This is a genomic window from Caldiplasma sukawensis, from assembly GCF_052315375.1.
Taxonomy (GTDB): domain Archaea; phylum Thermoplasmatota; class Thermoplasmata; order Thermoplasmatales; family Thermoplasmataceae; genus Cuniculiplasma.
In genome coordinates, this window is record NZ_JBLSDG010000004.1 from 1 (window position 1) to 56,132 (window position 56,132).

The following is a 56,132-nucleotide window of genomic DNA, read 5'->3' on the forward strand; positions in this document are numbered from 1 at the left end:
CATATCTTTTTATCAAACTCTTCCATTATTCATTGCCTCCTTGGGTTGTTCTTAGGAGGCATCCTTTTATGTTTCATGAAATTTATCCATTGTTGATGGAGTTATTTCATTTGTTCTTACACAAGATTTGGGATACTATCCATGATTTCATTTATATGTTATTACAAACCTTTATAAAATATGAAATTTTTCTAATTTATATTGAATGGAAATAAGAAAGAAAAAAAGGGTTTTAACCATTATGATAGCATTCAAAATCCGGAATACCATAAAAATAAAGGATTTGAGTTAGCAAATTTAAAAAAATATGAGGAAGCCATAAAAGAATTTGATACTGCAATTAGTCTTAATCCAGAAAATCCTAATTATTACTATACTAAAGGACTAATATTATCCTTTTTAGAAAGGTATGAAGAATCATTACTTGAGTATGATAAAGCCATTAATCTTGATCCCAACAATCCAGATTATCATTATGATAAGGGAATTTCTTTTAAGAGGTTAAGACTTTATTACGGTGTCATAAAGGAATTTGATATGGCCATTAAACTAGATCCAAATGAACCTCTTTATCTTGTGAGTTATGCAGAGATAATGGCAATTATAGACAACGCATTTGAAGGATTTAAAAGAATCTCTGATGCCCTTTATAATGGTCTTATTAGCAGAAAAGATCTTTATGAGGTCGTTTGTTCACAGCTTAACGAAGCAATAACTGAAAAAGAAGAAAAAATATTAATCGATTTAAAGGAAAAATTATGCAAATAAAAGATTAGAAATATTAACTATTTCTTGAAACATCAAAAAATTAAAAATTGTAATTGCCTCATTATTGCGGGTGCCGGGATTTGGACCCGAGGCACGAGCTTGGCAAGCTCGCGTGTTACCAGGCTACACCACACCCGCTTGTATCTTGAATTAATAATTATTTTATAAATTTTGGGTTAAGAATCAGTATTCCACATTTACTGCTATTTTTTCATTACTATACTTATACTGAAAAAGGCCATCTATTATAATTATACCAGACATTTTTCCACTGAATGAAGAAGAAAAATTTTCACTGGGGGTAACATTTATTTTAAATGGCTGAAATGAACCTGTATTATTGATCAGATAGAGATAACCTGGTTCAGTATCATACAGTTTTATTGTAACGTTATTTTCATTTGGAAGGTAAATGGGTATAGAGAATTCAAACCAGTATGAGTTGTTCACACCATCAAGTTCATAAAATGGATATTTCTGTCCACTTACACCAAATATATTAAAGCTGTCGTCAGAGTTGTTATATGCAAATGTAATATTATTTTTGTAATCCGAGAGTTCATAAATTCCTGAATATTTATATGAAATAGTAGGATTTGTAATGTTTGTATCAAATGTTGATACATAATAATACGAATATACATTTCCTGAAGTTTGATTATAATTTAAAGGATTTGAAACCGCTGTTTGTCCAACAACAGAGTTAACACCTTCGTCGATAAGATTAACATATGATACATTTAAGGATAAAGGTGAGAAAATGCATAATCCCATACTGGAATTTAGGTATTCAAAAGTGTCTCTTTCTGTTGGATTTATATTAACATATTTAAGATAAAGAGGCGGTACATATATTGAACTGGTCTGATAAAGATTAATATATATGGGATGAGAATATTTTTGAAATATTATTTCAAGTTTAAAGTTCCCAATGTAAACGTTTTTTGTATTCTGTTGAACATAAAGGAGGACTGCGTTTGTATCCTTTGATGGTATCCTTTCCATCACCAGTTGATAAGAGGGAATACTAGAAGGTTGAGAGGGAACATTTTTTATTATAAATATTCCTATTGTGGTTACAAGTACCACCGTTATGGCAATGAGCAAAAGGGTGCCTATAATTGCAGAAACTGCCCTTTCAGATTTTTGGTAAACATTCCTCAATAAGGAGAGATTAATTAAAATTCACTATAAATCTTTCTCTCTCTTTAGTAAACAACAAATACAGCCATGAAGCCTATCATTATTATTTGGAGTATCATTTGTATTCCTGCAAATGTTGTTATATAACCAAGATTTTTTATTATTTTATTGGCACCATTTGAATCTTTTTCATCTGCTTTTAATATTCTATAAGATGAGGGTAATATGACCAGGAATGAAATTGCAACAAGAACTACTCCAAGTGCTATCAGTGAATATATAAACTGAACACTCACAGAAGAAAATGCTTTTTCTATCATCGCCAGATAAAGCCCAGCTCCAGGTGTGAGCAGGGAAGTTGAAGGGATATAAAACATTGTCATGGGGATTAAATTTTTCGCAATAGACACTTTTTGATTTGAACCCAGAGTTTTTACAACCCTGCCAAGTATGATGCTGAGAAAAATGTCAGATCCTGTCCAGATTGCTCCTGTCAATACGTGGACATAATCCAGGAATACAACGTTTCCAATAACAATTGCAGCAATAAATGCGAGCCATGGAATAATAACTGAACCGGCAGATAGTTTGTTATTTTTTAATTTATCAAAAAATGTCATCAGTATACCCCCACTGCAAAATTAGCCATAAATCCAATTATTACTATTTGCAAAATTAACTGAATAAGTGATATTCTAAGGTTGAACATTGTGAGCTTAACGATTCTGTCTACGTTCTTTCCACCTCTTGACATTTCAATATATATTCTGAGTTCATTAGGAAGAAATATAAGAAGGCCAAGAATCATCATTGTTAAGGCAAGAATTGCCACAGCCATAAAGTAATAATTGAAAAAACTTATCTTTAGACTCATTGCAGTATAAATTCCAGCTGTTATTGTTGTTGTTGCAATAGCTGGCATGAAAAACATCATAACAGGAATTAGTCTTCTTGATATCTCTGCTCTTTCAATCTGTGTTACATTTTTCATAATATATGCAAAAAATATCCCCATCACAAGATCCATTCCTGTCCAGGCAGAGCCAGAGATAACGTGGAAATATTCAAGAAAATAAAAATCACCTGACAGTATTATTATTGCAAGAAGTACAGGTGGAATTATTAGTAATGGCAGTCCATAGGTAAATATTGACTTCCTGCTAAAATAAGACAGATCCATTAATTATTATACAAAATTAATATTTATACAATTTGCTTAGTGAAATAATTTATATTGTGATTATGAAATGATTTTTCATGAATATTATTTATAATCTTAGGTAATTACTATTTTAATGGAAGATCGAAGAAAACAGATGAGGTATGTTATAATAGCTATAATTGTATGGGCAATAGTGATCTTTTTACTTGCAAACCTGAATAATTTAACAGGATTTCTATGATTATTTCCATATTGTCAATTGGTAATGAAGTGGTTAAAGGTAGAACAGTTAACTCAAATGCAACTGAAATATCCTCTTTTTTTACTGAAAGAGGGCATTATATTCGGAAAATAGTTTCCTGCAGGGATATAAAAGAGGAAATATGTGATGCAATTTATTTCTGTCTTAAAGATAGCCAGGCAGTTATTACAACCGGAGGACTCGGGCCCACACACGATGATATAACTGCAGAGGCCATTGCAGAAACTTTTAATTTAAAAATAACTGAAAACAAAGATGCTATAAAAATCCTTAAAGAATTATATTTAAGGAGAAACATGGAAATTACTGAGGAGAGAAAAAAAATGGGAATGCTTCCTGAAGGGGCAATGATAATAGAAAATGATGTGGGTACAGCTCCTGGATTTCTGATAAAGATTGGAGGAAAATTTATCTTCTCAACTCCCGGAGTCCCATCAGAAATGAGATCAATGCTCAATAAGATATATGGTGTAATTGGTGAATCCGACCTATATTACATGTCAAAGGAAATACTCATAAAGGGAATAATGGAAAGTGCTATTGCGCCATTAATAAGGGAAATCAATAAAAAATTTCCAGAGCTTTTCATCAAATCACATCCTGAAGCAAAGGAATTTAAAAATCCTATCTTAAAATTAGAAATTTACGGATATTTTGATAATAAAGAAAAAGCAGAGGAACAGATAAACGAAATAAAAGGGATTTTAAAGTCCAGACTTTCAGGTCTCAATAATGCTGAGATTAAGGATATTTAAGAAATAAATCATTTAAATAACACTGAAATATTTGATTAAAGACAAACTCAGGAGGATCTGAAAATGAGGGAACTGGAAAAATTTGAAGAAAGTGCTTTAGCTCTTTGCAAAGACGTAAAGTTAAGGGAAAAACTAAAGAAGAAGCTTCAGAAAAGAAACAGTCCACTGGATCCGTTTGAACTGAAAAAGATAGAGGAAAAAATAGAGAAGGCAAACAAAAAAATAAATAATTAATGTTCTCCTGGTGGAAATATATCCATATCAAAATCGTAATATTCTTTTTCATCCAATCTTAGAATATCCGGATTAACTCCTACCTTTAATGCAAGGTAGTATGCAGTGTAATACATGTAAGGCATTGATAATATTGGCACTTCCCAGGGGTAATTTGTATCCATATCCACATTTATATCACCCTCCCCATTAATTGTGATAGAACTTGCACCAACCCTTCTTATACCTTTTATTATTGACGCAGACCTTTTTCTGTCAATCTCATTACCTATTATTATGATAAGGGTGTTTTTATCAGTTGTTGATGTGCATCCGTGATTGTATTCCTCCAGTTCTATCCCCTCAGCATGTATATGTGTGGCTTCCTTTATTTTTTGAGCAGTTTCTCTTGCTGAAATATAATTATTTCCTGCACCCAAAACAAAGATATTTTTTATTTCATCTTCAATCTCATCAACGGCTTTTTTGGCAAAATCCTCACCCTTACGAAGCTCGTTTTTTAGCCTGTTTTTATAATTCTCTATTTTATCCTCTGGCTCATCATACAGGGACATTAGGTATGCTGTTGATACAACATTGTCAAAGAAGGCTTTTGTGTTGCAAAGGGAAAGATCCTTATCATTTATGAAAATAGGTATATCTGCCTCTTTGTAAAGTGGAGATGATTTATCATGGGTTATACCTATCCTCAATCTGTCATTGAATATTCTAAAAGTATCTACTGTTGTTTTTGTTTTCCCTGTATGGGAAATGGCAATAATATTTTTCTCGGGTTTTGAATAATTATTAAGTTCATATGACTGTATTCTTTGTACCTTTCTTTTCCCACCATTAAAAAGTGACCCTATATATCCTGCATGATAAGAGGTTCCATTTCCGGTTATTGTCAAATTTCCATTCTCATAGGAGACTTCTACTTTTTTAACATCATTATAAGCCTTTTCAATTGCATTTTCTGAATCCTTGAGCATCTCATACATAATATATGGATGCCCTTTTCTAATCTCCGGAAGTTCATCTGTCATAAATCATAAATTTCTCATGAGATTAAACATTATGTAAATTTTTTTTTAATGAGAATATTTTCCAATAGTTTATTAAAAAAGTATTCAATTCACATTTATCCATGGAGAGAAAGGATGGGGATTATTCAAATTTAATGTCTTATTTTTCCAATCTTCTGGGAATAAAAAAATTGAGAGAGTATGATATACATGGCTACAAAATTTCCTTCTTGAACTACACTTATATTAAGGATGCAGACAACATGGAAACAGAAGTTCTGAGATGTTTCCCAGAAAAGAATTCACTTGACAGAATTAAATCAATTCAATTCTCAGTTATAAATGATAAGGATACTTTCACTCTGGAAATAGAATGGAACCATATTCTAATCGATGGGGAATATAAAGAAGGAACACTTGAAAACATTGAACAGGTACTTGAATCTGCAACATTCCGATTTTTCTAATTGTTCTTTTTTTCACTTTATCTATAAAATTATAAACCCAAAATCTATAGGTAAGCATGGCCCAGATAAAAATAAAGGGCAAGCTTGATAGTTTTTACAGGGCAAGGAACGCTTTTTTAATTAGTGTTTTAGTGGCAGTATTAATAAACAATCCTTTTACATCACTGTATCTCCCTGCTGCTGAAATTCTTAAAAGCAACATTGAAAACTATTATGCGAACCCCAATATTTTGGAATTTTACGGAACCATAATGGGATTGTTATTTGCTGCATATACAGTTCTCATATCCATGATGCCAATATTTCATCCAGACAGTCTGAAGCAACCGGTTTTTACACATGTGAATAGACTCTTTGTCTACACAATACTTATAGGTCTTTTATCACTTTTAAGCAACTTTATTATTTCTGTTGTATCAAGCCTGAAGGGTTCTAACTATGAAGGCTTCATTGAAACTTTCCTCTTTCTCTCACTCATAATAGGAATGGTATTCGCTGTTCTTTCTCTTTCTGATATATTCAACATAGTGAGAGGAAAGAAAATGACAAGGGAAATGGAAGAGGAAAGGGAAAGAAAAAAGAAGAAGACAGAGACCACAAACTAATATGATACCTGAAATTTCAATATTAATTGTATATATTATTTTCATAATTTTTATTACAATTTTTCAGGTTTTAAGAATATTTTATACACGTAATATTGAAAATAAAAAAGAAGATCTTATTATGGACGGAAAGAGAGTGACAGTTATCCTTCCTTGTAAGGGAATAGATCCGGGTCTTGAGAAGCATCTGGAAGCTCTGAAAAATCAGTCATACAAAAATTACAGGCTTGTGGCCGTGATTGATGGTGAACATGATCCTGTTCATGAACTTCTAATTAAAAATGAAATACAGGTAATACTTTCCAAAGATTATGGTGGAAGTGGAAAGGTTAACGCAATAGCTACTGCAATGGATTATTTTAAGCAAAACACTGATATTTTTGTGGTCGTTGATTCTGACACCATGGTTTCAAGTAACTGGTTATCTTATCTGGTAACTCCAATAATTAAGGGTGAATTTTCAGCAGTAAGCACTTATCCTGAGTATATTCCTGCAGAAGGTAAAAAATTCTGGAACTATGTTAAACGGGTTTGGGGAATGCTTGGCATAAATATGATGGAATTTCCACTTTCAAGATTTGTATGGGGTGGTTCAATGGCTTTTTCTTCAGATATAATATTCCCTGAAAACTTTAACACCTTTTGCAAATCAGTTTCAGATGATGCCAGCATTACTGGAATTTGTTCAGAAAACAATTTTAAAATTGGGTACTCAAAAAAAGCTACCCCTGAAGTTCATGTTTCCGAGGATCGAAAAAAGTTTATGGAATGGAGCACAAGGCAAATGGCAATAAGCGTTAACTACTCCAAAATGGCCTTTATTTCAGGAATGTTCATCTATACAGGCACCATTCTTTTTCTATTCTCCCTTATACCCCTTTCCATTTATGTATCTGACATTTTTGTAATTGGATACATCCCTTGGTTAGTATCAACACTTATAAATGTGAGAAGGGAAAAAGAAAACAGGTTGATGGTATTTTTTGTAAGCTTGATTATATCATTCGTATATTTCTGGAATCTTTTATCTGGCATCAGAAAGAAAACAATTGAATGGAGGGGGAAGGAATATAAACTATCATAATTTTCTGCCACTGTTCTCTTTAATTTTCTTTATTACCTCTGGTATGTTTATGCCCATAGGACATACTTCTTTGCATCCTCCTGAATGAACACAGTAGAATGATGGAAGGCCGTCTCCGTTTGTAATATAGTTCCACATTACGCCCATTGGTCCGTTATAAGGAGATTTTTCTCCCATCCATTCTTTACCTATGGTACGGTAAACAGGACACGAGAAATAACATCTTCCGCATTTAATACAAAGGAGGGCCTCCTTGATTTCATCATTTTTTGATGCCTCTATTCTTCCATTGTCCAGAAAAATAACATGAAGTTCCTTCGGACCTGTTGCGGGTGAAACTCTCTTTGATTCTATATCAGCCGTAGAACTTGGACCTGATGTTACATTTATATAAGTAGGGGGAAATAGTCCTGCATATGCTGCCTGAATTGTCACTTCATCAAAACCATCTGAAAATTCAGGAACTATCTTATCAACACCAACAATAACTATGTGTATTTGTGGAACCACTGTATCCATCCTTATATTTCCCTCATTTTCAACAAGGAAAATTGAACCAGTGTCCGCCGAAACTGAATTTGCTCCTGTAATTCCTATGTCTGCTTCAAAATATTTCTTCATCAAAAAGTTTCTGACCACAGCAACAACGTCTTTAACATCTGAATTTTCATTCAATCCTGTTGTAATTTTTTTCAGATTTCTTATTGCATCCTCTTTTGACATATCTATGGCAGGTTCAACAATATGTGAGGGCCATCCATTGGATATTTGAACAAGAAATTCACCCAGATCTGTTTCCCAGACCTCATTTCCAAGTTCACTAAGATATTCCCTTAATCTGATTTCATAAGCTGCGTTAGTCTTTGAAAAAACAATTTTTTTACCTCTCCCTGTAATGTTTCCTATTATTTTCCTCGCATCATCTGCATTTTTAGCAAAATAAGCATGTCCACCTGTTTTCTCAACTGATTTCATTGACATTTCTGTATATTTTTCAAGATTGTTTATGACTTCCATTTTTTTATCTCTTAAATTTTCAGCTTTTTTCAAAATATATGGGTATTTCTCCGCTATTTTTTCAAATCTTTCCTGGTGGGAATTGCTAATACCTTCTATTATTTCATTCCATTTCATGACAGTACCTCCATTATATCCTTAACCTCAGTGTAGGGGGAAAGATTTTCGTAACATAGAGGGCAAACAACAAGAATCTCCTTTCCAGTTTTTTTAAGAATCCTTGCCCTTTCCTCTGCAATTTTTTCCGAAACTTTTGGATCAATGGGACCCAGGGGTGCTCCACAACAGAATGATAGACTTTTTCCAGTTACAAATTCATTTTCAACCAAATTTAGACCTGAGGACTTTAACATGTCCCTAAGGGTGTCCCGTTTTCCCAAGAATTTTGAATACAAGCATGAATCATGAAGTGTATATTCTCCCACACCCTTTAATCCAGAAATAAAATCAAAGTATGGTGAAAATTTTATATTGAAAACGCCTAATTTTTTCAGGTTTTCCAAAGCATTTGTGGTATGAGGATCCACGGTTATTATCATTTCAACACCCTTCTCAATGAAGAATTCATTAAGTTTTTTTCCATATTCTTTGAATTCGTTAATAAATCCAAGTTCGTATAGAAGAGCACCGCTGTAAGGCTCATCCTCGTAAAGATATGATAATTGTGGAAATGCATTTGAAATTTTCAAATAAATTTTTCTTAATATTTCAGCAGAACGGTCTCTTTTTTCTTTTTGATTCTTTATAAGTTTGGTACCTGCTATTGATGCTATTTTAGATTTACCAAGAAAACCCAGGCTAGATGTAAATTTTTCATATGTTTTGAAAACATCAGACATCTGATACATGTAGGATGTGAAAAATATGGTCTTTCCATTTTTTGGTATATCAAGTTGGGAAGCCCAGAATGTTGCTGCCTTTTTATCAAGAAGAAATGGTAGATAACTGGACATCAAATTATGATAGAGTACATCTTTCAAAGTTCTCAGTATTTTTGAAAGTTTTTCATCTTCGATCATAATTTAAAAAATGAACTGGCATATATTAATCTGAACACTCATTAATAAGCTTTAATCAGGAATTAAGAAATATTTCAGAAAATAATATATCATTGAGAAAAATATTCTATTGATGAAACTTTATTATAAAATAGGTCTCATAGGTGCTGTTATAAATATTATTATAGCTGCTGTATCTGTATTTGTCAGTCAATTATCACATGAAATATCATTCTTCGGTGTTTATAACTACAGTCAAACTATTGTTATAAATATGGTATTCTCCGTAATTGCCATACTTGGTGTAATAATCAGTACAAGCAAGAAAGATATAGGTCTCACAACCATGATGGTCATATCAATCGCCGGTATTCTTGCATATCCTGGCATATTTATAATAGGTTATATTATAATTATAGTGGGGGCTCTTACGGAACTGGTTTATAAAAAATGATCATTTTTTTTAATAAGATAAGATTTTTATATAATATAAAATTATCAAACAATGACTTACGAAGCTGAAATAAGCAGAAGGAACCCGGGACTTTTTGTTTTTCTTTTGGATCAATCAAGATCAATGAGCCACAAGATGGCAGGTGGCAACGATTCAAAGGCGAAAGAGGCATCAAACGCAATTAATTCTCAGATTAATGAGCTCATAAACAGATGTACAAAGGCTGATGGAATCAGACCATATTTTGATGTTGCGGTTATAGGTTATGGATTTAAGAGTGGCCAGGCAGGAGGTCTGATTTCAGATCATCCAATCTCAATTAGTGAAATGGAAAAGCATGTGATTAGAACAGAGAAGAGAAAGACGGTCATAGATGGAGAGGAGATAGAAATAGAAACCCCAATATGGTTTGAGCCTGCAGCAGCCTATGACACTCCAATGGTTAAGGCACTGATGATGGCAGAGGAATGGATTGACTCCTGGATCAAGGAGCATCCGGACTCATTCCCACCAGTTCTTATTAACATCTCTGACGGCGGAGCATCAGACGGGGACCCTACAAAAATTGCTGAAGACATAATGAAATTATCAACAAATGACGGAAATGTTATGATCTGGAACTGTCATCTCTCTGAGAACAGTTCAGAGAAAAAAATAATATTCCCGGTTGACGTTGCGGAGGTTAAAAGTGCAGATAAACACTCAGAACAGATGTTCAACATGTCAACTGTGATACCTGAGTCAATGATGGCAATTGCAAGGGAAGAGTATTCTGATGTAAGGAATGGATCAAGAGCATATGCATACAATGCTTCACTGGAAGATCTGATTAAGTTACTGGATATAGGAACGAGGGTCGCATATACAAGGGTAGAATAGATGGAAATATGCTCTTTTTCTTTTCAAAAACTTGGAAACACACCTGAAGAGAATGAGGATGCATATTCCTACTCTGATGAAAGTATAGCGGTGGCTGATGGGGCCAGCGATTCAATATTCTCAGGCCTCTGGGCCAAATCTCTTGTAGATGAATTTGTGGATGGAAATTATGACCTTGAATATACTGATAATAAGGTAAAATTCCTCCAAAATGCAAGGGACCGATGGTTTAATGGAATAAAGTGGGACGAACTCAAGTGGAATGTGAAGAACAAAGCAATAACAGGGTCATATGCAACGTTCATATCCTGCAGATTTGAGGGGGAAAAAATAAAAATATTTTCAGTGGGGGATAGCTGCTTCATAGGAATAATGGAAAAGCAACTTTATTCATTTCCAATTCAAGACAGCAAAGCCTTTGGCATTACACCCAGATTATTATGGAGCGGCTATGGTAGACCACTTGATAACAGGGAATACAAACAGAGATCTGATTTTGTTTCGGTTGAATTCAACAAAAACCAATTCTCTGAATTTATGCTCTCAACAGATGCACTTTCAAACTATGTAATTTCAAATGGTGTAAAGGGATTTCAAAAGGTTAAGGAAAACTATAATATGAAAAATTTTTTTGATCAGGAGAGGGAAAAGGGCAGAATAAAGAATGACGATCTGACTGCGGTGATCATTTCATTTTAGAAAGTTTTGCAAGATCTATCCCAGTCCAGTCAGGGGTTTGAAGACAGAATTCTTCAAGCATTTCAGCTAGTTTTTTCGTTTTTCCTCCCGTTTCCTTCATTTTCTGGAATACCTTTGATTTTTTTGGATTTCTGAAGTCGTTTCCATCCATTAATAGTTTATCCTGATCATGATTGTTGTATTTCCAGAAATCCGGATTTTTACTTATTGCATATATGTTTGAATACATCACCAGCCCGGAAAAATTGTCCAGCTTTGGTCCGTAATATTTTCCTCTGTTTGGATGCTGAAAAGCCTCGTGACCAAGCTCTTCAGATCCAAGTTTTTCCAATCCAGGCACATACATTCCATCGTAGTCAACCAGCCACAGTTTACCTCTTTTATCAATTATTATATTATCCAATGAAAGGTCACCATGAGCAATATTATATTTTTGCATTTTCAAAATATATTCAATTATTGTGTTGGATAGCCATCTCATTTTTTCTGATTTATCGTAATTTTTATCAATGTATGAATGTAATGTTTCACCCTCTATCCAGTTCATTGTTATTATGGGAAAATATTCCGAAGGCCTCTGTAATACTCTGACACCATCTTCATAATATCTAAAATCAAGAAGAAAATCTAACTTTGCTGAATTTATATTTTTGCTTATTTTTTCAAATCTGTAATCAATATACTGACTGCCCCTTGTGAAGCATTTAAGAGCATAATAATTTTCATTTTTTTTGTATTTAAAAACGACTCCAAAATTTCCAGCCCCATAAATAAGGGTAGGGTATGCAACATTTTCATTTTTTAATATTTCTATGCCTTCAAGCTCCTTGTATTTCTTGGATATTGAAAATTTTACATTTTGCAATGTCTGAGAATAGGCAGATGAATTTGGCCAGGATCTCTTTTTTGACACTGGCATCTCATCCTTTGCTGCATCATTAATGGCAGACGATTCATTCTCAAAGTTCTTTTCATTATTACTATATTTCAATTTTGAGATCTCTGCTTTTATATCTTTTGTTTCATCCTGAATTTCATCAAGATCCATTTCCAATCTGGTGTATTTATCATCCTTTGTGATCACGTAAAATGAAATGTGGTATTTTTTCCCATCTTCAATCCGCAATTTTTTAATGAAGAGACCCTTTCCGTCTTTTTTCATTTTCATGATCCTGTCCCTTAATTCATAATCCCTAAGTGTGAATTCCACCTTCCTTATGTAATTCTCATCCTGATCCATTAATCTCAAAACAACTCTTCCATTCTGATCCAGAATTTTTGATATTTTCACCGTAGGTGTTTTCGACGAATATTTTCTGAAAATTTTCTGGCGCCAGCTTTTTCTGACACCGAGCGCATTCTTTATTTCTCTGTCCATTTTATTATTTAATACATTCATATTTTTAAGTTTATTGAATTTGTTGAAAAACAAAATAAAATATATTAAAAAAGTTGAGATAAAGTTAATTGATCATGGAACAGATTGTAAAATGTATTACTGCAAATCCTGGTTCAGGCAAAACTAAGTGGATTTCAGAAAAAGTAATTGAATTAATTAATAATGGAATTGATCCTTCAAAAATATTATGCCTTACATTCACAAGAAAGGCCAGAGACAACATGGAAGATAGAATTTTTAAAAATATGGGAAATAATGTTAAGTTTCCTGATGTTGAAACATTTCATTCACTATCCCTATCCATAATTTATGAGAATTTTGGAGAAGCATCAATTCTCCCTGAAAGATTCATCAGGTACATGCTCCTAAAATATTTCACTAAAAATAGTGTATTGAATTATGGAAAACATTACATAGACGGCTCTTACCCCTACATTATTAACGTAGGCCAGATTACAAACGCATTAAGATTCCTTAAGAGTTTTGGAATTTATCCACAAAATATAGACACTGAAAAAATGAAAATTTATATGAACAGCGAATTCAGCAGAGGTTTTAGCATTAAAAATTACAGGAGAGAAGAGATAATAAAACTTGGAGAGGAATTTGTGAAGGCTTTTCTTTATTATGAGAGAAATAAGCCAAAAAACTCTATGGACTACAATGATGTAATAAGCTTTGCGCTTCAGATTATCAGGGAGAATCCTCTGGATTATGATTACGTTTTTGTTGATGAGATGCAGGATATGAACCAATTGGAAATGGAATTGGCCAAGAAATGTGGGCAAAATTTGACTGTTGTTGGAGACAAAAAGCAGGCAATATTTGGATTTCAGGGTGGTCTTATTAATGTTCAAATAAATAAATCAAATGAAAAAGATGTACTTTCATCCAGCTGGAGGCTTTACAGTGGTGTTGTTCAGTATGTAAAGTCATTCATGAATGACAAACTTGTTAGCAATGATGACATAAATGATCTTGAAAATCTACACTCAGCCAAAGAGGGTGAAGGGGGCAATGTCAAATTATACATATGTCAGAGCGATGAAAAGAAACTGGCCGTCCTTAATATAATAAAAAATATGAAAAGCGAAGATTTTCCTGTGGGAATAATTGTAAGAACTAACGATCAGGCAAGTGAGATGGCCGAAGTCTTGGAAGAAAACAACATTAATTTTAGGAAAATCTCCGGTTCAACAGGATTTGAGGACGAGAGAAATGATATTGTGGACTTCATATCAGGCATTTTCAGTGATTCCCCTGAGGATATAATAAGGATGATATATTCTTCTTATTCAGGAATAGATCTCAGGGAGGCACTTGAATTAAGTGATAAAATAAGAAGGAGTGAATATTCAGGAAAAAAATTTGAACCATCCGACTATCTGAATGAAAATCTCATTAATTTGAGAAAAAAATACAACCGTAGATATTCTGATGTGATAAGGTTGTTCGATGAATACATTGTTCCAGAATCTATCATGTCTGAGAAAAAATTTAGGACAGCAAAGGATATGCGAGACTCCCTCTCAGTTTTTATAAAAATATTCGGTGATATTGATCATTGTACACTTGAGGATATAAGGGATTATTTATCCCAGCCAAACGCAATGGACACTGATGATGACAATGAGGAGAAGGGTAATATAAACATAATTACAGTGCATAAGGCAAAGGGTCTTCAGTTTAAAAATGTAGTTTATGTTCCATTGCCCATAGAGAAAAGGAACCCTTCGCCTGTTGATTTTGTTGTGGAAGCAATTGGTGATCAATTTAATTTAAAATATGGCCTGCAAGAGAGGGAGGCTGAGGAAGCCAGGATAGATTTTGTTGCCATGACAAGGACTGAAAACAACCTATACATAGTAATTGACCAGAAAAACAAAAACAGATATTATAATGAAAATTGTACAATGGAGGAGTTCAAATTTACAAGGAATGAATTCATAAGTCTTCTTGAATTGAAGAAATCCGATGAGAAAAAATCTGATCAATGGTTGCTGAAATTCATGGAAAAAAAATTAAAAGATTTCAGAAAAGTGTCTTATTCAATGCTTTCCACTGTCAATAAAATTCATGAATTCATATTGAATTATATATTGAATTACAGGCGTTCGGAAGAAGCACTTGATTTTGGGACCTCCATTCACTCAATGATTGAAAATTATATAAAAAGCAACAAGAAACCTGAAAATCTAAAGGACGAGGACAGGAAAGCCTGGGAGCATTTTCTCAAATACGAGGAAGAGCTAAAAAAAATATATAACGCAACCTGGAATTCATCAGAAAAAAAATACATAAGAAGGGCAAAGGAAATTTTTCCGGATGTTGATACTGATCTCCTTATAGAGGGAAGAATTGATGCAGTTGCAAAAATGAATAATGGTAAATACATAGTTATTGATTTTAAAACATCTAAGAGAACAGATATGGATGATCACAGTAAGCAACTATCACTTTATACAAAGATGTTTAGCATTGAAGAGAATAAAACCATGGATGAGATATACTATGATATTGTCTATCTTCTTTTAAGGGACGAACGTGTTAATATTGGAAATTATAATCATCACTGGGAGATCAGGGAGGGGACTGAGATAGAAGATAAGCTTCAGTATGTTAAATCATCGTTGATGGAATTTGAAAGAATGAGAAATGATGTGAAATATCTGGCATCAAAAGTACTACAGGATGATAAAGAGTATAATTCATATGCCTCGAGATTGTTTAAAAGATTTAGGGAAGAGATTTTTAGAGAGATGAACTAATTGTTTCCAGCATATCTTATAATTGATATTTTTGTATTTGCAGGTCCATTTTTTCTTTCAATCATATCAAAAATGAATTATATTCAGAAATACAGAGTCATTATACTTTCAATTTTACCTGTGGCCATACCTTATATTATCTGGGACATGCTTGTAACCAACAGGGACTGGTATTTCAATGAAAAATATGTCCTTAATATAAGAATAGTTGATCTTCCCATTGAAGAGGTCCTCTTCTTCTTCGTGGTTCCTTTTGCTATGTTCTTTGTGCTTGAATATTTATCAAGATACATAAAGGAAAAGACATACGAAAATAAGTGGTTTTTCTATGTAAATTTAATTGCAGCAATTCTTGTAATACCTGCTATATTTTTTTCAATTAATGAGCAGTATCTCTTTCTTGATCTAATAGCACTTGAAATTTTACTTTTGTCACAGATTTTAATGAAACAGAAAGCATTTCGCAGCAACCTTTTCTGGTATTTTTCACTTTTTGGATTTATCGCTTTTCTAATAGTAAATTACCTTTTGACATCCCTTCCAGTTGTGGAGTATCATATACACACAATACTAACAATAGGTTCCTGGAATGGAAGAATAACCACAATACCTATGGAGGATTTTATCTATAATTTCTCTCTGCTATCGTTTTATTATATATTCTACCGTTATTTTTCAATAAAAATAAATTAGAGTTTCATCTCTTTTTTTGCCTTCTCAAATTCAGTTATTATATTAATTTCATTGTAATCCTCTCTCACATCAATCAATCTGACCTTTATTCTGTACAGAGGACAGTAGAACGTGTTTATCATGCCGGTCATCATTATTCTTACCTTTGACGGTTTGACCTTTCTCTCAAGTACCACCATTGGATCCTTTTCTATTTTTCTGGCTGTCCACAGGTACATGTCAGTGGCAGTTTTAATGGGTATGAGCAATCTTGAAGGAATATATCTGAAACCTTCCCTTGCATATCTGTCCCATTCTTCATACCTTGATATTTGAAATTTCATAAGCTCAATGAAATTTTCTCTTTTTTTGTTTATTTCTTCCACGGTCAGGCTTTCAAGCCCAAATTCATTGAGATCATTTGTTGGAATGTACTGTCTTCCAAGTGATATATCCTCAAGAATATCCCTTATGAAGTTTATATACTGCATTGTCCTGCCAAGCATTCTGGCTGAAGGGTAAGCCCTGAAATCCAGGCCCATTATCTTTGACATCATAAGGCCTATAACCTCGGCGGAACCGTACATATAATCTATGGTTTCATTTATGGTATCATATTTTTTTTTGTATATGTCCATCTCCATGCTGTCAAGAAACTTTATTATCCATGTAATTTCGAATTTTTTATCCTTTGCAAGTTTTACCATATTTTTTATTATGGGATTTTTGGAATCTTTCCCTGTTAACTCATCCTCAACTGATTTTCTAAAGTTCATAAATTCTTTAACTTTTTGAGGTACTGCATCCACAAGATCATCTGCTACCCTAACGAAGGCATAAAGGGTTGAAACCTCTTCCCTTATTGAAGCAGGAAAGAGTTTACTGCTGTTATAATATGTTTTGCTACCTTTTCTGAATATTCTATCACACATTCTTGCAAAGTCTTTACTGTATTGTGATTTCCTGCTCAATTTTTTTCACCCCCATGTGGAAGTTATTTATCATCTCAGAAACTATCATTGATGAAATGAGAACCATTGGCATACCAATTCCAGGGTTTGTGTATTGGCCTGTGTAAAATAGATTCATAAGTTTTTTACTTCTGTTTTTTGGTCTGAACATTGCAGTCTGACCCAGGGTATGGGCAAGTCCAAAAGCAGTACCTTCGTAGGAATTATATGTGTTTTTAAAGTACTCAGGTCCTATGATTTTTTTGTAAACTATCCTGTTTGCCAGGTTTTCCCCAGTATCTCTTTCAATTCTCAGTAGAACTTTTCTTAGGTACATTTCATACATATCTTCTGATCCTGTTAGCCCTGGAGAGACAGGAATAAGAACAACAACACTCTCATGATCCTTGGGTGCTGTCTTTGGATCAGTCTTGCTTGTCATTGATACATAAAATGAAAATTTTTCAGGCCAGGTGTGTTTGTTGTATATGGTATCAAAGTGATCTTCCCACCTGTCCATAAGGAAAAGGTTGTGATGCTCAAGATTTTCTATTTTTCCTTCAATTCCCAGATACATCATTATTACAGAAGGTGACCACGTTCTCTTTTTCCAGAATTTTTCATCATATGTTGTAAATCTTTTATCTATTAATTGTGTTTCAGTCATTGCATAATTTGATGCAGAAACAACATAATCTTCCTTGTAATACATGTTTATTGTGTTAATTCCATTCACCATCTTTCCGCTGCCAATATCCAGAGATTTTACCTCTTCTCCAAGATGAAAATATGTTCCATTCTCCTCTGCTATCCTGAACAGCGAAGACACAATCTTTCCTATCCCACCAAGTGGATACCATATGCCATTGTCATAATCCACGGAAACCATTAAATCATAAATTGATGGTATGTTATAGGGTGAACCCCCTAGAAACACCGTTGTGTATTCAAGTGCCTTCTGCAGATCCTTGTTTTTGAAGTACTTTGATACGTGTTTGTGATAGGATTCCATTAATTTTATCCTTTCTTTTCTTGCCATTGTGAATAACTTCAACAATTCCCCCTTTGTTTCGTAATTGTGCCATAGAAACTTTGAAAGTGACACACTATATTTCTTTCTTGAATCTTCTATGAATCGGTCTAGTTTTTCCCCACCCATATTTTCAAACTTACTAAACTCATCTCTGATATTTTCGTATCCCTCTGGCACCGTGAGGGTTTTTCCATCCTCGAAAAATATTTTGTATTGGGGATTGAGTTTTATCAAGGTTAGATGTTCGTCTATATTTTCACCAAGTTTTGAATAGAACATTCTGAATACTTCAGGCATCATTACCCATGAAGGGCCTTTGTCAAATGTGAATCCCTCTTCGTTTATTGTGGAGGCCACTCCTCCTGGAAAGGTATTCTTTTCAAACACATCCACTTTGTATCCCATGTTTGAAAGTATCGCTGACGTTGACAATCCAGCTAGTCCTGCCCCTATTACTCCTACTTTTCTAGCCTCAGGAAGTTCTTTCATTCTTTTTCCCCCCTGGCGCTGTTCTTCTCTCTTCCTTTTCTTTAATGTATTCAGGGAATTTCTTCACTATATCTGGTTGGCTGTAAAATTTTGATGCATAGAGGAAACCGTAGCTGTAACCCTTTTTTCCTCTGCTGTACCTGTGATGTATCTCATGGGCTGCTATTATTCTGTTCAGATATTTGCTGAATTGAGGCCTTTTTACCTTAATTCTCTGATGGAATATTACGTCATGAAATACTGCATATCCTATTCCATATGCTGTCATCCCAATGCCTATCCACAGGTATGGCATAGCTATGTTTTCAATTCCCTCTACAAAAAAGAAAATAGCAAGTAGTGCAAAACTTATTGAGTAAACGTCATTCTTTTCAAATATACCTTTCCTTGTTCCAGGAGGTCTGTGGTGACTTTCATGAAAATACCATCCTATGCCATGCATCACATATTTGTGAAGCAGATATGCTACTAGCTCCATTCCAAAGGCTGTTACTATGGCAATGGGTATTCCATAGTAAAGTACACTTATATTCATATTTTTTAATCTTAATTAAATAAATGAATTGTCGTAAAATTTTTTTTTACATTAATCCTCGTCTATTTCTCCTCTTCTGAAAAACAGGATTATTGCCATGAGATAGACAGAAAGAAAGAGAATTAATGCAGGTATGAGACCTATATTCAGTGAAGGTATCAAAATCAGAAAAAGGAGGGAGAGAAGACTGGTTCCAAGGGAAATAAGTGCTATGAATATTAGATGACCTGAGAAAGCATCCATTTCAATTCGAATTTCATCCTCTTCATATCCAGATCTGGAGGTTAGAAATTTAATTTTGCCTGAGGTTTCATAACCGGAGACAAGTATTAGGTATATGAAAGGAAATACATAAAGAAGGGAAAGGAAGTTTACATCTGTAGGATCAATGGGAGGCGATATTCCGCTGATTTTTGATATGATGCCTGAGGACATGAGAAATGCAACACCTGAGAAAAGTGGAAATATAAATTTTACAATTGAAAATTTTCTCAGATCAGATTTCTTGTAATTCATGGTTATGGAATCAATTATTGAAATTACGAAGAAAAATAATGATAAAACAAAAAGAAGGTATCCTACTGGACTGGAAATGGAGAGATAGAAAAAAATGAAGAATATTAAACTTAACACTATTGAAATAAGTAATAAGATGTTTCTATTCATAATGTCACCACCCTGAGGATTTTGCAGTTCTCAAAAGGAATCTTCCCAATGATTCTTCATAGGGATCCCAACTAAGCACCTTAAGATTTCCATATTTGTTGTTTTCAACCTTTTTATAAATAAGTTCGGCACCCTCGCCCATTCTTGATGCAATGATGCCCTCGTATCTGATATCTATAATTGTAAGATCACCACCAAATGATCTAAGTCTACCTGCAATGTTTCTTATTCTTCTTAGATTCAGTTTGTCAATGTTTGTTAATATGAGTATTTTTGGTCTGCTTTGAATCACAGTATTGATAATTCTCCTGTCAATTAAATTTTCAGAATCCCTTGTAATTGGCCTACCCTCAACAAGAAGAAGTCTCTTCCTTATCTGTTCAAAGACATTTGACCCAGTTGATGGGAGGTAATACTCTAGATTCTTAAGGTTGTTTCCGGAAAGTTGAAAATAACCTACACTATTATTTTTTGATAAAAGATAATTGCTGGCAGAAAGAATAAAAGGAATAGCATATTCAAGAGGGTTTTCAAAAGTTGTCCCCTTTAGCATTGAAAATGAAACATCCAGTAAAAATAAGTATGTTTTCAGGCCCTCCTTTTCATAAACGTTCACCATTAGCTGATTTTTTGAAAAATTTCTTGCAGAAGCTTTCCAGTTTATTTTTTTATAGGAATCCCCTGGGCTGTACTCTCGTATTGTTTCAAAATCATTTGTATCCGGGCCTATCATTGCATATGAAAATCTTGGAACAAAAGTTTTGGACCTTAATTGAATCTGTGTTCTCTTAACAATGCTAATTTTTGGCAGAACATATATTTTCTGAGGAATTTTTATTTTTCTTACAAATCTGCCGCCTTTTCCAAATATTGGTGAATACTCAACAACAATCTCTTTCCAGCTGAACACACCTCTTCTCATGGCTTCTATTTTATAAGTGTAGGAAACTTTCCTTTTCCTGAAGCCCTTAAAAATCATATGAACATTTGTTCCATCTCTTATTTCCATTTCCTTGTAAACAGGGAGATAAAAATTGAACATTCCTATTCCTTTGGTTACCTCTACGCTCACAGTTACATCCAGAATATCATTAACATTTACTGTCTGGGGTAATGAATATTTTATGGAAAAATCACCTTTTTTCCCTGTATATATTATCAGCATTGAGATTGAAAAAGAAAATATCATTACCACAAATATGAGTTCAATATCTGCCAATACGCCAAATATTATTACAGTGCCTGAAAGAATAAGAATGGCCATTACCTGTTTATTCCAGGACGGTATCATATAATCACTTGGGCACCTCAAGTTTTTTCATATTGTCCAGAATAACATCTGATGATTTTAGTTCCTCCATCACAAATTCTGACTTCAGTATTATTCTGTGAGAGAGGCACTGTATTGCAACATCCTTCACGTCATCAGGTATAACGTAATCCCTACCTCTCACAAGTGCCATGCCCCTTGATAATCTGAACAGGGAAATTATACCTCTGGGACTAGGTCCACCAAGAACCCTTCTGTCTTTTCTAATGGTGCCAAATGATGAAATGTATTTCATTATCTTTTCATCAACTTCAATATTCTCAGTCATTTCCTGAATTTCAATGAGCTTTGCGGCATTCATAACTTTCCTTGCATTATCGCTTGGATCATCCGTTTTCCATATCCTTCTTCTTCTTACAACCTCAAGATCGTCTTCTGGGTAACCAAATGAAATCTGAATCATAAATCTGTCAAGCTGAGCCTCTGGTAATGGATATGTTCCCTCGAATTCTATTGGGTTTTGAGTTGCAAAAACAATGAAAGGTTTTTCAATTTTTTCCGTATCTCCCTCTATTGTAACCTGCTTTTCTTCCATTGCTTCTAGGAGAGCAGCCTGAGTTTTTGGGGGAGCTCTGTTGATCTCATCAGCTAGCAGAAGATTTGTAAATATTGGACCTTTTATAAGATCGAACTGAGATGTGCTCTGTCTCCACACTTTTGTTCCAGTAATGTCCGCAGGCAAAAGGTCAGGAGTGAACTGTATCCTTCTATAGCCTATTCCAAGAACACTTTTAAAGAGTTTGGATACAAAAGTTTTTCCTATTCCTGGGTTGTCTTGCAATAATATGTGTCCTTTTGATATTATTGCAGCCATCATCATCTCAATGTTTTCCCTATTTCCCACATAATATGAGCAAATCTCATCAATGGACTCCTTCAATATTTCATAGTTCTGTTCAATCGTGCTTTCAAGTTTATCACTCATCTTTTTCATCTCCTAAATTTTTTATCTGCTTTAATATGGAATTAAGAATATTCATTCTTCTTTCCATTTCCTCTTCCCTCCTTCCTCTGTTTGTCTTCAATCCAAGAATCTCCTGAACGGGTCTTTCATACTCAACAATTGGATATAGAATTTTCATAATTGAAGAAATATCATCTGTGTTTCTCCTGATCAGCCAAGTTAAATATATCAAAATTTTATCTTTCTTTCCATATAAATTAAATTCTTCTACCGAATTCTTGAAAATTTCAAGGTCCGGTATCTGTGTGTATTTATTATCAATTGTAAATTTGTTGAATATTGTCATTGTGTAATCATTGATCTTTGAATATCCAGTGGATACAAGTTTTGAAACATTCTCAAAAAGGAATATTATTATAATTATGATATCAACTAGCAATATGTAAATGCTTAATGGGAGAGTGGTAGATTGATAATAAAGTCCAAATAAGAATGCGCTCACTGCAATCTCCCCTGCTATTTTCCATCGGTAGAATAGGAGAAAATTTGTTATTGATTTATATTTTGTTTCTTCAACGTATTTTGGTGAATTTACGTTCACCTTCAACAGGAAAAATGATGTTATCATCAGAAATATGAAAAGGAGGAATGCAGGGAAAGAAACATAATCCACCCGTAGAAAGAGAACAGTCACTATCAAAAAAAATAATGAGAACGAGAAGGAAAGCAAGAAAGAGGAAAGATCCTCATTTGCTGAAATCATAAAATCAAGATTTGAAGCATAATATATTGAGATAGTAGCAGCAACTAGAAGACTGAAAAGGAAAGCATCTCCAGAGTTTATATTGAAAAATTGTAGAACAAAAACTCCCGAAAATAAGGTGAAAATTATGAATAAAAAAAACCATATTAATGTTCCATATACAAATGTGTTCCTAATGGTTAGTCCGTAATTTAATGAAATTCTTTTCCTTACATAGTCACTGACACCAAGAATTATCAAAATTATTCCAAAAAGAATAATTAATAAATTTATAAGGCCATTAATCTGATAAAAAAAACCTATTATTACAAAGAGTACCCCAAATATTGTATAAAGAGTATATGATGAATACAGATTTCTACCTATTTTACTTTTATTTTCTTCCATTCAATCCTCCCTGAATGGAATTCTTGGATTTGAAAATACTGTTTTTATATTACGCATGAATTTTTCATATGTCATTCTATCAATCTTCTTTTTTCCATAAACTGTCCTCTCAAATATTTCTATAAGAATCTTCGAATCTTCATTTCCTTTTAATATCTCCCTGACTGTTTTGTTTACTATTTCTTCATTTATATTATGGTCAAGATTTACAAGTAAAGTATCCCTTATTTCATGCTCGTACTTTGTCCCTCTTACTATCCTTTCATCCTTTTTCCCACCAAATACTGCTTCAAATCTGTTATTGCCCAATCCTATATTGCAAAAATCGGAAGGAACTTCCTCCCAATTGTCAGTACTATACTTTTTTAATATTGTACCCTCTGGGGTTTTTATTTTTAAGGAAGTTTCATAATCCCATATAAGTGGTAGATCATGAGGTATTTCTGTAAAATCAATAATTTCAGGGCCACCCCATCCTTTAAATGGAATTGATTTTAGAGTGAGGTTATTTCTCTCATTTTTTATATCTTGTTTTTCTACTGTAACTATTTCTACTTTTTCATCAATAATCTGATTGTTAGGATCAGGATATTGCAACAATGCCTGACCCTGACTTCTTTTTTTTGCATTTCTTGATTTATTTCTTGAGATTATTGAATATAACAGTATTATGACGGATACAACTATCAAAACAAAAATTATTATATATTTATTTATATGAATAAGATCAACAACATTACTTATGTCGCTAGAGAGTCCACTGCCCCCTCCCTTACTTGAAGAACCAATAGTTGGTAAATTGAAATTTGGAAGCTTGAGTGAAATGGTTGGAAATTTTATGTTATTCAATATTCCTGATAATCCTTTAAAATTAAAACTAAAATTAAAATTGAAAAGATTAAGCCCATTCAGATTCAGACCTCCTATTGAGGTTGGATTTGAAGATGAGCCTAAACCCGATCCTGAGCCTGTTGAAGAACCTGTACCACTTCCACTTCCTAATCCAGAAGAGCCTGTTGTTTTTACATTTTCAACATGTACATTTGAAAGTGAAGAGATCAAAAGCCATGATACCAGGAATATTAAAATGAAGAAAATAATGGCCGATCTCTTCCTGTTCATAATTTCTTATCTAAATGAAATATATAATGCTATTGCCCTTGGAGCATCCATTTGGTAATTATAATGTTAAACTGTTATACCGGGGCTGGATCATATCTAATATATATACAAGAAAGTTATTGTAGAATTGATGGCAGTAGTGCTTGATCCTGACGAAAACCAGATTCTAGAAGAAAAAAGTGTTATGGTACAGAATGATGCAAGGATAGAGAATGGGATACTACATATTACAAATAAAAGAATTCTATATGAAAAAATCGGTGAGAGAAGATTAAGAAGAGCAGAGCCTTCAAAAATCTACATTGAAATACCAATGTATGAAATACTTAACGTTTCATCGGCAGTTCCTAAGATGAGTCTTTTTACAAAAAAGAAGCTGAGCATTGAATACAAGAAGGACGGAAACAGAAATGTGGTGGAATTCGAAATAAAAAATCCAGATCCAGTGGTTTCAAGAATTGAAGAATGGGCAAAAACGGCTAAGCTAAAATATCAGCAGGAAACAAGAAGTAAAGAGGAAGAGGAATTCAGAAAGAAGGTAGAACTGGAAAAAGCAAAAGCATCAAAGACCAATGTAAACATGATAAATCTTGGAGGCACGAAACAAAATTCAAGCGGTGACTATCCAAAAAACGTGGAAAACGAGTATTCCAGTATGGTACCAATGGAGGAGCCAAAATGCCCTGAATGTGGTGCTAAAATAACAAAGGAAAACAAATTCTGCCCGAACTGCGGACTTCCATTAAAGTGAATCAAACTTAATAATAACATTTAAAAAATATTTAAGCAAAGTCTTAATAATTATTTTTCATTCATACATTGTGGAAGAAAATAATGATAATTTAGAACAGTGGCTGGAAAGTCTTCCATTTAAAACAACCCGTGATATTGACGTACCCAAGAATCTATTTGACCAAGTGATTGGTCAGGAAGAGGCAAGGGAGGTTGTTAAAAAGGCAGCTATCCAGAAGAGGCATGTTCTTCTCATAGGAGAGCCTGGAACTGGAAAATCCATGCTGGCACAGTCTATGGTAGATTTTCTGCCAAAGGAAGAACTTGAAGATATATTAGTATTTTATAATCCAGAAGATCCAAATCGTCCTAAGATAAAAACTGTTCCCGCAGGAAAAGGAAGGGAAATAGTAAAGCAGTATCAGGTGAGGGCAGAGCAGGAAAAAAGAGACAAATCCAGGATGTTTCTAACATTTGTATTTGCTCTTGTTATAATTGGTCTTATCATTACCATAGCTACACGGAACTTCTATATCATATTCCTTGCAATACTTGCAGCAGCAATGATATACATGCTTGGGAACTTCAGTCCGGCGATGAGAATGGAAAAGGCAATGGTTCCAAAAGTCATTGTATCACATAATCCAAATGACAAACCTCCTTTTGTTGACTCAACAGGTGCACACTCCAGTGCCCTTCTTGGCGATGTAAGGCATGATCCTTTCCAATCGGGAGGACTTGAGACTCCAGCCCATGACAGGGTTGAGGCAGGTAACATTCACAAGGCACACAAAGGTGTACTTTTCATAGATGAGATAAACCTTCTCAGGATAGAGAGTCAGCAATCTCTATTGACAGCAATGCAGGAGAAGAAATTCTCAATAATAGGTCAGAGTGAGAGGAGTGCTGGGGCACTTGTTCAGACAGAACCAGTTCCCTGCGACTTCATTCTGGTGGCAGCGGGGAATCTGGATGCAATCCAGGGAATGCATCCCGCTTTGAGGTCTAGGATAAGGGGGTACGGATACGAAGTATTCGTTCATGACACAATGGAGGACAACCTTGAGAACAGACACAAGCTAATACAATTCATAGCACAGGAAGTTGTAAAGGATAAAAAAATACCACACTTTGACAAGTCAGCAGTATTGGAAATAATTAAGGAAGCACAGAAAAGAGCAGGCAGAAGGGGTAAATTAACCCTTAGATTGAGGGAACTAGGAGGTCTCATAAGGGCTTCCGGTGACATAGCCATATCAGAAAGGGCTTCAGTTGTAACAGCTTCCCATGTTCAGAGAGCAAAGATGTTCAGCAAGCCACTTGAACAGCAGATCGCCGACAGAGCTCTGGAGGTCAAAATGCTTTACAACACATACAATAGAGAGGGTGCCCTTGTTGGAACGGTTAATGGACTCGCAGTTATGGGTGGAAACACAGGTATGGCAGAGTACACTGGAATTGTGATGCCAATAGTGGCAGAAGTAACCCCTTCACAGACAAAGGGACACGGAAATGTTATAGCCACAGGAAAGCTGGGTGATATAGCAAAGGAAGCTGTTCAGAATGTGTCAGCAGTTTTCAAAAAGATTTCAGGAAAGGATCTTTCTGACCTTGACATACACATACAGTTCATAGGAACATATGAGGGTGTTGAAGGTGACAGTGCAAGTGTATCAATAGCAACTGCTGTAATATCAGCAATAGAGAATATACCTGTGAACCAGGACGTTGCCATGACAGGTTCACTAAGTGTAAGAGGTGCTGTATTGCCAGTGGGAGGAGTAACTGCAAAGGTTGAGGCTGCAATTGAAGCAGGTCTGAAGAAGGTAATAGTCCCAGCATCAAATTACAATGATATCATACTTGATCTTGCTCACAAGGATAAGATAGAGATTATTCCAGTGACAAACATAGAGGAGGTATTGGAGGTTGCCCTTGAGAAAGGACCTGAAAAACAAAACCTCATTGACAGGATAAAGGATATGTTCAAACTGAGCTCCTCAGGAAACAGGGGAAAGACTAAAAAGGTCGGTCCCAGTGCAGCTTAATTTTTACAGAATAAAATTGAAAAAAGAACAAATTGATAATTTTTTAAATTTTTTAAATAAAAATTATTCAGGATACGCATTAATTAAATATGATAATTCAATAAAAAAAGAGGAACTTGAGGAGTGCTACGAAAGAGCAATGGATTTCGGAAAAACAAGAATAAGAGATTTAAACTCATATTTTTTATGTCTGATGGCAGGGACCTCTCAGATAAAAGAAGCCTTTGAATCGTACGGTGTAGATATTGATAATATCCTGATTACAAAAAATAAAATCCATAAAGATTTCCAATATGAATATGAAATATATGAGCCACTTTCAGGCACACCATCAATTGAAAGATTAAGTATTATGACTAAATCTCAGTTTGATCTTTTAAAATGAAGAAGGAATTTCTTGCTTATTCAGGTCACCTAAACATGGATGTTGTGATGAGAACAAAGAAAATTAGTGATGCAATTACACTTCCTCTAGATTCAGTTGAGGAAAATTTTGGTGGAACGGCAGGTAATTTTGCAATTGTTGCAGCAAAGCTAGGTCTGCGCTTCAGACTCTATTCAATAGTGTCTGGAAAAAGTCATTCCAAATACATGGATTTTCTAGAGAAGTTGGGTATAAATACAGATGGTATTCTTGTAACAGATGATGATTTTGGGCCTGTTTGCTATGCAATTAATGATGGAAGAGAACAGAAATACTTTCTTGCCGAGGGGCCTATGAAATACGAAAAATACAGGATACTGGAGGAAAGTTATGATTATCTTCATCTTGGTACTGGAAATCCTGAATTAAACAGATTCCTACTTGAAAATACTGAGAGTGAAAAACGCATATTTGATCCATCTCAAGAAGTTTTTTACAAATACAACAGGAACTGGCTTGATTATTTTTCAAAGAACACATCAATTTTCATGGGAAACGAAAATGAGATAAAATTCATTTTAAACGAGCTTAAAATGGACATGAAGCAACTTTCATCAATGGTAAATATAGTAATGACTGCTGGTGCAAATGGAGCCTATTTCATAGAAAATGAGAATTATTTTCATATAAAGTCTTTTAAAAAAATTGAAAACGGCGACACACTTGGCGCCGGAGATTCATTCAGATCAGGTTTCTATTATGGCTTAAAGGAGAGTAATGACATAATATATGCCATTAAGTTTGGAGTGGCAGTATCAGGAATGGTTGTGGAGAATGGGCTTAAGAATTTTAACCCCAATATAAATGAAATTAAATCAATAGTAAATCAGATTAAGCATGAAAATATGGGGAAAAATGCCAGTTTACAGTTTTGAGGGAAGAACGCCCTCCATTTCTAAGGAATCTTATATTTCAGAAACAGCAACAATAATAGGTGATGTAACACTAATAGGAGAGGTTTGGGTTGGCCCTGGTGCATCAATAAGAGGTGACTATGGAAAAATTGTAATAGAAACAGGTACAGCAGTTGAGGATAATGTTGTGATACATGCAAGACCTGGAAAAGAAACAAGAATAGGGAAATTTGTTACACTTGGGCACTCATGTGTAATACACACTGCTACTATTCATGATTATGCTGTGATTGGGATGCACTCCACAGTAACGGATTATGCAGAGGTTGGAGAATGGGCAGTTATCGGAGAGCATGCCCTTGTTAAAAACAGGCAGAAAATAGACAGGGAAAAGATTGCTGTTGGTGTTCCGGCAAAGGAAATTAAGGATGTAAACGAGGAATACAAGAAACTCTGGTCAGACTACAAGGAGAATTACAGATCATTCTGCAAAAGATATGCCAGCAATCTTAAGGAAGAATTATAACAATTGATAACATGTAAGGGTATGCAAACAGATCTATATATAGAGGATTCAGAGGTAAGGGTCATACTGGATTCCAGAGGAAACAGAACAGTGGAGGCAACAATTTATCTTAACTCAGGCCATTACGGAACATGTTCTGCACCATCTGGGGCAAGTACTGGAGAAACAGAGGTTCAGTCATTCAGAAATGGATCGGCTGATCAATCTTTAGATTTTTTTTACAGAAACGTGAGGGAATCAATACGTGGTTTTAGCGCCATGGATCAGTCAGGATTTGATGCCTTACTTCATGAAATAGATGGTACAGAAAATTTTAGTGAAATGGGAGGAAATCTTTCCACAGCACTTTCTGTTGCTCTTGCAAAGGCTATTGCATCATACAGTGATCTTCCACTTTATAGATATGCAGGTGGAAATTTCAGGATGAAATGCCCGAAGCCTCTTGGAAATGTTATCGGAGGAGGAAAACATGCAATCAACGGCACAACAATTCAGGAAATTCTTGTGACAAACGATGCAGAGAATTTTCTTGAGGCAATAGAGATAAACGCACTAATTCATAAAAAAATAGGCAGGATGGCCTCTGACATATTCAAAAATGTTAGCATTGGAGTGGGAGATGAAAGGGCATGGGTCCTTTCACTTGATGATGAAAAAGCTCTGGAAATAGCCTCCGAGGCAGCAAAGGAGGTAGGGAAGGAGAAAAAGGTGAAAACCTATATTGGAATAGATGCGGCATCCACATCCTATTATGATAATGGGAAATACAAATACAGGGAAAAATCACTCACAAGGGATGAACAGATAGATTACATGATATCACTTCAAAAGGAATTTTCCTTGAAGGTTATGGAAGATCCAATGATGGACAGTGATTTCGAAGGTTTTGCAGAGATACTTAAAAAATGTGGTAAGAATACAATAATTGTTGGGGACGATCTTTACACAACCAATGTTAAAAGAATAAGGATGGGGATTGAAAAAAATGCTACCAATGGGGCCCTCATAAAGGTGAATCAGATTGGAACCCTTACAGATACATGGGATGCAGTGATTGAAGCAAAAAAAGCAGGAATGAAAATTGTAACATCACACAGATCAGGGGAGACGGAAGATAACTTCATTGCACATCTGTCTGTTGCATTCGGATCAGATTACATAAAAAGCGGAACCATAGGTGGAGAGAGGCTTGCAAAACTCAACGAACTTGTGAGGATCCAGGAGGATCTTCAGTGACATTTTATATTATGGGCTGTGGACTAAGAGGAGTGGAATCCTTAACCTTAAGGGAGAAAAAAATACTGGAAGATGTGGAAAATATATTTGTTGATACATACACATCAATTTTTCCAGAAAATTTCATTGAAGAGATGAGTTCAATTTATGGAAAAAAGGTCAAATATCTGGAAAGGGAAATGGCAGAGAAAATGAACTTTGTAAAGGATAATTCTGCCTTCATTTCTTCAGGGGATCCTTTCTTTTCAACAACTCATATGTCAATTCTGGTTGAATTGAAAAAAAGAGGAATGAATATTCAAATTCTGGAGAATTCATCAATAATTACTGCAGTACCAGGTAGAACTGGTCTTTCTCCATATAGAGTTGGTGCAACTGTCTCCATACCTGAATGGAGTGAAAATTTCCACCCATCAAGTTTCATAAAAAAAATAAGAAAATACGTGGATTGCGGTATTCACGTATGTGTATTGATAGATCTTAATAACAATGTTAACATTGATTTTCATAAGGTCAAGGAAATCATTGAGGAAGCATCCATAAGGGAGAGTGACAAAACATTCTACGACAGAAAGATATTTCTTCTTGAGAGGGTGGGTTGGGAAGATGAGAGAGTGCAGTACAATTTTATTGATAATATGAAAAATCCCCAATCCCCATATTTTTTTGTTATACCTTCAGAAATAGATTTCAATGAAGCGGAAAACATAGCAGTCCTCTTTAAATAAACACCAAATGGGTTTTTATCTGTGCTTGAAATACACAATGATAAATGGACCGAAGGGTTTTATATTTAAGCATTACAAGATTTATAAGGGTGGTTGGCAGAGTATCAACATTTGTCTTTCTCCCCATAATATTTGTATTTGATTACAAACTTTCTCTTTTTGAGACAGGAATCATAACAGCAGCAGCAACGGCTGTTATGTCCGTAATACAATATTTTTCAGGCCCTTGGTCTGATCGTTTTGGCAGAAAATTCTTCCTTGAGGTTGTTCCATATTTTGCATCAATATCATATTTTCTTCTATTCTGGGCTGTAGGATATGGTAAGAGTCTTCTCCTCATGATAGTGTTTTGGCTTACCTCAATGTTCATCTCCGCATTGCAGTATCCTGCTATTCAATCCTCTGTTGCAGATCTCACAGACAGCTCCCAGAGGCTTCAGGCATACACATATGTTAGGGTTTTTGCAAATGCTGGAGCTGCAGCAGGACCTGTAATCGGGGCATTTCTATCAGTATTCGGATTTCAATGGATTTTCTTTCTGGCTGGAGCCACACTTATAGTTGAGGCAATAATGATGCATTTACTGGTTGGAGAAACATACTCAGGAAAAAAATTCACTAGAAAAGAGTACAGAAAAATAAAAAAAACTGGATTAATCGAAAAATCAGGTTATTTTAAAAATCCTTTCATGGTTGCCTTCACATTGGCAGGAATACTTTTCGGTTTTGATCTACGTCAAACGGGTCCGGCGTTTACACTTTATCTATTCCATCTTCAGAACACCTCTGTAATTTCCCTTGGATTCATCTATGGTCTGAATGGACTTCTTGTGGTTCTTCTCCAGATTCCTGTTTTCAGAATAATGTCAAAGAGAGGAAATGTAATGCATTGGAGGGCATTTGGAACATTTGTATATGCCTTAGCTTTTCTGCTTCTTACAGCTTTTACAGGTTTTTTCTCCTTCCTTATCATCATGGGAATTTTTACACTGGGTGAGGATTTTGCCTCCCCAACAACACAGACAATTTTAATGGAAATATCTCCCCAGGATTCAAGAGGAGATTATGTGGGAAAGTATTCATTCATAACAAGTTCTGGAAGGGTGGCAGGTACAGTTGTTGGGCTAGGTCTTCTTCAATTCTTTCAATCTCAGGCAAGTATTTTCTGGTACATAATTTCAGCCTCAACCTTCATATGCACAGTGTGGTTTTTCCTAATGATTCCATCTTTCATAAAAAATTCCACAAAAATATCTGAACCTTCCATATAGTAAAAAAATATTAATTCAATTACAATAAAGTGTTATGAGTTTTGAAGTTTCCATTGCAGGCCTTAAATATGGTCAGATGATTCCAGACAGATATACCTGCAAGGGTGAGAATATCTCTCCTGAAATTACCTGGAAGGAACCTCCAACATCGGGAAAAGAGATTGTGATATTCCTTGATGATCCTGATGCACCTAAGGGAAATTTCAACCACTGGGTCATCACAAATATAACCCCTTCCCTTGGTAAAATTCATGAAAACGTCTCTAAGGAGGAAAGAACTTCAGAAGGCTGGTACCAGCTGAAGAATGATTTTGGAAAGTATGGGTATGGTGGACCATGCCCTCCAGGAAGCTCAACTCACCATTATGTACTCACATTATATTCAATTGTAAGGCCACTTGAAAACAGGGAAAAACTCACCAGGGAAGAGATAAGGGCAATTTGTGAGGAGACAAAAGTAAAGAAATTAACATGGATGTTCACCTATGGCAGAAAATGATGTTAAACCGGTTTTTCCAGTTCTTATAATGGCTGGAGGAAAAGGCACACGAATGGGTATCAGCGACAAGGGCCTGTTAATGGCTCACGGGGAAATGCTCATAGAGAGAAACATAAGGCTTTTGAGAGAATATGCTGATCGCATATACATTGCCACAAGTCCATTCACTTTAAAGACTGAAAAGGTTTTCAAGGATAAATATCACATAATAAGAACTGAAGGTTCAGGCTATTCTGTGGACCTTGCAAAAGCTCTTGAGAAAATTGGGAAGTATCCCATAATGGTTTTAAGCTCTGACATATATTTTGCAGACCCTGAGGTCCCAAAGGATTTTATTGAAAAAAGCTTTAATTTCTACAACGGAATAACAAACATACTAAGCGATAATATGTTTTGCGGAGTGAGCATATTTTTTCAGAATCCTGAAATGGTCACATCTGACTACTACAAGAATTTCAATTACAGCTCTTCCAGAGTGCTGAATATAAATGACATCGATACCTTCAAGAATATAACTGGAAAATGGAGCAGTGGGGGAGAAAATGGCGACCTCAGGTAAAGGAGGAAAGAGTGCAGAAGCAATACTTGGTGCTGAAAGGAAACTGGGAACAATTTTCGCATATGACAGGGATGCAGGACTTACAATTCTATTGGGTGGTCTTGTAACCCTTGGGGTTGCCATATATATTTTTGTGGAAACCGGAATTGAAGGCTTGTATTCTGACATTCTGAATACAATACTCATAGTATTTTCCGGATTGTTGATGGGTATTATTGAGATACTCTCTGCAATTCTCATATTCAAAAATGGAAAAATTCTTGAGAGAAATGATAATGGCATTAGTGTAATAAGTAAAGAGAAATATTACTCAATAGCAGGGAGAATGAAATTTTTTGGTTTTCTTGCACTTATTGCATCCGTATTATCATTGCCATCTGGATACGGCGGTTACATAGCAGGTTTTATACTAGCTATGATGGGTGGTGCCCAGGCAATGATCAGTAAAAAGAAATATAATTTAAAGAGAATTGAATAACCATATATGATATCCAACACTCTATACTATCTTTCACTGATCCTATTTGCAATAGTTTTCTTTTTCTTTGGAGCGTGGTTTTACAGGCTTTATCTATGGTATCCAAGGGGAAGAAAAGGTGTGACTGGAATAAACAGTCTCATAGGAAAAACTGGAACCATAGTGAGTGACAACGGAACAATGCTTTCAGTAAGGGTTGACGGTCAGTACTGGACTGCAATCAGACCTTCTGATGAAAATATAAAGGTTGGTGATACGGTGGTAGTCAAGGGCGTCAGAGGTCTCAGACTCATAATAGAGGTTGTAAATAATGGGAATTGATTGTGCAGATCTTGGATATGCTGTGATAACAAAGCGAGACGGACATAAGATAGAACTCACCATAGAGGAGACTGTGAAGATATGCGAGGAGGCAATGGAGAAAGGAATGCCAATTCATGAACTCATAAGGGAAAAGTATGCTGACGCAAAGGTTATAAGATTTTTCCAGGACTGATCCCATGAATCTTTTAATAAAATATGATGAAACAACATGTGAAATTGATACCCATGGCGCATACATAAAATCCCTTAATATTTCAGATAAGGAAATTATAAAGGAATCCAGTGACGGTCACCAGACACATGGAGGTATAGCATTCCTGTGTCCTTATGCAAACAGAATTGAAAATGGAACATACACCTTTGAAGGAAAAACTTACCATTTTGAGAAAAATTCAGAAGGCCATTCAATACATGGTTTCGCTAAGGACTCAGATTTTGAAATAAAGGAAAAGAGTGAAAATTCTGTAAAAATGGAAATGAATCTTTTCAGGGATTCCTATCCATTTAATGTTTCTGTAGAAATGGAAATAAGCGTTTCTGACGGGATTCTCACTGAGATAGCACATTTCAGAAACAATGGGAAACTTGATTCTCCCCTTTCACCAGGTTTTCATCCTTATTTTCTAACGGGAGAAAAGTGGGCAGTGATTTTTGAGAAAAAACCTCTCAGGTCAGTCAAGGAAAGAAAATACTTTCCTTCTGGAAATTACATTGAGAGCAAAAGAATTATAAGATCAGGGGGAAATTTTGATGACACATTCAAGTATTCAGGTAAATTGAATATTGAAGGCAATAATTTTAATGTGGAGATGGAACCTTTCAGCTCCAGCTATATTCAAATTTACAATGGTGAGTATTGTGAGAACAGGTCTGTTGCTGTTGAACCTATGGCAGGGGAGGTAAATTCTTTCAATAACAGAATGGGTTTGAAAATTCTAAAGCCTGATGAGACATGGTCATTTGGATATACATTACGATTCAAAACAAACAATTTAAAAGAAAATTTAGAAAGTTGAGGGATATCTCCAGTGCTTGAAAATGATACCTGTGGCCTGACCTAATAGAACGCCTGCAAGCAATGTGAATAGATATGTTACAATTATGTCACTAACAACAAAGATCAAAACTGAAGTGATCGTGTAATAAAGAAAGAAATACCACTTTATGAGGAAAAGGATGGACCATAATGATGAAATGATCACGGAGGTTTCCACCACTACCCTCCCCTTCTTTTCTTTGAAGTTTGCCAGATCACCAACAACGAATCCAATTATGTATCCAATTAAGTAAATAATCATTGCAATTTCAAAGAGAAAGAAAGTTTCATCTATTGAAGAATAAAGGGTCAGGATTAGATAGATCATAGGGTATATCAAAATTTTCCTTGAATATGATATTCCTAGTTTTGATCTTATTACTCTGATTGCAAGAAGTATGAATGTAAATAATAAAAATATGTAGAATTGAATCTTGAAACCCTTTATCAATTGGATTATCTGTGTTTCACTTGTAGGTATGCCTAAAAACATTATTCCCCTATATTATTTTCCTTATAATATTTATGTTTTTCAAATAATTATATAACTATAATCCACTTAATAGTTAAGAATATCTCGTCACATATTTATAAAATATTCAGAAATACTTTTTATTAATTTTTTTCAAATATTCATCAAGTGCTATTATTCGATTAAAGAAATTGTTTTGATCTGACTGATTTATTTAACCATTGGTAAAAATTTATATTATTGAGAAATTAATTTAGTTTATCATATTTAAATGTTCTGTTTACTTTTTATTAAATTTTTAAGATTGCATAATCAAAAAATATTTATGTTAATAATTATTCATATTTAAGGTGAAATTATGAAACCAGTTTTCGATAAAAAAGAAAAGGCGGTATCACCAATTATAGCAACAATTCTACTGATTGCAATAACGGTGGTATTAGCTGCAACTCTTGTGACCATACTTGGAGGATTTACACATGGTGTGGGTAATACGGTTGAAACCCCAAGCGTAAGTGTCAGTGAACTAAGTCCCTCTGGCTCTTCTCCATATTACATTTGGATAAATGTAAGTGCTTCGACGCTCAATCTATCAGCATCATCAATTGGAATTAGTGTAAATGGTGCCTCGGTTGGAACTCTTGCCAGCCAAAGTTCATCAACTTCTACTTTATCTACTTTAACTCCTAATAATAATCCCTCTTATTTCAACGCAGGCTCAGTGTTCGAGTTCCAGTCTAATTCACAAGTAACATCCATAACATTGACATACAATGGAGCAACAATATATACAGACAACAGTATTACTGTAAAATAATTCGGGAAAATTAGAACTTTAAAATATTAGATATAAAACATATATTTTTATCTCATTTTGAAATTATTTTTTTATTTATTTTGTCCAATGATAAATAAGATGCAGCTATTCCCATCGAATTCAATTTTCCTGCTATATACGCACTCTGCAATCCATTTTTGCAATACAGATAAACTTTTTTTGCATTTCTTGATACTTCAAGAATCTTATTAAAATTCAGAGGAGATAAGTTGATTGCATTATCAATATGCCAGTCTTTAAACGAAAGCGGATCCCTGAGGTCAATGATTAAACTCCCCTCATTTACTTTTATTTCTTTATCATTTTTGATTTTAATATTTTTTAGATAATTCTTAATTTCCTTTCCTTTAAGAATGGTTATTTCATTTTCTTCGATTATATATCCATCAAGAATCAGAAGATCCTGTTTCAGTTCCTCATCCTTAATCTTTGTTATTGGCCTTTCCGAAAACAATGCGCAGAATTCTCCAAGATCATTTTCATTATATGTTTCAATTTTTCTTGAAAGATCAATAATTTCATCCTTATCAAATCCTATTAATGGTCTTATAACAGGATAATTCATTCCCTTACTCAGTTGAAATATATTTTCAGGTGTCTGCGACGAAACCTGTCCTGAAGACTCTCCTGTTATTATCCCGTAAGCATCTGATTTTTTTGCTATTCTCTCTCCAATGTTATAGAGAAGTTTTTTAAAGCTTACATTTCCATATTTCAGTTTTCCTTTAAAAACAAAATCTTCAATCAATCTTGAAAGATCTATTATGTAAATGGTAGGATCATATCCATGAAACCATTTCTCAATAAGCTTTTCAGAGACTTCCAGGAAATTTTTTACATCATACGGCGGAGACAAAGAACAGAATATTAGATCAACCGGGGACCCTCTCCTTGCCATCATCCAAACTGCAACAGGAGAATCTATTCCACCTGAAACAAGTGCAATGTATTTCCCCTCTGTCCCTAAAGGAAGACCTCCCGGGCCGGAAATTCTGTTCTCAAAGAAATATGCAACATTTCCCCTTATTTCTATCTCTACTCTCACCTCTGGGTTCTTTAGATCAACGCCTTTGGAATATTTGAAAAGTCTATCCCCTATCATTTTATCCAGTTCAATTGATGAGAATTCATGATCACCGTGTCTTTTTGTGTATACACCAAACACTTTCCCTTTTACTCTTCCTGAGAAAAATTTTTCAGCCTCATTTGATATTTCTTCAGTATTTGTGAAATTAAAACTGTGAACCCGTGAGAATGATTTTATACCCATTATAGTTTTGAGTATATCTTCAACTTCATAATCAGTATTAAGGTAAATCCTTCCTCTTTCTTTTACAAATTCCCAGTTTATTCCATATTTGGTTAGTGCAAGTCTAATATTTTTTATTAATTTCGATTCCATCTGGGCCCTGGTTTTCTTACCCTTCAATCCTATCTCTGAATATCTAATCAGATACATATATTTCATAATCTCAGACCAACCAATATTGGTGTTTCCTTTACAATCCACCTTCTTGACACGGACTCCCTCAATTTTTCAGTTACTTTCATCCATTTTTCAAGGTCATCTGCCTCATACATTACTACAAATTCCTGGTCTCCAATTCCAAAGCTGTATGTGGTGTATGAGAGTATCCCATTATTATTTGGATCAGACATGGCCATGCTTATATGTTCCTTCATTATCTTTTTACGGACGTCATAATCAAGCAAATACCATTCTGTACTCTTGCTCATTGGATAGGCTATAAAATATTTCTTTGTACTTTCATTTATCTGTTTTTCCACTGGAGTTTCCCTTTTAATGTATGGTGATTTCTCATATATTGAAAAATAAGAGTAGATTCCTGAGAATTCATTAAGTTTTCTCATTTCAGCAATCAATGTAAAAAATGGTTCTGATGAATATGCAGAGGCCCATATTATATAATCAATATCCGTTCTCATTGACCTATAAAGATTAAGATGATTTAGATCAAGTTTATTTTTAATCTCTTTTGTCATTTCACTTAATGTTGATTCTTTTCCATTCCACTTAAATCCAAGAATATACATGTGAATATTTGACTTCTCTTTAATTATCATAATACATAATTGAATTTGATGTAATAAATGATTACAAATTTATTGATAATTTTAAGACTCGTATTGAAAGCTGAAGTTTTTAACATTTTCAATATATTTCTTGCCTGATTTTATTGCCTTATCAACAGCATCCCTGGGATTGTTTGCGATTATGAACTCACCCTCATGTGATTTCATCTTTTTCAACTGATGACTGCCCAAGCTTATTACATCTTTGCCCTCGCTTATTGCAAAAGCTTCCTCTGAAATTGTGCCATTCGCGCCATCTATTGCAATAAGTGCATTTGCAGCCCTGATTATCATGAAATTTCTTGCATATCCTATGCCTGTTGTAATGGAATAAGTAAGGTATTTATTTGCATTCTCCCGGGTATATCCTGGGAGAATCCCTATTACCACACCATGATTATCATAAACACCTCTGGAAACCTCCTCCATGACACCAGTCAAGCCTCCGCAAATGACCACAGCATTTCTCTGAGCAAGCTCTTTTCCAACTTCATACGCAATTTTTTTGTATTCATCGGTGGGATTTGCTCCGCCAAGAACCCCGATGTATATCTGATCATTCATTTTTTTGTAATATATCCTATCTATTTCTTATTTTCCTGATTTATCAACATTTAATATTAATCATTACGGAAAACAAAATTTATATATCGATATCGAATAACCGATTATGATGGGAATAAATTTTGGTGGAAGAAGAGGTCTCAGGGAAATGATTCTCATTACACTGAGATCCGGAGAAAAGAATGGTGCAGAGATAATCGATTCTATTGAGGGTGTCACCGCAGGAATGTGGAGGCCATCCCCAGGATCAGTATATCCAATGCTTGAAAAGATGGTTGAGGAAGGTCTTATCGAAAAGACTGAAAACGGCAAATACAAAAGAAAGGAGGGAAGGGAAGATCTCTTCGGTATATTCAACAGGAGAGGCCTTTTTTCAGGAGCACCAAGGAGTACTGAGGAAGCCATTGAGGAGATAAAATCCCTGATTATGTATCTTGAAGATATTAAAAGCAGTGGCTCCAGGAAAGTTGTTGAAAAATCAAAGGAACTTATTGATCTTGCAGAAAGACTAAGAAAACTCACCGAATCTAATAATAAGTAAAATAGGATTCAAAGCAGAATTTTTTCATCTCATCTAAAACAAAATTTTTATTCCACTTTCCTTGTATTTTTAATTTTATACCCTTTTCATCTTTATTGTCTAAGAGGATTTCAAGATTGTATTTTTCCTTCATATAATTGATAAAATAATTAACAGGTATTGCCCTTCCATAAATTATATGTTCTTCATCACTACTATTTTTTATTAAAAGTTTCCCATCATTTAAAATTAGACCGGTGTCCTCGTAAGCAGCTCTGGTTTTGAAATCCTCTCTCCCGCTTAGTGAACTTGCCATTTTGATTTCTAAATCATTATCTATTAATATTTCATCCTCTATACTAAATCTGTTTTTTTCATTCAATGTCTGCGAGAAATATGGTGGAACTATGAACCTTACATCATCAATATATGAGAAAAATGCATTTTTCCTTTTTCCTGAAAATTCAATATCTTTCTGATTAAGGTAACCATCAACAAGAAAAATTCTGATATTTGAGAAAATTTTTTTAATTATATTATTAACAATATGAAGATTATCTCTATTTAAACTCAAAATTCCACCGGTTTCAGATGATATGTCATTAATATTCTTGACTATCCAGGATTCTGAAAATTTGGTCACTGGTAAAATATTCTGCCCTCTCAAAATTGGAAGTACGCAATTCATGAGAATAGATGGAGGATTCCAGCTGTCCCACATCTGAATGTAACTTCCATTTTTTACATCAGGGAGGAACTCTCCAATTTTTGAAATACCATGCATGAATGTTTTTGCATTGTAATTTAAAAGTTTGAAGCTGCCATCATTTTTCCATTTTACAGATGAAAGCGCCCAATCTGAATATGGATCTATGTCCTCCCATTCCCTATCAATATCATTTTCGCATAGCTCCTCAAAGTTTCCTTTTTTATATTTTCCGCTCTTTCCAAAAAGCTCATTTTCAAATTTTCCTGAAAATGAAAATTCAGTTTCATCAGCAATGATTGAAAAAATTCCACCTGTTTTGTCACTAACCAGTTCAAACATTTTAGGATACGTAATAAGACCTGAAAATAGACCTGAATCAAGGAGTTTAGAAACAAGAACAGGTGAAATGTAATAAGGAACAGAAGCTGGAACGTACCCTCCTCTGAAGCAAGATAGAAAGGCAATTTCTTTTTGTAAAGATGGGGGAAGGATGATAAGAATTCTGTCACCCTTGTTTATGGAGTATATTCTTGGAATATTCAATGAAAAATTCCTTACAAGTCTTCTCAAGTCTGAATAGCTGAATTTTCTTCCAAGATAGGAGAATGCAGTGTAACTCTCATTTTGAATAAATGAATTTTCAAGGCTTTCGTATATACCGGTGAATTCACCCTGCACGAAATTACACCTTTGAAACTTCCTCTATTAGATTATAATACCTGTAAAGAACATTGTCCAGTTCATGCAACATGTCAGAAGTTGAGTAAAAATGAGCCTTGAATTTCTCCATATCCTCTCCCAGCCTCTTCAACAAAAAGGATGCAAGAGCTGCTGAATGGAAATTAGACATACCCCTTGAAATAAGACCAGCCACAAAACCTGCTAGCATATCACCGGTCCCTCCCATGGCCATCCTATCTGAACCTCCCGGACTCTTCAGCATCTTTTTTCCATCAGTTATGATGTCTTCTTTCCCTTTTAGCAAAACGGTGCATCCATATTGAAGGGCAAAAGTTTTTGCATTTTCAGCAGTGGGCTCCATTCCTGTAAGGTATCTGAATTCTCCTCCATGTGGTGTTATGATTATCTTTTCATTTATTCTTGTAAGGTCCTCCTTCAGTATATGAATTGCATCTGCATCAACTACCAGAGATTTTCCGCTATCAACAAGCTTGTAGAATAATTCCTTTTGTCTTTGTCCCGTACCTAACCCTGGACCAACAACCAAAGATTTACATTTTTCAATGACCTTGTCAGTAATTTCCGGATCATCTTTTACCACTATGTGATCAATTATGTGCTGACAGAAGATATCATAACTTTTTTCCGGAACAATAGAATAAACAAGATCAGGGAGTGCCTTTGCAGCAGATATGCTGGAAATTATTCCAGCTCCGGTTCTTTCCCATCCGGCAACCACTCCAGCTATTCCATTTTCCCCCTTATGTCCTCCCTTTACAAGCTTAGGGAAATATATCATATCCCCTGGACCTGTATTTTCTATTAACTGCCTGTCTATACCTATATCTCTTACTATTATTTCACCAGAATTCTTATCATCCATGCCTTCCTTGATATCAGTAAATGTTATGGTTATCTTTGGCCTCACCTGCTTATTGCTTCCAAGTCCTGAGGGTACATCCACAGATATAACTGTTTTTCCTGATTTATTGATTAAATCAATTATTGAGGCAAATGGTTCTCTGATATCTCCCTTTACACCAATTCCAAAAAGTGCATCCACCACAAGATCACAGTTTTTAAGATAACTGTTAACAGTTTCTACCGATGGATTCTTTATTATTGAGGCGTTTTTCATCTCGCCCATTGCTCTCTGTATCATCGAATCAACAACACCATTTTCCTTTGTGTAAAGAAGAATTGTAACTCTGTTTTCCCCACTTAGAAAGGTTCCAGCTACAATACCGTCTCCTCCGTTATGACCTTTACCACAAATGATCAGAATGTTTCTTCCTCCTACGTAAAGATCCTTTATTACCTGATAAACAGCCTTTCCAGCATTTCTCATAAGTGGATATAGATCCCTGTACTTATAGTAATAGTTGAAATCAATTCTCTTCTCTTCTAGAAAGTCAATCATTTCATATTGTATGCTGGCAAAGTAGAAAAAACTTTATGGTCATAAACTATACATTTTTTATGGAAGATAAAATTCAAATCTCCCTAGAGAGGCTTAGAAAAGAACAGATAGATTTTTTGCATCTTCAGTTCACGGATATCCAGGGTATTGTAAAAACATTGACAATACCAAAGAACAGATTTGAAGATGCACTTTCGGAGGGAGTAGTTTTCGATGGAAGTTCAGTAGCTGGTTATGCCCAGATTGAAGAATCAGATATGAGGGCAATTCCAGATCTTGAAACATATTCTGTATATCCTTTCTCCCAGGGGGGAAACGCTGCAAGATATATCTGCAATATTTACAATCCTGATGGTTCAAGATTCACAGGAGACCCCAGATATGTGCTGCAGAGAAACCTTGAACAGATACACAAGGAAAATAAAGAATTTTATGTAGGGCCGGAATTCGAATTTTTCATATTTCATAAGGACGAAAAGGGCAATCCTACAAACAATCCATCTGATTTCAATGGATATTTTGATCACACCCCTAATGACAGCGCAGCAAAGATAAGACAGGAGATACTAACACAGTTGAGATTAATGGGTTATGAACCAGAAGCTGCTCATCATGAAGTGGCCTTTGGTCAGCAGGAAGTTGATCTAAGATATGCAAGCGCCCTAACAATGGCAGACAGAATAATTACACTAAAAAGTCTCATCAAGAATATAGCGGAAAATAACAACCTGTATGCATCATTCATGCCAAAGCCTGTTAATGGTGTAAATGGATCAGGTATGCACATACATCAGAGTATAATGGAAGATACAAAGGATGGAAAGAAGAAAAATCTTTTCTATGATGAAAATTCAGGGGATTCAAGCGGTTTAAGCAGTTATGCAAGAATGTACACAGCTGGTATACTTGAAAACATAAACAGCGGTACTGCAATACTTGCCTCATGGGTAAATTCATACAAGAGGCTCATTCCAGGTTATGAGGCACCCGTATATATTTCATGGGCAAACAAAAACAGATCTGCACTTGTCAGGGTTCCGGCAGGCACAGGAATGAAGAAGAGGATAGAACTGAGGTGTCCAGATTCCGCAGGAAATCCATATCTTCAGTTTGCAACAGTACTTGGAATGGGAATGGATGGTATAAAAAGAAAACTGGAACTACCTCCACCCATTGAACGTGATATTTTCAGCATGACCAAGGAGGAGAGGATTAAGGCGGGAATAGGCTATCTTCCAGAAAGCCTTGGGGAGGCTCTCCATCACATGAGAAATTCAAAACTCATGAAAGAAATACTGGGAGATCATGTATATGAAAACTTCCTGACAGTGAAGCAGAGAGAGTGGGACGCTTTCCGTTCTCATGTAACAGAGTGGGAGATTAAGAGATATCTCCCATTCCTTTAATTTAAGAATTGCAGAATTCAATGGCCTTTCTGAATGCTTTCACATAATCTTCCTTTTTAATTTTTCCGGTATTTACATTCCTCGGGCTGGGATGGAAAAGAGTTAAAATTTTATATTTTTCAATATCAATAAATTCTCCATTTTTAAACTCTTTTCTCTCTCTGCAATTCAGGCTTTTCATTACCGTATTGAAAGCAACTCTTCCAAGGCACACTATAACCTTTAGATTCTTCATCATCTCTAACTCACTTATGAGGTATGGCAAACAATTTTCTATTTCATTCTTTTCTGGTATATTTTCGGGTGGGACACAACGTACTGCCAGTGTTATGAACGCATTCCTGTATTCAAGTCCATCCTCCATCATCTCAGATTTCTCTCTGTTTGCAATTCCCACTTCATAAAGTGAAGAAACAAGAAAATCCGAGCTTTTATCACCGGTAAATACCCTTCCTGTTCTGTTAGCTCCAAGGGCTGCGGGAGCAAGTCCCACAATTGCAATCTGACCGTTTATATCTCCATATCCGCAGACTGGTTTTCGCCAGAATTTGTACCCATAATTTTTCTCCCTGCTCTGGAAAACTGTTTCTCTGAAATTCTTCAGTCTTTCACATTTACTGCAGTTTACTATTTCAGAACATAGTTTTTTAAAATCTTCTTCATTTTTCTTCGATACCAGAAAACTTCACCTCTAGTTCTTTTTTCAAAGATGCAGACAGTGATAACATTTTCTCATATAGATTGTTTATTCTGTTGTTTGTTTCACTCATTATCCTCTCTGTGGTTTGCAACGAATATACATAAAGGTAACCTCCATCCTTCAACTGTCTAACATCCCTCAATACCAGATTTCTGGAAACAAGCTTCTGAAGTGAACGATTCACAGTACTTTGATCCTTTTTTAATGTGTTGCATATGGATTCCTTAGTTTTCCAGACACCCTGGTCCAGAGAATAAAATACCTGTATATCTGTTATGTTCAATTCATAAAGAAAAGACAGAAGATCTGCACAACATGCAATTTCAGACTCCATTTTAGGTTGTAATCTCACAATTCCTTATATTAAATGGGAATTTTAAGTTTTGCATGATTTTGGCAAAACCAAAATATACTTAAACCCTGTTGCAATACTGTAATATGGAATCTAATGAAGATAATGAACTAGACCAGATAAGAAGAAAGATGGTTCAGAATTTGCTTCAGGATTCTAAGAAAAAAGAGGTGAAATATATGGAACCTATGGAATTGACCGATGGAAATTTTATGGACGCTGTTAAGAGAGAGAAGGTATTGGTTGTGGATTTCTGGGCTGCGTGGTGCGCTCCCTGCAGATTCCTCTCACCAATAATAGATGAGCTTTCAAAGGAATACGCAGGAAAAATTACATTTGGAAAGGTGAATGTAGATGAAAACCCGAATGTAAGCTCAGAACTGAACATAACAAGCATTCCAACAGTAATGATGTTTAAGAATGGAAAACTTGCAGACATAAGTATAGGAGCAGTACCAAAGCCAATGCTTGAAGCCAAACTCAAAAAATTGCTAAACTGATAAGTATGAAAGAATACGACATTATAATAATAGGAGGGGCCTTTGCAGGCCTCTCCGCTGCAATATATTCCTCAAGACAGGGGATGAAAACCGCAGTTATTACAAAAGACATAGGGGGCCAGGGGCTTCTTACAGATGAAATACAAAATTATCCGGGATTTAAGAGTATATCAGGATTTGACCTTGCCTCAAAATTCCAGGAACAGGCTTCAATGTATGGAACAGAGTTCTTTTACGATGAGGTGAGTGAGGTAAGTGAAAAAGATGGGCGTTTTCATGTTAAGGGATACTCTGACACCTATGTTTGTGAGAGTCTTGTTCTGGCATTTGGTAAAACACCGAGGGACCTTGGAGTACCTGGAGAAGAGAAATTCAAGGGACGGGGTGTATCTTACTGTTCAATATGTGATGGTCCACTTTATCGCGGCAAGGATGTTGTTGTTGCAGGAGTAGGTGATCATGCACTACAAGCTGCACTTTATCTCTCCACAGTTGCGTCTAATGTAACTGTGATAAACAAAGGTCAGAAAATATCAGGAACAGAGGACATGGTTAATGAGGTAAAATCGCTACAGAATGTTAAATTCATTTTGGATTCAACAGTCCAAGAAATAAAGGGGGATAAATCTGTTAGTTCAATCATAATTAAGAAGGCTGGTAAGGAAGAGGAAATCCAGACAAGGGCCGTATTTGTTGAGATGGGTTACGTGGCTAAAACAGGGATGCTGAAGAATTTTGTTGACATGAACAAAGAAGGTGAAGTAATAATTGATATGAAAGGGGCAACAAGCAGACCTGGAGTATTTGCAGCAGGTGATGTGACTGAAATGCCATACAAACAGGCCATAATATCGGCAGGCCAGGGAGCAGTTGCAGCACTTTCAGCAATAAATTATATACACAAAAAAAGAGGAAAAGTTTCGGTCAAAACAGACTGGAAATATATTAAAAAAGAGGATAAGAAGGAAGACAGTATGGTTAAAATATGATCACAATATTTATTATTTTTTCATACATTTTAAAGAATGAAATTGGTAACTGTGGATCAAGGTTTTGACAAACATAACAGAAAACGAATAAAATCAGAAAATATGGATATAACAATTTTCAAAGTTAATGATGATTTCTTCGCTTGTGAATCTAAATGTCCTCACAGGGGTGGGCCACTCTTTCTGGCTAGAAATCATGGTGACAATTCAATTACATGCATTTCACATAACATCCGCTTCTCTTTAACAGACGGAAAAGTTATACACAATCCCATACCTGAATCCATGGGGGACTATGCAGTCTGCGGCAACCTGAAAATTTATAGATGTGAAAAGGAAGGAAGCAATATAGTTGTACAGACAGAGTGAGATTAATAGTATATAAATGTTTCTGTTGAGCATTTTTAATAACCGTTATAAGAAAAGGCAATCATGACAGATGTGTATTTCATAGTGAACAGAAGGGGCCTTACAATCATGATATTCGGGGCGATTTTGTTCACTGCGCAGTTTTTGTTACAGCCTTTTGCAGGTTCTGACATTTTCACAAGAATCTTAATTGATGTTATCCTTGGTTTTTCCATTGGAATACTCATATCAATGGTTACATCAAGGCTGGATTTCGTCTCAAGCCTGACCCTCAGTATTGTTGTGAATTTTCTTATTAACGGTGGAATTTTAAATTATTCTGGACTAACATTTAATAAAGAATTATCTCAATTTATCATCCATCCAGCCATCTCATTTTTCTATGACATCATCATCATATTAGTAGAGACAATTGGAATTTTTACAGGAAGCTTTTTGCCTGAGCTTATTGAAAAGGATACTGAACCGGAAATTATTTCCCTTCGTTCATATCAGAATCTAACTGGTGCCTTTTCATACATATTTTTCATCTCATTTCTGGGGGTTTTGAGTTCAAATATTTTACCATCTGTAATGTACCCGGAATATTTCCTCTTATTTCTTCTTATTTCCCTGGTTCTTTCCTATTTCAATATATTTTTTTCAGGTTCTACAGGTCTCAATTTAGCGGTAATTCCTCTGATAATAATTGCAGTAATACTTGGAATTTATTACGGGTTTATTCCAAAAACACAATACTATGAATACGCCATTATTGTATTCATCGCATCATTTATCTATTTTTATGCGGTGAACAGGATAGAGGTTGATAGGAACGGGAGAATCACTGGTTCAGTTGTATCATCATCCAGAGCATTCTATTTCTCACTTCCTTTTCTTTTGATTTTATGGTTCATTCTACGCACCTTTTTTTTAAAGGACCTCCTCATAGATTCAATATTTTTCCTCATATTGCCTGAAACATCAATGGACATTCTTGCGGATTTTCTAAAGGGTAGAAAAACAGGAAAGGTTGGGTCTATTGGAGGATTGGGAATGTCAGATGGACTATGGTTGCAATTCCTCATATCAATGTTTTTCATTCTTGCTCTCATAAGTACGCTGAATATTGCCATATGAATTTATAAACTGAGATCATATCCTCCATTGTGCAGGTTGATTTTGAAAGTAATGAAATCCTTTTAAAAATAAGGGATAATTTTTACAAAAATCACCTTGGTAATACTCCAATACTGAAGGTCAGCCTGGATAATGGGTCAACAGTTTATGCGAAAATTGAATATTTTAACAGATACGGCTCAATAAAAGATAGGGCAGCTTTCTTTATGGTTTATGATAAGATACTTTCATCTCCCACCGCTGAAATGATAGTAGTGGAAGGCACTTCAGGAAATACAGGTATAGCAATCGGGCATATTTGTAGAATGCTGAATATACCTTCAATAATTTTTGTGCCCCCTGGGGTTTCAGAGGAAACTTACAATGAGCTGGTTGCCACTGGGGCCAATGTTGTAAGAGCTGAGTCCACAGGAGACCCAAAAAGCACTGAAAGTGCAATAAGGATGGCAATGGATATTTCAGTGAAAGAACCCTTGAAGTATAAGAATCTGCATCAGCACGGCAACCCAATGAATCAATATTCACATATCATGACCACCGGTCCGGAAATAATGAAAGATATAAGATCAAATCCGGACATAATATTTATATCAATGGGAACAGGGGGATCACTAACCGGTATTGGAAAATATTTCAAAGAAAAAGATAATTCAACAAAAGTAATAATGGGTGAGGCAGATGAAAACTCTTTCATCCAGGGAATCAGGAATTTTAGAAAGGCAAAGGATAAGGAACTTATAATTAAAAATATGAATCTTGTGGATTCAATAGTAAAGGTTAGTGAGGTTGAGGCATTTAAAGGGGTAAGAATGCTTTCAGAATACAGGGTGTTTTCAGGGCACTCAGGTGGTGGAAATTTTTATCATGCAATGAAAATAGCCAGAACATATGAGGGTGTTAATGTACTTACAGTAATACCAGACAGTGGGATAAAATACATTAAATTGTATGAAAACAAAAAGGTATTTTCCAAAAATGAGATCCTGGAAGTTTCATCATATGTCAAAGGATAGAAGACCATTCATGGTAGAAAATTGAAAGCATAAAAACAGCTCTCATAAATCGATCTGATTATATATCAACTTTGAATGCTGCTCCATGGTTCTTACTGCTGAGGACATTATGGTAACCATTCCTGATCCTGTTCCGCCAGATCTCACAGTTGAACAGGCAACCAAAATAATGTCAAGAGATCACAGAGGGTACGTCCTGGTTGGTGAAAAGAACGATGTTAAGGGGATTGTTACTGAGTGGGATTTTGTTAACAGCATAATTGCAGCCGAACGGGACCCAAAAACTGTTAAAATTTCTGAAATTATGAGCAAGGAACTGATATCTGTGGAACCTGATACTCCTACCAGAAAAATAACTGAAATCATGAGCAAAAAAGGAGTGAGAAGGATTCTGGTAGGAAAGAATGGGAAATATTCAGGGATAATAACATCCAAGGATATAATAAGAATTTTTGATGATTATGTTGAAAACATAGAAGTTGTAGCTGGTAAATTTGGAATTCTATGAGATTCTGAAAATTTTTTTATAAATTTTAATCAGATCATATGTATCACCGACACAATACTCATAGAACTTTTCTCTCTCATTTTTCCATAAATACCTTATTGCCTCTCCCTTTGACATATTTTCCATTTCAACTATATCCTTCTTTCTCATTAGTGGAAGGTTTTCATATTCCTCATAATCCATTATTTTTTTAAGTGACCTGATTTCATAGTCGCCTGTCAACTTATAGTGGTAAAGGGCCGACACATACATCATGTCAAGGCAGAAGGAAACTCCAAGATAGTAGCGAAGAGGCCAAGGTTGTTCACTGAATCTTATATTTATAAGTTTCTTCTGAATCAACGGAATGTCATAAGCAATATGATTGTAACCTATTATAACCTCCGGGTCATAACTGTCCATGAAAGAAGAGAGTTCTGAAATTATTGCAAATTCACTGTCACCCTCCGATATGAACACCTTTGATTCCTCCTCAAAGTTTGTTACTGAAATTGCTATGATCTGATCATCCTCAAGAAATTTTCCATTCACGATTGTCTCAATATCAATTGCAATTACCTTTTTTCTTCCATCAAGAATTTTGCGAAGCTGTTCAAGTTTTTCATCCAGATTCATGAGGCAATATGGGTAATTTTATAATTTATTTTATCATTGGCAGTCAATGAGATTTGCTTTTCGTGAATATATAGGAAGGAATGTTGACATTGACAAATTGATGATGGTTCTTGAGGATTTTCTTAAGGAGGAAGGATTCATAGTACACACACATAAGGATGGAAATTTCAGGGCAATACAGGCAAAGAAAGGGGGCGTTTTCAGGCCAATTCTAAGTGATGATCGTTACCTAACTCTCTTAATTTCAGGAAGTCCTAACAATTTAACAATAAGAGTTGGAGTTTCTGCAAAATTCAAGGGGGAGGAGGAATTCATTAAATCCCAGCACAATTATAGGAACATTTTCATAGAAATACCAGAGGTATTATGGATATATGAGTTTGAACATCACCTTTGGTTGCAGGTTGAGGATAGTCTTTCTGTTTCATATTTATGATTACCATTTCTGGCCAGTAAGCCTTTCATATACAGATACATAGAGATCAGAGACTTTCTTGATCAAATCTGAAGGAAGCGGGGGTATATCAGGTTCAGTTTCATTCTTTTCCCTTGCTTCATACAGTTTGGAATGATAACCTATGCTCCTGTAATACTGCCTGACCATCTCCTTTGACACTTCAATTAATTTTCCATTTTCATAATCTTTCTTCTCCCAAAATCTATCCTCATCAGCCGTACCGAAGGTGTCAACAACTATGGGATTCCTTTCAGCTCCAATTGCAAATTCCTTCTTTCCGTCAGCATGGATCAGGCCGCCATTTGATGCCTTTCTCTCAATAAGTCTATCAATTTTCAAAATGATCTCCTGAATTTCATTCAGTTCTTCACAGCTTATTCCACCAAGTTCCATGGCTTCCATTCTGCTCAAAGGCCTATCTGTTTTTTCAAACTTGGTGGTCATTTCAAAAAATGGTTCGTCCAGTTTCTCTCCAGGGGATGGAATGTTTTTCATTCCTACATCTGAAGGTTTTAATTTTCCAGATTTCATTCTGTCTATCAATGAACCGGCTGCATAATATCTCATTATGAATTCAAGGGGTATGAGATAATTTACCCAGAATTTGCTACCTCCTTTTTCTTCAACCCTGAATTTTTTTACTCTCATTGTTTTCTGGTCAATATTTTCAATAAAATGTGAATCTATATTCAGTTCCCTCTTAATTTCAGTGAACCAGTAGGCAGATGTTCTGCATAGTGATTTTCCCTTTTCAGGTATGTCATTCGGTATTATCTTGTCAAATACAGATATCCTATCAGAAAATTTGAATAAAAGTGTATTTCCATCATCATAAACGTCCTTAACTTTTCCTACCCTCACCAGATCCATGTTTCCACATATTAAAATGTTAAATTATTTTTGCGATGTTACATTTTCTGTGAGTTCCCTCAAATCTTCCTGAAATCTGGAAAGCAATGAGAAAACATTATCTCTGCTCTGATCATTCATTCTTTCAAGAAAAGGTCTCACCACCAGCTGTTCAATTTCCTCCTCAAGATACCACTTAACTGCAGTTCTCCTTCTTTTTGATCCAAGTAGTTTTTTCTCTTCAAGATATGATCTGTGTCTCCTTATCTCCTCAATCAAAGGGAAATAGGTTTTCTGGTCAGTGTTTGTGATTCCAAAAACCCTTTTCTGGTAATCACCCTTCCTCTCAATGGAAAGTAAATCTTCAATGTCTTTCAGGGCAAAGTAGGAACCTTCCCTATCCATCTTGTTAACTGCGTAAATGTCTGCTATCTCCATTATTCCTGCCTTTATTGCCTGAATTTCGTCACCAAGTCCTGGTGCCAGTATTAGACATATTGTATCTGCCATTTCCATCACATCAAGATCAGCCTGACCTGCTCCTACAGTCTCCATTATTATTGTATCAAAACCTGCTGCATCAAGAACTGCGACAGCTCCAATTGCCGATCTGGAAAGTCCCCCCTTAGATCCTCTGTTTGCCAGACTTCTCATGTATATGTTTTTCTCAGTTAGTTTTTCCTGCATCCTGATTCTGTTCCCGAGAAGGGACCCACCAGAAAATGGACTTGAGGCATCTATTGCTATCACAGCAACTTTATTTCCATTTTCTGACATAATAGACGCAATATTTCCAATGGTTGTGCTCTTTCCTATCCCTGGTGGGCCAGTGATTCCAACAACCTGTGCCATCCCACCTTTTTCGAATAGGCTCTCCATCATTTTCAACCTTGTATCCATCTCACCGTTTTCAATGATGGAAATCGCTCTTGCTATACTTCTGTGATCCCCTTTTATCACCCCGTCCATGACCAATTTGGTTCCCATCATTTTAATCCCATCTTTTTTGATCTTGCTTCGTAGGCTCTTTTCCTCACATGATCAATTATAACGGAGAGAGGGGTCCCAGGTCCGTAGTTCCCGGATACCCCTATTTTTTCAAGTTCTGGTTTATCTTCATCAGGAATGGTTCCTCCCCCAACTAGACTTATATCATCTATGCCTCTTTCCTTCATTAGATCGGCAACTTTTTTGAAAACTGTCATATGTGCACCATTTAAAAGACTGAGGGCTATTACATCAACATCTTCATTTACAGCCGTATCCACAACCTGTTCAGGCGTTGGCAAAAGTCCAGCATAAAGAACCTCCATGCCTGCATCCCTGAAAGCCTTCGCAAGAATAAGGACTCCTCTGTCATGTCCATCTATACCAGGTTTGGCCAGAAGAATCTTTATAGGTTTGTCCTTAAATAATTGCTGGTTCTTTCCATCCTCCATATATCTCCCTTCCAACATTTGAAATCTCTTCTATTGTAGCATAGTTCTCAACGCACTCCATTATGTATGGCATAATATTTTCATTCTCATCAAGAAATGCCTTTCTCAGTTTTTCAAGTGATTCTTTCACCTTCTTTTCATCCCTAGTTTTTTTAACTTCCATTATTCTTTTCAGCTGTATTTCCTCAGCTTCCCTTGATATCCTAAGTATGTTCATTTGTTGCTCTTCATCCTCAACATATTTGTTGACCCCCACCATTATTTCCTTTTCCTCTTCCAGTCTCTTCTGTCTCTTGTATGAAGTGGCAGCTATTTCTCTCTGAATGTATCCTTTTTTAATTGCCTCAAGCATACCTCCAAGTTCCTCTATCTTCTCAAAATACCTGTATGCCTCCTCCTCCATTTTGTTTGTGAGCCATTCCACGTAGTAAGAACCGCCAAGTGGATCTATAACATCTGTCACTCCTGTCTCTTCAGCTATTATTTGTTGTGTTCTCAGTGCAACCTTCACAGCCTGTTCGGAAGGAAGTGCCCAGGCCTCATCATAAGAGTTAGTGTGAAGACTCTGGGTACCCCCAAGAACTGCTGCAAGAGCCTCTATTGCAGTCCTCACAATATTGTTAAGGGGTTGCTGCCATGTCAGGGTATATCCTGAGGTTTGAGTGTGGAATTTCAGTGAAAGTGCCTTAGGATCAGTAACACCAAATTTTTCCTTAAGTACTGTTGCCCATATTCTTCTTGCCGCTCTCATCTTGGCTATTTCCTCAAAGAAATTAATTGAAGAATTGAAAAAGAAAGAAAGTCTCTGAGAGAATTTGTTTGGATCAAGCCCATTCTTAATTCCCAAATCAACATAGTAGAATCCATCTGCAAGAGTAAATGCCAGTTCCTGAACAGCACTGCTTCCAGCCTCTCTTATGTGATAACCTGATATACTAATGTAATTCCATTTTGGCGCATTCTCTGTGCAGTATTTCATCATATCTCTTATAATCCTTAGATGTGCTTCTGGTGGATATATCCATTCCTTTTGTGCTATGTATTCCTTCAGTATGTCTGCTTGAACAGTACCACCTATTTTTGAAAGATCATGTCCCTGTTTTTTTGCTATGACAAAATACATAGCAGTCAAAACTGCAGCAGGTGCATTTATTGTCATTGATGTTGTTACCTTTGAAAGATCAATACCATCAAATATTACTTCCATGTCCTTTAGTGATGTGACATTCACACCGCATTTACCAATTTCCCCTTCAGATCTTTTATTGTCACAATCATAAGCATACAGGGTTGGCATGTCAAATGCTATGCTCAGACCTGTCTCTCCGTGACTTATGAGATACTTTAGCCTTTTGTTTGTATCCTCTGGAGTTCCAAAACCGGAAAACATCCTCATAGTCCATAGTTTTCCACGATACATGTTTGGATAAATTCCTCTTGTAAATGGATAATCACCGGGATATCCCAGTCTTTTCTCAATTTCCTCTCCTAGATCCGATCTGTCATAGAGAGGATCGATTTCAATTGATGATGAATTTATGTACTCTCTTGGGACATATCCTGTCTTTGATTCCCATGGCTCAAGAAATTTTTTTATCCATTCTTCCTTTTCCTTTGATGTTCCAGATCTGTTCATTTCCTCGATCTGGTTTAACTTTTCAGACCAGAATCTATCCTTCGCCATGATAAGATTATCGAATTAAAACATATATTCTTTTTTTAAAAATATTATAATTATTATGATTTCAATTCATCACTCTGTATTGCTTTTCTGGTTCTGATTTTTTTAAATCTTGAATAAAGTGTAATAATGAATGGAACAGAACCAAGAAGAACAAGCAAAATAAACAAGAGTGAAAATAAGCTTAGAAAACCCTGACCTTGTAGAAGGAAAACTGTATCTATGCCATCAAAGAAATAGTGCATGGGTATGTCAACATATGGTCCAAATAGCATAAATCCGAAGGCAAATATGACACCTCCGATTGCAGCCTGTGGGATCTTGCTTATTGACCATTGTCCGTAAGCATAATGTGCAAAACCAAAAAGGAAGCTTGTTATGATTATTATGGCATAATCAATGTAGTCAAAACCTTTGCCAGTAAATTTTTTTAATTTTCCTGGATTCATAAAAGGGAGAGTATAAACCAGTTTTGACATTATTCCCGAATTTATTCCATTCTTTTCTTTATATCTTGCGAGGTCTCCTCTAAGGTAATATCTGATTAAAAGGTAAATGCCTATTGGTATAATACGGAATTCAAGCTCTTCAATTATTGGTGCGTACACCAGTTGATAAAAAATGAGAACTGGTTGTGTCAATTCAGCCTGTTCTATTGCTGGAGCAGAGATGGAAATTGATGAAAAGAAATAGAGTACGATCAAAATAATAGATAGTGTGTATGCAAATGAAGAACCACCCAGTATGAAACCAACTGGATTATCAAGCGGATCCTTTCCTATGCCTTTCAAATAGGAAGATATGATGTATACCACAATTATTATGTAAATAATAATTAAAACTATTACTGAAAAATAAAATTTGAGAAAAGGTATCAGGATAAAAACTATTCCCTGCGGAAAATCAAATACATCTGGGTAGTAAAAGTAAAACAGGGAGATATTTTTACCCAGTTCATTTACAATGTAGGAGGGCGAGTATAATGAAATTTGAAGTAATACTGAAAGGCCATAGAACATCATTGTGACAAAAAGAATGAAGAACATTAAGTAAAATATATCAGAGATTCCATACTTTCTCATTTAACAAATAAATCAAAAAATCATTATTAACAGTTTTCAATTTGTAAAATAAGCCATTAAAACATCGTCCACATATTCTCCGTTAATCTTAAAATGTTTTTTTCTTACACCTTCAATATGGAATCCCACTGATCTATAGAGAGATATGGCATTTTCATTTGTGGAAAAAACTTCAAGACTGAGTTTTTCAATACCATTTTCTTTTGCCCACTGTAATGCGAATTCTATCATTTTCTTTCCAAATCCCCTATTTCTGAATTCCTTCTCTATTGCTATTGTAAGTACACCCGTGTGAAATGTTTTTCTGTAATAACCTCTTTGAACCTTAAGTATTCCAACAATTTTTCCCTGAAACTCAAGAACAAGGTTAAGATCAGAAGGAGATTTTATAAGTTCTCTTTCACCTCTTTCAGAATAAAGGTAGTAGTCGCTAACCATGTATATTTTTTCATCCATCACGGATTGCATGCATTCAATTATGCCTGCAGCGT

66 protein-coding genes and 1 tRNA gene (1 of these 67 running past the window's edge) are annotated in these 56,132 nt (G+C 35.2%); 36 read left to right on the forward strand and 31 right to left on the reverse strand.

The features are described from left to right. The first annotated feature begins 201 nt into the window (after nt 1–201). Entirely contained in the window at nt 202–768 is a 567-nt protein-coding gene (locus tag ACNF4Z_RS03315; RefSeq protein ID WP_458327827.1) for a tetratricopeptide repeat protein, read from the forward strand. 65 nt (nt 769–833) lie between these two features. On the opposite strand, the gene ACNF4Z_RS03320 is transcribed toward ACNF4Z_RS03315, so the two are convergent. From ACNF4Z_RS03320 to ACNF4Z_RS03335, 4 genes are all read right to left on the reverse strand, one after another. After that, a tRNA-Gly gene (locus tag ACNF4Z_RS03320) sits at nt 834–906 on the reverse strand. Between the two features lie 45 nt (nt 907–951). Next, nucleotides 952–1,932: a type IV pilin gene (locus ACNF4Z_RS03325; RefSeq protein ID WP_458327828.1), complete on the reverse strand. Its 981-nt coding sequence runs from the start codon at nt 1,930–1,932 to the stop codon at nt 952–954. A gap of 44 nt (nt 1,933–1,976) precedes the next feature. Next, on the reverse strand, nt 1,977–2,531 hold the full coding sequence (locus tag ACNF4Z_RS03330; RefSeq protein ID WP_458327829.1) for a hypothetical protein: 555 nt from the start codon (nt 2,529–2,531) through the stop codon (nt 1,977–1,979). Further along, nucleotides 2,531–3,091 carry a hypothetical protein gene (locus ACNF4Z_RS03335; RefSeq protein WP_458327830.1) on the reverse strand — a complete coding sequence of 187 codons (561 nt, stop codon included), beginning with the start codon at nt 3,089–3,091 and terminating at the stop codon, nt 2,531–2,533. The genes ACNF4Z_RS03330 and ACNF4Z_RS03335 overlap by 1 nt, the downstream gene beginning before the upstream one ends. Nucleotides 3,092–3,325: 234 nt before the next feature. Between ACNF4Z_RS03335 and ACNF4Z_RS03340 the strand changes: the two genes are divergently transcribed. Next, entirely contained in the window at nt 3,326–4,090 is a 765-nt protein-coding gene (locus tag ACNF4Z_RS03340) for a molybdopterin-binding protein (protein WP_458327831.1), read from the forward strand. A gap of 63 nt (nt 4,091–4,153) precedes the next feature. Further along, a complete protein-coding gene (locus ACNF4Z_RS03345) occupies nt 4,154–4,324 on the forward strand; it encodes a hypothetical protein (protein WP_458327832.1) in 171 nt (56 codons plus the stop codon). On the opposite strand, the gene ACNF4Z_RS03350 is transcribed toward ACNF4Z_RS03345, so the two are convergent. After that, the gene (locus tag ACNF4Z_RS03350; RefSeq protein ID WP_458327833.1) at nt 4,321–5,349 is read right to left on the reverse strand and encodes an SIS domain-containing protein; all 1,029 of its coding nucleotides are present in this window, start codon (nt 5,347–5,349) and stop codon (nt 4,321–4,323) included. The genes ACNF4Z_RS03345 and ACNF4Z_RS03350 overlap by 4 nt on opposite strands. 101 nt (nt 5,350–5,450) lie before the next feature. Between ACNF4Z_RS03350 and ACNF4Z_RS03355 the strand changes: the two genes are divergently transcribed. The 3 genes from ACNF4Z_RS03355 to ACNF4Z_RS03365 all read left to right on the forward strand — a co-directional run bounded on the left by ACNF4Z_RS03355 (nt 5,451) and on the right by ACNF4Z_RS03365 (nt 7,484). Continuing rightward, nucleotides 5,451–5,795: a hypothetical protein gene (locus tag ACNF4Z_RS03355; protein ID WP_458327834.1), complete on the forward strand. Its 345-nt coding sequence runs from the start codon at nt 5,451–5,453 to the stop codon at nt 5,793–5,795. Between the two features lie 56 nt (nt 5,796–5,851). Beyond that, entirely contained in the window at nt 5,852–6,400 is a 549-nt protein-coding gene (locus ACNF4Z_RS03360; RefSeq protein ID WP_458327835.1) for a hypothetical protein, read from the forward strand. A gap of 121 nt (nt 6,401–6,521) precedes the next feature. Then, nucleotides 6,522–7,484: a glycosyltransferase gene (locus ACNF4Z_RS03365; RefSeq protein WP_458327836.1), complete on the forward strand. Its 963-nt coding sequence runs from the start codon at nt 6,522–6,524 to the stop codon at nt 7,482–7,484. Here ACNF4Z_RS03365 and ACNF4Z_RS03370 read toward each other — a convergent pair. Next, nucleotides 7,479–8,618, reverse strand: a complete 1,140-nt coding sequence (locus ACNF4Z_RS03370) for an LUD domain-containing protein (RefSeq protein WP_458327837.1) — start codon at nt 8,616–8,618, stop codon at nt 7,479–7,481. The two genes, ACNF4Z_RS03365 and ACNF4Z_RS03370, sit on opposite strands and share 6 nt — an antisense overlap. Beyond that, nucleotides 8,615–9,520: a heterodisulfide reductase-related iron-sulfur binding cluster gene (locus ACNF4Z_RS03375; RefSeq protein WP_458327838.1), complete on the reverse strand. Its 906-nt coding sequence runs from the start codon at nt 9,518–9,520 to the stop codon at nt 8,615–8,617. Before ACNF4Z_RS03375 ends, ACNF4Z_RS03370 begins: the two co-directional genes overlap by 4 nt. 112 nt (nt 9,521–9,632) lie before the next feature. On the opposite strand from ACNF4Z_RS03375, the gene ACNF4Z_RS03380 reads away from it, so the two are divergent. From ACNF4Z_RS03380 to ACNF4Z_RS03390, 3 genes are read left to right on the forward strand one after another with little or no spacing between them, the layout of a single operon-like run. Continuing rightward, complete coding sequence (locus ACNF4Z_RS03380) at nt 9,633–9,953, forward strand: hypothetical protein (protein ID WP_458327839.1); 321 nt, start codon at nt 9,633–9,635, stop codon at nt 9,951–9,953. Nucleotides 9,954–10,004: 51 nt separating this feature from the next. After that, nucleotides 10,005–10,832: a VWA domain-containing protein gene (locus tag ACNF4Z_RS03385; RefSeq protein ID WP_458327840.1), complete on the forward strand. Its 828-nt coding sequence runs from the start codon at nt 10,005–10,007 to the stop codon at nt 10,830–10,832. Next, nucleotides 10,833–11,531, forward strand: coding sequence for a hypothetical protein (locus ACNF4Z_RS03390; RefSeq protein ID WP_458327841.1), 699 nt, complete (start codon nt 10,833–10,835; stop codon nt 11,529–11,531). Here ACNF4Z_RS03390 and ACNF4Z_RS03395 read toward each other — a convergent pair. Next, nucleotides 11,518–12,909, reverse strand: coding sequence for a protein kinase domain-containing protein (locus ACNF4Z_RS03395; RefSeq protein ID WP_458327842.1), 1,392 nt, complete (start codon nt 12,907–12,909; stop codon nt 11,518–11,520). The genes ACNF4Z_RS03390 and ACNF4Z_RS03395 overlap by 14 nt on opposite strands. A 95-nt stretch (nt 12,910–13,004) precedes the next feature. On the opposite strand from ACNF4Z_RS03395, the gene ACNF4Z_RS03400 reads away from it, so the two are divergent. Continuing rightward, a complete protein-coding gene (locus tag ACNF4Z_RS03400; RefSeq protein ID WP_458327843.1) occupies nt 13,005–15,698 on the forward strand; it encodes a UvrD-helicase domain-containing protein in 2,694 nt (897 codons plus the stop codon). Beyond that, entirely contained in the window at nt 15,699–16,391 is a 693-nt protein-coding gene (locus ACNF4Z_RS03405; RefSeq protein ID WP_458327844.1) for a lycopene cyclase domain-containing protein, read from the forward strand. Here ACNF4Z_RS03405 and ACNF4Z_RS03410 read toward each other — a convergent pair. Genes ACNF4Z_RS03410 through ACNF4Z_RS03445 form a run of 8 tightly spaced genes read right to left on the reverse strand, consistent with a single transcriptional unit; the run spans nt 16,388 to nt 24,024 of the window. Next, nucleotides 16,388–17,341 carry a phytoene/squalene synthase family protein gene (locus ACNF4Z_RS03410; protein WP_458327845.1) on the reverse strand — a complete coding sequence of 318 codons (954 nt, stop codon included), beginning with the start codon at nt 17,339–17,341 and terminating at the stop codon, nt 16,388–16,390. The genes ACNF4Z_RS03405 and ACNF4Z_RS03410 overlap by 4 nt on opposite strands. Beyond that, on the reverse strand, nt 17,316–18,842 hold the full coding sequence (locus ACNF4Z_RS03415) for a phytoene desaturase family protein (RefSeq protein WP_458327846.1): 1,527 nt from the start codon (nt 18,840–18,842) through the stop codon (nt 17,316–17,318). Before ACNF4Z_RS03415 ends, ACNF4Z_RS03410 begins: the two co-directional genes overlap by 26 nt. Continuing rightward, nucleotides 18,826–19,377 carry a sterol desaturase family protein gene (locus ACNF4Z_RS03420; RefSeq protein ID WP_458327847.1) on the reverse strand — a complete coding sequence of 184 codons (552 nt, stop codon included), beginning with the start codon at nt 19,375–19,377 and terminating at the stop codon, nt 18,826–18,828. The genes ACNF4Z_RS03415 and ACNF4Z_RS03420 overlap by 17 nt, the downstream gene beginning before the upstream one ends. 51 nt (nt 19,378–19,428) lie before the next feature. After that, nucleotides 19,429–20,043, reverse strand: coding sequence for a hypothetical protein (locus ACNF4Z_RS03425; RefSeq protein WP_458327848.1), 615 nt, complete (start codon nt 20,041–20,043; stop codon nt 19,429–19,431). A gap of 4 nt (nt 20,044–20,047) precedes the next feature. Further along, nucleotides 20,048–21,334: a DUF58 domain-containing protein gene (locus tag ACNF4Z_RS03430; RefSeq protein WP_458327849.1), complete on the reverse strand. Its 1,287-nt coding sequence runs from the start codon at nt 21,332–21,334 to the stop codon at nt 20,048–20,050. A 4-nt stretch (nt 21,335–21,338) separates the two neighbouring features. Beyond that, nucleotides 21,339–22,298, reverse strand: coding sequence for an AAA family ATPase (locus ACNF4Z_RS03435; RefSeq protein WP_458327850.1), 960 nt, complete (start codon nt 22,296–22,298; stop codon nt 21,339–21,341). Further along, nucleotides 22,291–23,427, reverse strand: a complete 1,137-nt coding sequence (locus tag ACNF4Z_RS03440; RefSeq protein ID WP_458327851.1) for a hypothetical protein — start codon at nt 23,425–23,427, stop codon at nt 22,291–22,293. Before ACNF4Z_RS03440 ends, ACNF4Z_RS03435 begins: the two co-directional genes overlap by 8 nt. Continuing rightward, the gene (locus ACNF4Z_RS03445; protein ID WP_458327852.1) at nt 23,428–24,024 is read right to left on the reverse strand and encodes a hypothetical protein; all 597 of its coding nucleotides are present in this window, start codon (nt 24,022–24,024) and stop codon (nt 23,428–23,430) included. Between the two features lie 145 nt (nt 24,025–24,169). Here ACNF4Z_RS03445 and ACNF4Z_RS03450 point away from each other — a divergent pair, with 145 nt between their 5' ends. The 15 genes from ACNF4Z_RS03450 (at nt 24,170) to ACNF4Z_RS03520 (ending at nt 35,244) form a co-directional block, all read left to right on the forward strand. Next, on the forward strand, nt 24,170–24,607 hold the full coding sequence (locus ACNF4Z_RS03450; RefSeq protein ID WP_458327853.1) for a hypothetical protein: 438 nt from the start codon (nt 24,170–24,172) through the stop codon (nt 24,605–24,607). A 72-nt stretch (nt 24,608–24,679) separates the two neighbouring features. Beyond that, entirely contained in the window at nt 24,680–25,300 is a 621-nt protein-coding gene (locus ACNF4Z_RS03455) for a zinc-ribbon domain-containing protein (protein ID WP_458327854.1), read from the forward strand. Nucleotides 25,301–25,370: 70 nt separating this feature from the next. Further along, the gene (gene lonB / locus ACNF4Z_RS03460; RefSeq protein ID WP_458327855.1) at nt 25,371–27,329 is read left to right on the forward strand and encodes an ATP-dependent protease LonB; all 1,959 of its coding nucleotides are present in this window, start codon (nt 25,371–25,373) and stop codon (nt 27,327–27,329) included. Nucleotides 27,330–27,345: 16 nt separating this feature from the next. After that, entirely contained in the window at nt 27,346–27,714 is a 369-nt protein-coding gene (locus tag ACNF4Z_RS03465; protein WP_458327856.1) for a hypothetical protein, read from the forward strand. Further along, nucleotides 27,711–28,628, forward strand: a complete 918-nt coding sequence (locus ACNF4Z_RS03470) for a PfkB family carbohydrate kinase (RefSeq protein ID WP_458327857.1) — start codon at nt 27,711–27,713, stop codon at nt 28,626–28,628. Before ACNF4Z_RS03465 ends, ACNF4Z_RS03470 begins: the two co-directional genes overlap by 4 nt. Further along, entirely contained in the window at nt 28,591–29,133 is a 543-nt protein-coding gene (locus ACNF4Z_RS03475; protein ID WP_458327858.1) for a gamma carbonic anhydrase family protein, read from the forward strand. Before ACNF4Z_RS03470 ends, ACNF4Z_RS03475 begins: the two co-directional genes overlap by 38 nt. Before the next feature lie 21 nt (nt 29,134–29,154). Continuing rightward, entirely contained in the window at nt 29,155–30,369 is a 1,215-nt protein-coding gene (eno, locus tag ACNF4Z_RS03480; protein WP_458327859.1) for a phosphopyruvate hydratase, read from the forward strand. Further along, nucleotides 30,366–31,097: a diphthine synthase gene (dph5, locus tag ACNF4Z_RS03485; protein ID WP_458327860.1), complete on the forward strand. Its 732-nt coding sequence runs from the start codon at nt 30,366–30,368 to the stop codon at nt 31,095–31,097. The genes eno and dph5 overlap by 4 nt, the downstream gene beginning before the upstream one ends. Before the next feature lie 44 nt (nt 31,098–31,141). Further along, nucleotides 31,142–32,368: an MFS transporter gene (locus ACNF4Z_RS03490; RefSeq protein WP_458327861.1), complete on the forward strand. Its 1,227-nt coding sequence runs from the start codon at nt 31,142–31,144 to the stop codon at nt 32,366–32,368. 34 nt (nt 32,369–32,402) lie between these two features. Beyond that, the gene (locus ACNF4Z_RS03495; protein WP_458327862.1) at nt 32,403–32,867 is read left to right on the forward strand and encodes a YbhB/YbcL family Raf kinase inhibitor-like protein; all 465 of its coding nucleotides are present in this window, start codon (nt 32,403–32,405) and stop codon (nt 32,865–32,867) included. Then, nucleotides 32,854–33,426 carry an NTP transferase domain-containing protein gene (locus ACNF4Z_RS03500; protein WP_458327863.1) on the forward strand — a complete coding sequence of 191 codons (573 nt, stop codon included), beginning with the start codon at nt 32,854–32,856 and terminating at the stop codon, nt 33,424–33,426. The genes ACNF4Z_RS03495 and ACNF4Z_RS03500 overlap by 14 nt, the downstream gene beginning before the upstream one ends. Further along, entirely contained in the window at nt 33,410–33,904 is a 495-nt protein-coding gene (locus ACNF4Z_RS03505) for a hypothetical protein (RefSeq protein ID WP_458327864.1), read from the forward strand. The genes ACNF4Z_RS03500 and ACNF4Z_RS03505 overlap by 17 nt, the downstream gene beginning before the upstream one ends. 6 nt (nt 33,905–33,910) lie before the next feature. Continuing rightward, nucleotides 33,911–34,225: an NfeD family protein gene (locus tag ACNF4Z_RS03510; protein ID WP_458327865.1), complete on the forward strand. Its 315-nt coding sequence runs from the start codon at nt 33,911–33,913 to the stop codon at nt 34,223–34,225. Then, the gene (locus tag ACNF4Z_RS03515) at nt 34,215–34,400 is read left to right on the forward strand and encodes a hypothetical protein (RefSeq protein WP_458327866.1); all 186 of its coding nucleotides are present in this window, start codon (nt 34,215–34,217) and stop codon (nt 34,398–34,400) included. The genes ACNF4Z_RS03510 and ACNF4Z_RS03515 overlap by 11 nt, the downstream gene beginning before the upstream one ends. A gap of 4 nt (nt 34,401–34,404) precedes the next feature. Continuing rightward, nucleotides 34,405–35,244: an aldose epimerase family protein gene (locus ACNF4Z_RS03520; RefSeq protein ID WP_458327867.1), complete on the forward strand. Its 840-nt coding sequence runs from the start codon at nt 34,405–34,407 to the stop codon at nt 35,242–35,244. On the opposite strand, the gene ACNF4Z_RS03525 is transcribed toward ACNF4Z_RS03520, so the two are convergent. Next, the gene (locus ACNF4Z_RS03525; protein ID WP_458327868.1) at nt 35,233–35,757 is read right to left on the reverse strand and encodes a hypothetical protein; all 525 of its coding nucleotides are present in this window, start codon (nt 35,755–35,757) and stop codon (nt 35,233–35,235) included. The genes ACNF4Z_RS03520 and ACNF4Z_RS03525 overlap by 12 nt on opposite strands. A gap of 337 nt (nt 35,758–36,094) precedes the next feature. Between ACNF4Z_RS03525 and ACNF4Z_RS03530 the strand changes: the two genes are divergently transcribed. Beyond that, nucleotides 36,095–36,553 carry an archaellin/type IV pilin N-terminal domain-containing protein gene (locus ACNF4Z_RS03530; RefSeq protein ID WP_458327869.1) on the forward strand — a complete coding sequence of 153 codons (459 nt, stop codon included), beginning with the start codon at nt 36,095–36,097 and terminating at the stop codon, nt 36,551–36,553. Between the two features lie 52 nt (nt 36,554–36,605). Here ACNF4Z_RS03530 and ACNF4Z_RS03535 read toward each other — a convergent pair whose 3' ends face one another. From ACNF4Z_RS03535 to ACNF4Z_RS03545, 3 genes are read right to left on the reverse strand one after another with little or no spacing between them, the layout of a single operon-like run. Continuing rightward, nucleotides 36,606–38,084 carry a THUMP domain-containing protein gene (locus tag ACNF4Z_RS03535; RefSeq protein ID WP_458327870.1) on the reverse strand — a complete coding sequence of 493 codons (1,479 nt, stop codon included), beginning with the start codon at nt 38,082–38,084 and terminating at the stop codon, nt 36,606–36,608. Then, entirely contained in the window at nt 38,039–38,659 is a 621-nt protein-coding gene (locus ACNF4Z_RS03540; protein WP_458327871.1) for a chlorite dismutase family protein, read from the reverse strand. Before ACNF4Z_RS03540 ends, ACNF4Z_RS03535 begins: the two co-directional genes overlap by 46 nt. Nucleotides 38,660–38,710: 51 nt before the next feature. Then, nucleotides 38,711–39,232 (reverse strand): TIGR00725 family protein, encoded by a 522-nt coding sequence (locus tag ACNF4Z_RS03545; RefSeq protein ID WP_458327872.1) that lies wholly within the window; start codon nt 39,230–39,232, stop codon nt 38,711–38,713. A 106-nt stretch (nt 39,233–39,338) separates the two neighbouring features. On the opposite strand from ACNF4Z_RS03545, the gene ACNF4Z_RS03550 reads away from it, so the two are divergent. After that, entirely contained in the window at nt 39,339–39,773 is a 435-nt protein-coding gene (locus tag ACNF4Z_RS03550; RefSeq protein ID WP_458327873.1) for a PadR family transcriptional regulator, read from the forward strand. Here ACNF4Z_RS03550 and ACNF4Z_RS03555 read toward each other — a convergent pair. After that, nucleotides 39,760–41,139: a hypothetical protein gene (locus tag ACNF4Z_RS03555; protein ID WP_458327874.1), complete on the reverse strand. Its 1,380-nt coding sequence runs from the start codon at nt 41,137–41,139 to the stop codon at nt 39,760–39,762. The genes ACNF4Z_RS03550 and ACNF4Z_RS03555 overlap by 14 nt on opposite strands. Before the next feature lie 4 nt (nt 41,140–41,143). Beyond that, nucleotides 41,144–42,562 carry an NAD(P)H-hydrate dehydratase gene (locus tag ACNF4Z_RS03560; RefSeq protein ID WP_458327875.1) on the reverse strand — a complete coding sequence of 473 codons (1,419 nt, stop codon included), beginning with the start codon at nt 42,560–42,562 and terminating at the stop codon, nt 41,144–41,146. Between the two features lie 59 nt (nt 42,563–42,621). Here ACNF4Z_RS03560 and glnA point away from each other — a divergent pair, with 59 nt between their 5' ends. Beyond that, a complete protein-coding gene (glnA, locus tag ACNF4Z_RS03565) occupies nt 42,622–43,968 on the forward strand; it encodes a type I glutamate--ammonia ligase (RefSeq protein WP_458327876.1) in 1,347 nt (448 codons plus the stop codon). Nucleotide 43,969: 1 nt separating this feature from the next. On the opposite strand, the gene ACNF4Z_RS03570 is transcribed toward glnA, so the two are convergent. Further along, nucleotides 43,970–44,647 (reverse strand): uracil-DNA glycosylase, encoded by a 678-nt coding sequence (locus ACNF4Z_RS03570; RefSeq protein WP_458327940.1) that lies wholly within the window; start codon nt 44,645–44,647, stop codon nt 43,970–43,972. Further along, nucleotides 44,628–45,020 (reverse strand): hypothetical protein, encoded by a 393-nt coding sequence (locus tag ACNF4Z_RS03575; RefSeq protein WP_458327877.1) that lies wholly within the window; start codon nt 45,018–45,020, stop codon nt 44,628–44,630. Before ACNF4Z_RS03575 ends, ACNF4Z_RS03570 begins: the two co-directional genes overlap by 20 nt. Nucleotides 45,021–45,106: 86 nt before the next feature. Here ACNF4Z_RS03575 and trxA point away from each other — a divergent pair, with 86 nt between their 5' ends. The 6 genes from trxA to ACNF4Z_RS03605 all read left to right on the forward strand — a co-directional run bounded on the left by trxA (nt 45,107) and on the right by ACNF4Z_RS03605 (nt 49,518). Then, entirely contained in the window at nt 45,107–45,520 is a 414-nt protein-coding gene (gene trxA, locus ACNF4Z_RS03580) for a thioredoxin (protein WP_458327878.1), read from the forward strand. 5 nt (nt 45,521–45,525) lie between these two features. Next, nucleotides 45,526–46,509, forward strand: coding sequence for an NAD(P)/FAD-dependent oxidoreductase (locus ACNF4Z_RS03585; RefSeq protein WP_458327879.1), 984 nt, complete (start codon nt 45,526–45,528; stop codon nt 46,507–46,509). Between the two features lie 36 nt (nt 46,510–46,545). Further along, entirely contained in the window at nt 46,546–46,878 is a 333-nt protein-coding gene (locus ACNF4Z_RS03590) for a Rieske (2Fe-2S) protein (RefSeq protein ID WP_458327880.1), read from the forward strand. Nucleotides 46,879–46,941: 63 nt separating this feature from the next. Further along, the gene (locus ACNF4Z_RS03595) at nt 46,942–47,997 is read left to right on the forward strand and encodes a hypothetical protein (protein ID WP_458327881.1); all 1,056 of its coding nucleotides are present in this window, start codon (nt 46,942–46,944) and stop codon (nt 47,995–47,997) included. A 29-nt stretch (nt 47,998–48,026) separates the two neighbouring features. Continuing rightward, nucleotides 48,027–49,010, forward strand: coding sequence for a cysteine synthase family protein (locus tag ACNF4Z_RS03600; RefSeq protein ID WP_458327882.1), 984 nt, complete (start codon nt 48,027–48,029; stop codon nt 49,008–49,010). 85 nt (nt 49,011–49,095) lie between these two features. Next, a complete protein-coding gene (locus tag ACNF4Z_RS03605) occupies nt 49,096–49,518 on the forward strand; it encodes a CBS domain-containing protein (RefSeq protein WP_458327883.1) in 423 nt (140 codons plus the stop codon). Here the strand turns inward: ACNF4Z_RS03605 and ACNF4Z_RS03610 are convergent. Beyond that, nucleotides 49,513–50,133 (reverse strand): 3'-5' exonuclease, encoded by a 621-nt coding sequence (locus ACNF4Z_RS03610; protein WP_458327884.1) that lies wholly within the window; start codon nt 50,131–50,133, stop codon nt 49,513–49,515. The two genes, ACNF4Z_RS03605 and ACNF4Z_RS03610, sit on opposite strands and share 6 nt — an antisense overlap. A 46-nt stretch (nt 50,134–50,179) precedes the next feature. On the opposite strand from ACNF4Z_RS03610, the gene ACNF4Z_RS03615 reads away from it, so the two are divergent. Next, nucleotides 50,180–50,569, forward strand: a complete 390-nt coding sequence (locus ACNF4Z_RS03615; protein ID WP_458327885.1) for a hypothetical protein — start codon at nt 50,180–50,182, stop codon at nt 50,567–50,569. Here the strand turns inward: ACNF4Z_RS03615 and ACNF4Z_RS03620 are convergent, their stop codons facing one another. The 6 genes in view from ACNF4Z_RS03620 to ACNF4Z_RS03645 are tightly spaced (at most 53 nt apart) and all read right to left on the reverse strand, a layout consistent with a single transcriptional unit that may run on beyond the window. Continuing rightward, nucleotides 50,570–51,460, reverse strand: coding sequence for a phosphoribosylaminoimidazolesuccinocarboxamide synthase (locus ACNF4Z_RS03620; RefSeq protein ID WP_458327886.1), 891 nt, complete (start codon nt 51,458–51,460; stop codon nt 50,570–50,572). It lies immediately after the preceding gene. A gap of 24 nt (nt 51,461–51,484) precedes the next feature. Then, nucleotides 51,485–52,429, reverse strand: a complete 945-nt coding sequence (gene meaB, locus ACNF4Z_RS03625) for a methylmalonyl Co-A mutase-associated GTPase MeaB (RefSeq protein ID WP_458327887.1) — start codon at nt 52,427–52,429, stop codon at nt 51,485–51,487. Then, nucleotides 52,426–52,878 carry a cobalamin B12-binding domain-containing protein gene (locus tag ACNF4Z_RS03630; RefSeq protein ID WP_458327888.1) on the reverse strand — a complete coding sequence of 151 codons (453 nt, stop codon included), beginning with the start codon at nt 52,876–52,878 and terminating at the stop codon, nt 52,426–52,428. Before ACNF4Z_RS03630 ends, meaB begins: the two co-directional genes overlap by 4 nt. Then, a complete protein-coding gene (locus tag ACNF4Z_RS03635; RefSeq protein WP_458327889.1) occupies nt 52,847–54,562 on the reverse strand; it encodes an acyl-CoA mutase large subunit family protein in 1,716 nt (571 codons plus the stop codon). The genes ACNF4Z_RS03630 and ACNF4Z_RS03635 overlap by 32 nt, the downstream gene beginning before the upstream one ends. Before the next feature lie 53 nt (nt 54,563–54,615). After that, on the reverse strand, nt 54,616–55,641 hold the full coding sequence (locus ACNF4Z_RS03640) for a CPBP family glutamic-type intramembrane protease (protein ID WP_458327890.1): 1,026 nt from the start codon (nt 55,639–55,641) through the stop codon (nt 54,616–54,618). A gap of 36 nt (nt 55,642–55,677) precedes the next feature. Next, nucleotides 55,678–56,132: the 3' portion of an N-acetyltransferase family protein gene (locus tag ACNF4Z_RS03645; RefSeq protein WP_458327891.1), read on the reverse strand. The gene runs 52 nt beyond the window's last position; only the last 455 of its 507 coding nucleotides appear in the window; the start codon falls outside the window, past its right edge — the gene reads right to left on this strand; its stop codon occupies nt 55,678–55,680.

Coding starts and splice junctions, on each gene's coding strand:
- ACNF4Z_RS03630 (WP_458327888.1), bottom strand. CDS start 52,878: ATGGAGGATGGAAAGAACCAGCAATTATTTAAGGACAAACCTATAAAG.
- ACNF4Z_RS03420 (WP_458327847.1), bottom strand. CDS start 19,377: ATGAATATAAGTGTACTTTACTATGGAATACCCATTGCCATAGTAACA.
- ACNF4Z_RS03425 (WP_458327848.1), bottom strand. CDS start 20,043: ATGAATAGAAACATCTTATTACTTATTTCAATAGTGTTAAGTTTAATA.
- ACNF4Z_RS03585 (WP_458327879.1), top strand. CDS start 45,526: ATGAAAGAATACGACATTATAATAATAGGAGGGGCCTTTGCAGGCCTC.
- ACNF4Z_RS03475 (WP_458327858.1), top strand. CDS start 28,591: ATGAAAATATGGGGAAAAATGCCAGTTTACAGTTTTGAGGGAAGAACG.
- ACNF4Z_RS03430 (WP_458327849.1), bottom strand. CDS start 21,334: ATGATACCGTCCTGGAATAAACAGGTAATGGCCATTCTTATTCTTTCA.
- ACNF4Z_RS03455 (WP_458327854.1), top strand. CDS start 24,680: ATGGCAGTAGTGCTTGATCCTGACGAAAACCAGATTCTAGAAGAAAAA.
- ACNF4Z_RS03370 (WP_458327837.1), bottom strand. CDS start 8,618: ATGAAATGGAATGAAATAATAGAAGGTATTAGCAATTCCCACCAGGAA.
- eno (WP_458327859.1), top strand. CDS start 29,155: ATGCAAACAGATCTATATATAGAGGATTCAGAGGTAAGGGTCATACTG.
- ACNF4Z_RS03540 (WP_458327871.1), bottom strand. CDS start 38,659: ATGATAATTAAAGAGAAGTCAAATATTCACATGTATATTCTTGGATTT.
- ACNF4Z_RS03400 (WP_458327843.1), top strand. CDS start 13,005: ATGGAACAGATTGTAAAATGTATTACTGCAAATCCTGGTTCAGGCAAA.
- ACNF4Z_RS03605 (WP_458327883.1), top strand. CDS start 49,096: ATGGTTCTTACTGCTGAGGACATTATGGTAACCATTCCTGATCCTGTT.
- ACNF4Z_RS03640 (WP_458327890.1), bottom strand. CDS start 55,641: ATGAGAAAGTATGGAATCTCTGATATATTTTACTTAATGTTCTTCATT.
- ACNF4Z_RS03440 (WP_458327851.1), bottom strand. CDS start 23,427: ATGGAAGAAAATAAAAGTAAAATAGGTAGAAATCTGTATTCATCATAT.
- ACNF4Z_RS03550 (WP_458327873.1), top strand. CDS start 39,339: ATGATGGGAATAAATTTTGGTGGAAGAAGAGGTCTCAGGGAAATGATT.
- ACNF4Z_RS03365 (WP_458327836.1), top strand. CDS start 6,522: ATGGACGGAAAGAGAGTGACAGTTATCCTTCCTTGTAAGGGAATAGAT.
- ACNF4Z_RS03560 (WP_458327875.1), bottom strand. CDS start 42,562: ATGATTGACTTTCTAGAAGAGAAGAGAATTGATTTCAACTATTACTAT.
- ACNF4Z_RS03350 (WP_458327833.1), bottom strand. CDS start 5,349: ATGACAGATGAACTTCCGGAGATTAGAAAAGGGCATCCATATATTATG.
- ACNF4Z_RS03395 (WP_458327842.1), bottom strand. CDS start 12,909: ATGGACAGAGAAATAAAGAATGCGCTCGGTGTCAGAAAAAGCTGGCGC.
- glnA (WP_458327876.1), top strand. CDS start 42,622: ATGGAAGATAAAATTCAAATCTCCCTAGAGAGGCTTAGAAAAGAACAG.
- ACNF4Z_RS03450 (WP_458327853.1), top strand. CDS start 24,170: ATGTCGCTAGAGAGTCCACTGCCCCCTCCCTTACTTGAAGAACCAATA.
- ACNF4Z_RS03505 (WP_458327864.1), top strand. CDS start 33,410: ATGGCGACCTCAGGTAAAGGAGGAAAGAGTGCAGAAGCAATACTTGGT.
- ACNF4Z_RS03385 (WP_458327840.1), top strand. CDS start 10,005: ATGACTTACGAAGCTGAAATAAGCAGAAGGAACCCGGGACTTTTTGTT.
- ACNF4Z_RS03525 (WP_458327868.1), bottom strand. CDS start 35,757: ATGTTTTTAGGCATACCTACAAGTGAAACACAGATAATCCAATTGATA.
- ACNF4Z_RS03390 (WP_458327841.1), top strand. CDS start 10,833: ATGGAAATATGCTCTTTTTCTTTTCAAAAACTTGGAAACACACCTGAA.
- ACNF4Z_RS03335 (WP_458327830.1), bottom strand. CDS start 3,091: ATGGATCTGTCTTATTTTAGCAGGAAGTCAATATTTACCTATGGACTG.
- ACNF4Z_RS03345 (WP_458327832.1), top strand. CDS start 4,154: ATGAGGGAACTGGAAAAATTTGAAGAAAGTGCTTTAGCTCTTTGCAAA.
- ACNF4Z_RS03490 (WP_458327861.1), top strand. CDS start 31,142: ATGGACCGAAGGGTTTTATATTTAAGCATTACAAGATTTATAAGGGTG.
- ACNF4Z_RS03530 (WP_458327869.1), top strand. CDS start 36,095: ATGAAACCAGTTTTCGATAAAAAAGAAAAGGCGGTATCACCAATTATA.
- ACNF4Z_RS03515 (WP_458327866.1), top strand. CDS start 34,215: ATGGGAATTGATTGTGCAGATCTTGGATATGCTGTGATAACAAAGCGA.
- ACNF4Z_RS03590 (WP_458327880.1), top strand. CDS start 46,546: ATGAAATTGGTAACTGTGGATCAAGGTTTTGACAAACATAACAGAAAA.
- ACNF4Z_RS03470 (WP_458327857.1), top strand. CDS start 27,711: ATGAAGAAGGAATTTCTTGCTTATTCAGGTCACCTAAACATGGATGTT.
- ACNF4Z_RS03500 (WP_458327863.1), top strand. CDS start 32,854: ATGGCAGAAAATGATGTTAAACCGGTTTTTCCAGTTCTTATAATGGCT.
- ACNF4Z_RS03355 (WP_458327834.1), top strand. CDS start 5,451: ATGGAGAGAAAGGATGGGGATTATTCAAATTTAATGTCTTATTTTTCC.
- trxA (WP_458327878.1), top strand. CDS start 45,107: ATGGAATCTAATGAAGATAATGAACTAGACCAGATAAGAAGAAAGATG.
- ACNF4Z_RS03520 (WP_458327867.1), top strand. CDS start 34,405: ATGAATCTTTTAATAAAATATGATGAAACAACATGTGAAATTGATACC.
- ACNF4Z_RS03620 (WP_458327886.1), bottom strand. CDS start 51,460: ATGGATCTGGTGAGGGTAGGAAAAGTTAAGGACGTTTATGATGATGGA.
- ACNF4Z_RS03415 (WP_458327846.1), bottom strand. CDS start 18,842: ATGAAAGAACTTCCTGAGGCTAGAAAAGTAGGAGTAATAGGGGCAGGA.
- meaB (WP_458327887.1), bottom strand. CDS start 52,429: ATGATGGGAACCAAATTGGTCATGGACGGGGTGATAAAAGGGGATCAC.
- ACNF4Z_RS03375 (WP_458327838.1), bottom strand. CDS start 9,520: ATGATCGAAGATGAAAAACTTTCAAAAATACTGAGAACTTTGAAAGAT.
- ACNF4Z_RS03330 (WP_458327829.1), bottom strand. CDS start 2,531: ATGACATTTTTTGATAAATTAAAAAATAACAAACTATCTGCCGGTTCA.
- ACNF4Z_RS03615 (WP_458327885.1), top strand. CDS start 50,180: ATGAGATTTGCTTTTCGTGAATATATAGGAAGGAATGTTGACATTGAC.
- ACNF4Z_RS03510 (WP_458327865.1), top strand. CDS start 33,911: ATGATATCCAACACTCTATACTATCTTTCACTGATCCTATTTGCAATA.
- ACNF4Z_RS03595 (WP_458327881.1), top strand. CDS start 46,942: ATGACAGATGTGTATTTCATAGTGAACAGAAGGGGCCTTACAATCATG.
- ACNF4Z_RS03610 (WP_458327884.1), bottom strand. CDS start 50,133: ATGAATCTGGATGAAAAACTTGAACAGCTTCGCAAAATTCTTGATGGA.
- ACNF4Z_RS03545 (WP_458327872.1), bottom strand. CDS start 39,232: ATGAATGATCAGATATACATCGGGGTTCTTGGCGGAGCAAATCCCACC.
- ACNF4Z_RS03495 (WP_458327862.1), top strand. CDS start 32,403: ATGAGTTTTGAAGTTTCCATTGCAGGCCTTAAATATGGTCAGATGATT.
- ACNF4Z_RS03635 (WP_458327889.1), bottom strand. CDS start 54,562: ATGGCGAAGGATAGATTCTGGTCTGAAAAGTTAAACCAGATCGAGGAA.
- ACNF4Z_RS03435 (WP_458327850.1), bottom strand. CDS start 22,298: ATGAGTGATAAACTTGAAAGCACGATTGAACAGAACTATGAAATATTG.
- ACNF4Z_RS03380 (WP_458327839.1), top strand. CDS start 9,633: ATGAAACTTTATTATAAAATAGGTCTCATAGGTGCTGTTATAAATATT.
- ACNF4Z_RS03360 (WP_458327835.1), top strand. CDS start 5,852: ATGGCCCAGATAAAAATAAAGGGCAAGCTTGATAGTTTTTACAGGGCA.